Annotated in this window: 55 protein-coding genes (1 of these 55 only partly in view); 34 read left to right on the plus strand and 21 right to left on the minus strand. The window is 75.5% G+C overall.

What is annotated here, in order from left to right; genetic code table 11:
* Positions 1-92: 92 nt before the first annotated feature.
* The 3 genes from ACFY0X_RS23685 to ACFY0X_RS23695 all read right to left on the minus strand — a co-directional run bounded on the left by ACFY0X_RS23685 (position 93) and on the right by ACFY0X_RS23695 (position 1,529).
* Positions 93-293 carry a DUF397 domain-containing protein gene (locus tag ACFY0X_RS23685; protein WP_387757277.1) on the minus strand — a complete coding sequence of 67 codons (201 nt, stop codon included), beginning with the start codon at positions 291-293 and terminating at the stop codon, positions 93-95.
* 154 nt (positions 294-447) lie between these two features.
* Positions 448-669 carry a DUF397 domain-containing protein gene (locus ACFY0X_RS23690; RefSeq protein WP_387757279.1) on the minus strand — a complete coding sequence of 74 codons (222 nt, stop codon included), beginning with the start codon at positions 667-669 and terminating at the stop codon, positions 448-450.
* Positions 666-1,529 carry a helix-turn-helix domain-containing protein gene (locus ACFY0X_RS23695; RefSeq protein ID WP_387757280.1) on the minus strand — a complete coding sequence of 288 codons (864 nt, stop codon included), beginning with the start codon at positions 1,527-1,529 and terminating at the stop codon, positions 666-668. The genes ACFY0X_RS23690 and ACFY0X_RS23695 overlap by 4 nt, the downstream gene beginning before the upstream one ends.
* A gap of 294 nt (positions 1,530-1,823) precedes the next feature.
* Between ACFY0X_RS23695 and ACFY0X_RS23700 the strand changes: the two genes are divergently transcribed.
* The 5 genes from ACFY0X_RS23700 to ACFY0X_RS23720 all read left to right on the plus strand — a co-directional run bounded on the left by ACFY0X_RS23700 (position 1,824) and on the right by ACFY0X_RS23720 (position 3,937).
* On the plus strand, positions 1,824-2,192 hold the full coding sequence (locus tag ACFY0X_RS23700; RefSeq protein WP_387757281.1) for an ATP-binding protein: 369 nt from the start codon (positions 1,824-1,826) through the stop codon (positions 2,190-2,192).
* The gene (locus ACFY0X_RS23705; protein ID WP_387757282.1) at positions 2,189-2,455 is read left to right on the plus strand and encodes a hypothetical protein; all 267 of its coding nucleotides are present in this window, start codon (positions 2,189-2,191) and stop codon (positions 2,453-2,455) included. Before ACFY0X_RS23700 ends, ACFY0X_RS23705 begins: the two co-directional genes overlap by 4 nt.
* On the plus strand, positions 2,443-2,595 hold the full coding sequence (locus tag ACFY0X_RS23710; RefSeq protein WP_387757284.1) for a hypothetical protein: 153 nt from the start codon (positions 2,443-2,445) through the stop codon (positions 2,593-2,595). Before ACFY0X_RS23705 ends, ACFY0X_RS23710 begins: the two co-directional genes overlap by 13 nt.
* Before the next feature lie 74 nt (positions 2,596-2,669).
* On the plus strand, positions 2,670-2,804 hold the full coding sequence (locus ACFY0X_RS23715) for a hypothetical protein (protein ID WP_387757286.1): 135 nt from the start codon (positions 2,670-2,672) through the stop codon (positions 2,802-2,804).
* Positions 2,801-3,937, plus strand: a complete 1,137-nt coding sequence (locus ACFY0X_RS23720) for a methyltransferase domain-containing protein (RefSeq protein ID WP_387757287.1) — start codon at positions 2,801-2,803, stop codon at positions 3,935-3,937. The genes ACFY0X_RS23715 and ACFY0X_RS23720 overlap by 4 nt, the downstream gene beginning before the upstream one ends.
* A 71-nt stretch (positions 3,938-4,008) precedes the next feature.
* On the opposite strand, the gene ACFY0X_RS23725 is transcribed toward ACFY0X_RS23720, so the two are convergent.
* Positions 4,009-4,353 carry an ArsR/SmtB family transcription factor gene (locus ACFY0X_RS23725; protein WP_387757289.1) on the minus strand — a complete coding sequence of 115 codons (345 nt, stop codon included), beginning with the start codon at positions 4,351-4,353 and terminating at the stop codon, positions 4,009-4,011.
* A gap of 100 nt (positions 4,354-4,453) precedes the next feature.
* On the opposite strand from ACFY0X_RS23725, the gene ACFY0X_RS23730 reads away from it, so the two are divergent.
* On the plus strand, positions 4,454-4,864 hold the full coding sequence (locus tag ACFY0X_RS23730) for a tautomerase family protein (RefSeq protein WP_387757290.1): 411 nt from the start codon (positions 4,454-4,456) through the stop codon (positions 4,862-4,864).
* 60 nt (positions 4,865-4,924) lie between these two features.
* On the opposite strand, the gene ACFY0X_RS23735 is transcribed toward ACFY0X_RS23730, so the two are convergent.
* Positions 4,925-5,575, minus strand: coding sequence for an MOSC domain-containing protein (locus ACFY0X_RS23735; protein ID WP_387757292.1), 651 nt, complete (start codon positions 5,573-5,575; stop codon positions 4,925-4,927).
* Positions 5,576-5,737: 162 nt separating this feature from the next.
* On the minus strand, positions 5,738-6,199 hold the full coding sequence (locus ACFY0X_RS23740) for a pyridoxamine 5'-phosphate oxidase family protein (RefSeq protein WP_387757294.1): 462 nt from the start codon (positions 6,197-6,199) through the stop codon (positions 5,738-5,740).
* 262 nt (positions 6,200-6,461) lie between these two features.
* On the opposite strand from ACFY0X_RS23740, the gene ACFY0X_RS23745 reads away from it, so the two are divergent.
* The 19 genes from ACFY0X_RS23745 to ACFY0X_RS23835 all read left to right on the plus strand — a co-directional run bounded on the left by ACFY0X_RS23745 (position 6,462) and on the right by ACFY0X_RS23835 (position 29,491).
* Positions 6,462-9,761, plus strand: a complete 3,300-nt coding sequence (locus ACFY0X_RS23745; protein ID WP_387757296.1) for a hypothetical protein — start codon at positions 6,462-6,464, stop codon at positions 9,759-9,761.
* Entirely contained in the window at positions 9,758-10,468 is a 711-nt protein-coding gene (locus tag ACFY0X_RS23750; RefSeq protein ID WP_387757297.1) for a DUF4255 domain-containing protein, read from the plus strand. The genes ACFY0X_RS23745 and ACFY0X_RS23750 overlap by 4 nt, the downstream gene beginning before the upstream one ends.
* On the plus strand, positions 10,465-12,621 hold the full coding sequence (locus ACFY0X_RS23755; RefSeq protein WP_387757298.1) for an ATP-binding protein: 2,157 nt from the start codon (positions 10,465-10,467) through the stop codon (positions 12,619-12,621). Before ACFY0X_RS23750 ends, ACFY0X_RS23755 begins: the two co-directional genes overlap by 4 nt.
* Positions 12,622-12,853: 232 nt before the next feature.
* Positions 12,854-14,383 (plus strand): phage tail sheath family protein, encoded by a 1,530-nt coding sequence (locus tag ACFY0X_RS23760; protein ID WP_387757300.1) that lies wholly within the window; start codon positions 12,854-12,856, stop codon positions 14,381-14,383.
* 57 nt (positions 14,384-14,440) lie between these two features.
* Entirely contained in the window at positions 14,441-14,881 is a 441-nt protein-coding gene (locus ACFY0X_RS23765; RefSeq protein ID WP_049660364.1) for a phage tail protein, read from the plus strand.
* Entirely contained in the window at positions 14,878-15,357 is a 480-nt protein-coding gene (locus tag ACFY0X_RS23770; protein WP_387757301.1) for a hypothetical protein, read from the plus strand. Before ACFY0X_RS23765 ends, ACFY0X_RS23770 begins: the two co-directional genes overlap by 4 nt.
* Positions 15,354-15,512 carry a DUF6760 family protein gene (locus ACFY0X_RS23775; protein ID WP_181970396.1) on the plus strand — a complete coding sequence of 53 codons (159 nt, stop codon included), beginning with the start codon at positions 15,354-15,356 and terminating at the stop codon, positions 15,510-15,512. The genes ACFY0X_RS23770 and ACFY0X_RS23775 overlap by 4 nt, the downstream gene beginning before the upstream one ends.
* A 2,240-nt stretch (positions 15,513-17,752) precedes the next feature.
* Complete coding sequence (locus tag ACFY0X_RS23780; protein ID WP_387757302.1) at positions 17,753-19,063, plus strand: hypothetical protein; 1,311 nt, start codon at positions 17,753-17,755, stop codon at positions 19,061-19,063.
* Between the two features lie 102 nt (positions 19,064-19,165).
* Positions 19,166-19,591: a phage tail protein gene (locus ACFY0X_RS23785; protein WP_387757304.1), complete on the plus strand. Its 426-nt coding sequence runs from the start codon at positions 19,166-19,168 to the stop codon at positions 19,589-19,591.
* Positions 19,592-19,659: 68 nt separating this feature from the next.
* Positions 19,660-20,412, plus strand: a complete 753-nt coding sequence (locus tag ACFY0X_RS23790; RefSeq protein WP_387757305.1) for a LysM peptidoglycan-binding domain-containing protein — start codon at positions 19,660-19,662, stop codon at positions 20,410-20,412.
* The gene (locus tag ACFY0X_RS23795) at positions 20,409-22,187 is read left to right on the plus strand and encodes a VgrG-related protein (RefSeq protein WP_387757307.1); all 1,779 of its coding nucleotides are present in this window, start codon (positions 20,409-20,411) and stop codon (positions 22,185-22,187) included. Before ACFY0X_RS23790 ends, ACFY0X_RS23795 begins: the two co-directional genes overlap by 4 nt.
* Positions 22,188-22,260: 73 nt before the next feature.
* Entirely contained in the window at positions 22,261-22,578 is a 318-nt protein-coding gene (locus ACFY0X_RS23800; RefSeq protein WP_387757308.1) for a PAAR domain-containing protein, read from the plus strand.
* Entirely contained in the window at positions 22,575-23,009 is a 435-nt protein-coding gene (locus ACFY0X_RS23805) for a GPW/gp25 family protein (protein ID WP_387757310.1), read from the plus strand. The genes ACFY0X_RS23800 and ACFY0X_RS23805 overlap by 4 nt, the downstream gene beginning before the upstream one ends.
* On the plus strand, positions 23,009-24,967 hold the full coding sequence (locus ACFY0X_RS23810) for a putative baseplate assembly protein (RefSeq protein ID WP_387757312.1): 1,959 nt from the start codon (positions 23,009-23,011) through the stop codon (positions 24,965-24,967). Before ACFY0X_RS23805 ends, ACFY0X_RS23810 begins: the two co-directional genes overlap by 1 nt.
* On the plus strand, positions 24,964-25,527 hold the full coding sequence (locus tag ACFY0X_RS23815; protein ID WP_387757314.1) for a phage tail protein: 564 nt from the start codon (positions 24,964-24,966) through the stop codon (positions 25,525-25,527). Before ACFY0X_RS23810 ends, ACFY0X_RS23815 begins: the two co-directional genes overlap by 4 nt.
* A 3-nt stretch (positions 25,528-25,530) precedes the next feature.
* Positions 25,531-26,850, plus strand: coding sequence for an NADase-type glycan-binding domain-containing protein (locus tag ACFY0X_RS23820; protein WP_387757316.1), 1,320 nt, complete (start codon positions 25,531-25,533; stop codon positions 26,848-26,850).
* Positions 26,851-27,156: 306 nt separating this feature from the next.
* Complete coding sequence (locus ACFY0X_RS23825; protein ID WP_387757317.1) at positions 27,157-27,522, plus strand: hypothetical protein; 366 nt, start codon at positions 27,157-27,159, stop codon at positions 27,520-27,522.
* Between the two features lie 200 nt (positions 27,523-27,722).
* Positions 27,723-28,118, plus strand: coding sequence for a low affinity iron permease family protein (locus tag ACFY0X_RS23830; RefSeq protein WP_387757318.1), 396 nt, complete (start codon positions 27,723-27,725; stop codon positions 28,116-28,118).
* A 239-nt stretch (positions 28,119-28,357) separates the two neighbouring features.
* Positions 28,358-29,491, plus strand: coding sequence for a PP2C family protein-serine/threonine phosphatase (locus tag ACFY0X_RS23835; RefSeq protein WP_387757320.1), 1,134 nt, complete (start codon positions 28,358-28,360; stop codon positions 29,489-29,491).
* On the opposite strand, the gene ACFY0X_RS23840 is transcribed toward ACFY0X_RS23835, so the two are convergent.
* The gene (locus ACFY0X_RS23840; RefSeq protein WP_387757322.1) at positions 29,461-30,351 is read right to left on the minus strand and encodes an MBL fold metallo-hydrolase; all 891 of its coding nucleotides are present in this window, start codon (positions 30,349-30,351) and stop codon (positions 29,461-29,463) included. The two genes, ACFY0X_RS23835 and ACFY0X_RS23840, sit on opposite strands and share 31 nt — an antisense overlap.
* Positions 30,352-30,514: 163 nt before the next feature.
* Here ACFY0X_RS23840 and ACFY0X_RS23845 point away from each other — a divergent pair, with 163 nt between their 5' ends.
* The 3 genes from ACFY0X_RS23845 to ACFY0X_RS23855 all read left to right on the plus strand — a co-directional run bounded on the left by ACFY0X_RS23845 (position 30,515) and on the right by ACFY0X_RS23855 (position 32,743).
* Positions 30,515-30,724: a hypothetical protein gene (locus ACFY0X_RS23845; RefSeq protein WP_387757324.1), complete on the plus strand. Its 210-nt coding sequence runs from the start codon at positions 30,515-30,517 to the stop codon at positions 30,722-30,724.
* Entirely contained in the window at positions 30,711-32,102 is a 1,392-nt protein-coding gene (locus ACFY0X_RS23850) for an amidase (RefSeq protein WP_387757325.1), read from the plus strand. Before ACFY0X_RS23845 ends, ACFY0X_RS23850 begins: the two co-directional genes overlap by 14 nt.
* 71 nt (positions 32,103-32,173) lie before the next feature.
* Entirely contained in the window at positions 32,174-32,743 is a 570-nt protein-coding gene (locus tag ACFY0X_RS23855) for a TetR/AcrR family transcriptional regulator (protein ID WP_387757327.1), read from the plus strand.
* 237 nt (positions 32,744-32,980) lie between these two features.
* Here ACFY0X_RS23855 and ACFY0X_RS23860 read toward each other — a convergent pair whose 3' ends face one another.
* Positions 32,981-33,412, minus strand: a complete 432-nt coding sequence (locus ACFY0X_RS23860) for a GNAT family N-acetyltransferase (protein WP_387757328.1) — start codon at positions 33,410-33,412, stop codon at positions 32,981-32,983.
* Positions 33,413-33,641: 229 nt separating this feature from the next.
* On the opposite strand from ACFY0X_RS23860, the gene ACFY0X_RS23865 reads away from it, so the two are divergent.
* Together ACFY0X_RS23865 and ACFY0X_RS23870 are read left to right on the plus strand one after the other, a co-directional pair.
* Positions 33,642-34,286: a DUF6084 family protein gene (locus tag ACFY0X_RS23865; RefSeq protein WP_387757330.1), complete on the plus strand. Its 645-nt coding sequence runs from the start codon at positions 33,642-33,644 to the stop codon at positions 34,284-34,286.
* Positions 34,283-35,185, plus strand: a complete 903-nt coding sequence (locus ACFY0X_RS23870; protein WP_387757332.1) for a hypothetical protein — start codon at positions 34,283-34,285, stop codon at positions 35,183-35,185. Before ACFY0X_RS23865 ends, ACFY0X_RS23870 begins: the two co-directional genes overlap by 4 nt.
* 51 nt (positions 35,186-35,236) lie before the next feature.
* Here the strand turns inward: ACFY0X_RS23870 and ACFY0X_RS23875 are convergent, their stop codons facing one another.
* The 5 genes from ACFY0X_RS23875 to ACFY0X_RS23895 form a co-directional block, all read right to left on the minus strand.
* Positions 35,237-36,058 carry a hypothetical protein gene (locus ACFY0X_RS23875; RefSeq protein ID WP_387757333.1) on the minus strand — a complete coding sequence of 274 codons (822 nt, stop codon included), beginning with the start codon at positions 36,056-36,058 and terminating at the stop codon, positions 35,237-35,239.
* A 72-nt stretch (positions 36,059-36,130) separates the two neighbouring features.
* Positions 36,131-36,868 carry a phosphotransferase family protein gene (locus ACFY0X_RS23880; protein ID WP_387757334.1) on the minus strand — a complete coding sequence of 246 codons (738 nt, stop codon included), beginning with the start codon at positions 36,866-36,868 and terminating at the stop codon, positions 36,131-36,133.
* A gap of 112 nt (positions 36,869-36,980) precedes the next feature.
* Entirely contained in the window at positions 36,981-37,961 is a 981-nt protein-coding gene (locus ACFY0X_RS23885) for a helix-turn-helix transcriptional regulator (RefSeq protein WP_387757336.1), read from the minus strand.
* A gap of 216 nt (positions 37,962-38,177) precedes the next feature.
* Positions 38,178-38,720, minus strand: coding sequence for a pyridoxamine 5'-phosphate oxidase family protein (locus ACFY0X_RS23890; protein WP_387757337.1), 543 nt, complete (start codon positions 38,718-38,720; stop codon positions 38,178-38,180).
* 207 nt (positions 38,721-38,927) lie between these two features.
* Positions 38,928-40,019, minus strand: coding sequence for a DUF5937 family protein (locus ACFY0X_RS23895; RefSeq protein WP_387757339.1), 1,092 nt, complete (start codon positions 40,017-40,019; stop codon positions 38,928-38,930).
* A gap of 117 nt (positions 40,020-40,136) precedes the next feature.
* Between ACFY0X_RS23895 and ACFY0X_RS23900 the strand changes: the two genes are divergently transcribed.
* The 3 genes from ACFY0X_RS23900 (at position 40,137) to ACFY0X_RS23910 (ending at position 42,883) form a co-directional block, all read left to right on the plus strand.
* Complete coding sequence (locus ACFY0X_RS23900; protein WP_387757341.1) at positions 40,137-40,355, plus strand: hypothetical protein; 219 nt, start codon at positions 40,137-40,139, stop codon at positions 40,353-40,355.
* Between the two features lie 219 nt (positions 40,356-40,574).
* Complete coding sequence (locus ACFY0X_RS23905) at positions 40,575-41,843, plus strand: esterase/lipase family protein (RefSeq protein WP_387757343.1); 1,269 nt, start codon at positions 40,575-40,577, stop codon at positions 41,841-41,843.
* Positions 41,844-41,854: 11 nt separating this feature from the next.
* Positions 41,855-42,883 carry an alpha/beta fold hydrolase gene (locus tag ACFY0X_RS23910; RefSeq protein ID WP_387757345.1) on the plus strand — a complete coding sequence of 343 codons (1,029 nt, stop codon included), beginning with the start codon at positions 41,855-41,857 and terminating at the stop codon, positions 42,881-42,883.
* Positions 42,884-43,068: 185 nt separating this feature from the next.
* Here ACFY0X_RS23910 and ACFY0X_RS23915 read toward each other — a convergent pair whose 3' ends face one another.
* From ACFY0X_RS23915 to ACFY0X_RS23935, 5 genes are all read right to left on the minus strand, one after another.
* Entirely contained in the window at positions 43,069-44,931 is a 1,863-nt protein-coding gene (locus tag ACFY0X_RS23915) for a hypothetical protein (RefSeq protein ID WP_387757347.1), read from the minus strand.
* 33 nt (positions 44,932-44,964) lie between these two features.
* Positions 44,965-45,396 carry a hypothetical protein gene (locus ACFY0X_RS23920; RefSeq protein WP_387757348.1) on the minus strand — a complete coding sequence of 144 codons (432 nt, stop codon included), beginning with the start codon at positions 45,394-45,396 and terminating at the stop codon, positions 44,965-44,967.
* Positions 45,393-45,776 carry a hypothetical protein gene (locus tag ACFY0X_RS23925; protein ID WP_387757352.1) on the minus strand — a complete coding sequence of 128 codons (384 nt, stop codon included), beginning with the start codon at positions 45,774-45,776 and terminating at the stop codon, positions 45,393-45,395. The genes ACFY0X_RS23920 and ACFY0X_RS23925 overlap by 4 nt, the downstream gene beginning before the upstream one ends.
* Positions 45,777-46,613: 837 nt before the next feature.
* Positions 46,614-47,639 (minus strand): hypothetical protein, encoded by a 1,026-nt coding sequence (locus ACFY0X_RS23930; protein ID WP_387757354.1) that lies wholly within the window; start codon positions 47,637-47,639, stop codon positions 46,614-46,616.
* A 130-nt stretch (positions 47,640-47,769) separates the two neighbouring features.
* Positions 47,770-48,969 carry a DUF4185 domain-containing protein gene (locus ACFY0X_RS23935; protein WP_387757356.1) on the minus strand — a complete coding sequence of 400 codons (1,200 nt, stop codon included), beginning with the start codon at positions 48,967-48,969 and terminating at the stop codon, positions 47,770-47,772.
* A gap of 281 nt (positions 48,970-49,250) precedes the next feature.
* On the opposite strand from ACFY0X_RS23935, the gene ACFY0X_RS23940 reads away from it, so the two are divergent.
* On the plus strand, positions 49,251-50,369 hold the full coding sequence (locus ACFY0X_RS23940; RefSeq protein WP_387757358.1) for a helix-turn-helix domain-containing protein: 1,119 nt from the start codon (positions 49,251-49,253) through the stop codon (positions 50,367-50,369).
* 127 nt (positions 50,370-50,496) lie between these two features.
* Here the strand turns inward: ACFY0X_RS23940 and ACFY0X_RS23945 are convergent, their stop codons facing one another.
* From ACFY0X_RS23945 to ACFY0X_RS23955, 3 genes are all read right to left on the minus strand, one after another.
* A complete protein-coding gene (locus ACFY0X_RS23945; RefSeq protein ID WP_387757359.1) occupies positions 50,497-52,125 on the minus strand; it encodes a thiopeptide-type bacteriocin biosynthesis protein in 1,629 nt (542 codons plus the stop codon).
* Between the two features lie 61 nt (positions 52,126-52,186).
* A complete protein-coding gene (locus tag ACFY0X_RS23950; RefSeq protein WP_387757361.1) occupies positions 52,187-54,148 on the minus strand; it encodes a TOMM precursor leader peptide-binding protein in 1,962 nt (653 codons plus the stop codon).
* Positions 54,145-55,206, minus strand: the 3' portion of a protein-coding gene (locus ACFY0X_RS23955) for a hypothetical protein (protein WP_387757362.1). Its footprint extends 714 nt past the window's final position; the window shows 1,062 of its 1,776 coding nt (coding positions 715-1,776); the start codon falls outside the window, past its right edge — the gene reads right to left on this strand; the stop codon is at positions 54,145-54,147. Before ACFY0X_RS23955 ends, ACFY0X_RS23950 begins: the two co-directional genes overlap by 4 nt.

Below are 55,206 nucleotides of genomic sequence, written 5' to 3' on the forward strand. Positions count from 1 at the left end.
CGGGGGGCCGCCAAAATTTGGGGCACGTATCGGATGGGGGCGGGGGGCCCCCCCCGGGGCGGGGCCCCCCACCGCTGTGCACGGGGGAGCGCTCAGAGGAGATCGAAGTCGAACTCCCCGGCGGCGACGGCGGCGATGAAGGCGGAGTGGGCCGCCCGGTCGAAGGCCAGGGCCGGGCCGGAAGGGTCCTTCGAGTCGCGGATGTACGAGACCGGCCCGCTGGGCATGGCAACCTCGACACAGTTCTGGTTGCCACCGCTGTAGCTCGATTTCCTGAAGGCCGGCTGGGTCACTTGATCCTGTCTCCCTGTGCGGTGGTGGAGGTGAGTAAGGAGTCGACGGAGAGGCTTCAGTCGTGGGCTACTCCATGCGGCGCGGCCTGATATAGGGGAAAGGAAGCGGGAAGCGGTGCCTCGCCGGGCCGGGCGAGGCACCGCTCGGGAGCCGCTAGAGGAGTCCGAAGTCGAATTCCCCGGCGGCGACGGCGGCGATGAAGGCGGAGTGGGCCGCCCGGTCGAAGGCCAGGGCCGGGCCGGAAGGGTCCTTCGAGTCGCGGACGTGGGAGATGGGCTCACCCAGGGCGAACTCAACGCAGTTCGTGGACTCGTTGCTGTGTGATGATTTGCGCCAGACTGCGGCGATGGCGCCTGCGTTCGGAATGAACGTCATGTGAGCTTGTCTCTCTGTTCGATGATCAGGGTGAGGGAGTCGTCGAGGCCCAGAGCATCCGCTCGGATGGCGTCGAACTTCGCCGTGTACAGCGCCACATCGGCAGCGTCCTCGACCCAGAGGTCGTTCAACGCGCCCTCTACGAGGACGACGTCGAGATCCTGCCGTTGCGGAAATCCGAGGATGGAGAAGGCGCCGCCCATGCCATGGTGTGCGGGCGCACCGATGGGCATCACCTGGATCTTGACGTTGGGTTGAGTCGCTCGGTCGGCGATCCGCGCGAGCTGCTCGGCCATGAGCTTCGGCCCGCCGACTCCGGACCGGATGGCGGCTTCGTGTATCACTGCCCATAGCGTCAGCGGTTCTGACCTGGTCAGTGCGCTCTGGCGTGCCATGCGGACGTCGACCAGGGCCTCGACGTTGACTCCGGGGCGGAGGGTGAGCTTCTTGATGATCTCGCGCGCGTAGGCGGGAGTCTGGAGAAGCCCCGGAATGAAGAAACCTTCGTAGGAGCGCATCGTTGAGGCGCTCGCTTCCAAGGAGATGAGGTCGCCGAGCGGCTCTCCGATGTGAGCGCTGTAGCTCTGCCACCACATGCCGCGCTGCGATCCTCGTTTGGCCAGATCCACGAGCGCGTTGATCAACTCGTGGTCCTCGCAGCGGTAGAGGGCGAGGAGTCGCCTGACGTCATCGACCTTGGTGGCGCCCCTGCCGTTCTCGATGCGGGACAGCTTTGGCTGACTCATCCCGCTCAGCGCTTCGGTGACTTCCTCGTGCGAGAGGCCGGCTTCCTCTCTCCTGCGGCGCAGCTCGGCCCCGAGTTGCCTGCGTCGAACCGTCGGACCAGTTGCTCCGGCCATCCCCGCCCTCTCTGAGCTTCAGTGGACCAGTCTGCCTCGCCAGTGGGCGCGTTCGCCACCGGCGACGGCCACTGTAGGGATCGGCTGGGCGTCTGGTTTGAATATATCCAAAATCACATGACGAGTTGCCAAAGATGGATCGCTGGCCTCATGCTGTCTGTGACGAGCTGCTCACAGTCGGCAATCGTCAAACGCTGTGTTGTGTTCTCACGTCACGATCCTGCTCCGAGTCGACTCTCCTGACTGAGCATCAATCGCTTGGAGCTGTCTCTCGAATCTCACGGAGGTTTCTTCGTGTCTCCCCTTGGTCTCCCCCCTGACTGGTCGGCTGCGCGCGAGGAGTTGCGCGAGGCCACGGCGCGCGCCGGGTGGAAGCCCGACCTGGTCGCCGATGCCGAGGTCGCGCTCCTCGAACTCTTCGTCAATGCCTGGCGTCACGGCGGCAGTGCGGCGCCGATCGTCGTCATCGCGCTGATCGACCACGTCCTTCGGGTCTCCGTCAGCGACGGGAGCCCCATCCTCCCGATCCAGCGCGACGGTTCCGACCTCCTCGCGGTCTCCGGCCGGGGCCTGCGCCTCGTCCGCTCCCTCACCGACCGCTTCGGCACGGAGCCCCGGAAGTCCGGGAAGTCCTGCTGGTTCGAGCTGGACTCGGCCGCGTGACCGCCGACCACCGCTGCCCGACCGGGCCGGCCGATCCGGTCATGCGCACGTACACCGAGCCGGAGGTGGCCTCCCTCCTCGCCGAACTCCACGAGCGCGGCCGCAAGTTCGGCCTTCTCTGGCCCGCCCTGGCCACGGACCGGGTGGTCGACGGCCGCGTCCTGGTCCGCTTCGGCGCCGCTCCGGCGAGCACCGTGCTCAACCTCCTCGCGATCCTCCGCCACTACGGCTACGAGAAGGCCGGGGTCCCGTGCGACTCCTGATCGGCTTCGCCCTTCCCCTCCTCCTGCTCCTCGCCATCGCCGTCGTCGGCCTCGGCGCGGCCGCCGTCCTGCGGATGCCCCACCGCCCGGACCTCGCCGCCGCCCCCGATCGGAACCGCGACCGCCCACCCGCCTCCTGAGGCCCCGCACAGGAAGTCGGCCCAGCCGACTTCCTGCTCCCACCGAAGTACCGAACCAAGAGAGGTCCTTGTCCATGGGTGACGAGAACAAGGGCGGCCCGAACGACGGCAGGAGCCCCGGGCACGCCAAGCCCGGCGGATCGTCGATCGGCCCGAAGCCGTCGTCGGACAGCCAGAAGCCCGCCCCGGACCCGAAGCACAAGAAGTGAGCCCCGACGAGCGCCGGGCCGCGCTGGTGGCCGCGCTGACCGAGAAGGGGTCCCTGTCGCCGGACTGGGCCCCGTCCGTGGCGGCCGTCCCGCGCCACGCGTTCCTCCCGGAAACCATCTGGGCGGACGAGGGAGGCGGCGACGCCGAGTGCACCCGCTCCGAGGAGCCCGAACGGTGGCTGCGGCTCGCCTACAGCGATCTGCCGATCACCACGCAGTGGGACGACGGAGCCGACGACGGGACCCGCAGCACGCCCACGTCGTCGGCGTCGATGCCCACGGTGGTCGTCGAGATGCTGGCCGACCTGGGCGCGGAACCCGGTCACCGGGTGCTGGAGATCGGCACAGGTACCGGGTACAACGCGGCACTGCTGTCTCATCGCCTGGGCGCCGAGATGGTGTCCACCGTCGAGGTGGACGCCCGGGTCTCCGCCCGGGCGCGCACCGCACTTCGCGGTGCCGGCTACACGCCCGAGGTCGTGTGCGGGGACGGATCGCTCGGGTGGGGCGTGCGCGCTCCGTACGACCGGATCGTCTCCACCGTGTCGGTGCGGCACATCCCGCCCGCCTGGCTGATCCAGACCCGGCCGGGCGGGGTGATCGTCAGCCCCGTCTCGCCACTGCTGGGCGGCGGGGCGGTGGTCCGCCTCAGGGTGGACGGCGAGGGGACGGGAAGCGGCCGGTTCACCCGCTCGTCGGCGTTCATGATGCTGCGACAGCAGCGCTACGAGGGTGCCCCGGTGGACGACTACCTGCCGGGGGAGTGGCCGGGGGACTCCGGGCGGTCCTGGACGGAGCTCGACCCCGAGGCTATCGGGGACGACTGGTTGGCGCAGTTCGCCTGTGCCCTCGCCCTGCCGGACGTGTACTACCGGCGCAACGGCTTCGGCGAGGGCTGGACGTGGTGGCTGTTCGACACGGCCGTCACCTCCTGGGCGACCGTGGACTCCGTGCCCGGGCAATCCTGGTTCGAGGTCCGGCAGTCCGGGCCGCGCCGGCTCTGGGACGAGGTGGAGGGCGCCTACCGCCGGTGGGAGTCCGCCGGGCGCCCCGGGTACGAGCGGTACGGGCTCACGGTGACCCCGGCCGGCCAGACGGCCTGGCTGGACGAGCCCGGCAACCTCCTGAAGTGACGGCTGGGAGCAGGGCGTGCACGAGAAGTCGGCCCGGCCGACTTCTCGTGCGGCATCGGCGGTCCCTCGGGCTACCGCGCGGGACCGCCGCGGTCCGTCGCGGAATCGGCCAGCACCAGGTCGAGGAGACCGGGGAAGCGCCGGTCGAACTCGGGGCGGCGGAGCCGGTTGAGCCGGCGTGGTCCCTCGTCGCGCTGCTCGACGAGGCCGGCGGCGCGCAGCACGGTGAAGTGGTGACTGCGGGTCGCCTTGGACACCGGAAGGTCGAACGTGCCGCAGGCGCGGGTCCAGTCGGGGGCGCCGGCCAACTCCCTGAGGATGGTGCGTCGTACGGGGTCGCCGACCGCGTCGAGCGCCTCCTGGAGCGACACCTCGGCCGGATGGGTGTGGATGAGGCCGCGGGTGCGGGCGGACATGGGCCGGTCCTCTGCTGAGTGTTCGTCAGTCGTCGTACACTGGTGTGGTCGATGTTCATCGAACACTGTAGTCGGGTCCTCCCGGAAAGCGAGCGTTCCCATGCCTCTGGTCCGCATCGACCTGTCCACCGACCGGCCGCCCGCCGTCCGACGCGCGATCGCCGACGCCGTGCACCAGGCCCTCGTCGACGCCGTCGGCATCCCGGCCGATGACCGCTTCCAGATCGTCACCCCGCACGATCCCGAGGAGCTGGTCTTCGACCCGAACTACCTCGACGTGGCCCGCCGGGACGTCGTCTGCGTCCAGATCACCCTGGTGGCGGGTCGGCCCCGGGAGCTCAAGCTCGACCTGTACCGGCGGCTCGCGGCCAATCTGGCCGAGGCCGGCGTGCGGCCCGAGGACGTGTTCGTCACGCTCACCGAGAACGCCCTCGACGACTGGTCGGTGGGCAACGGCAGGGCGCAACTGGTCGAGCTGGGGGCCGTGGCGGGAGCGCCCGTCGAGCCGTGACCGGGCGCATCACGCCCCGTTCCCCGACTGCCGGTCCGCGCGGGCGGAAGGATCGATCCGCTACGAGTCCGTGCGCCTGCGGGCCAGTTCCCTGATTTCCTCGGGCAGCGCGTCGGCGACCAGCAGCCGCGGCAGGAGGTCCGGTTCGAGTGTCGTCGCGCGGAACACGAGGGCGACGGTCACGTCGTGGTCGGGCCGGTGCACGATCTCGACGGGGTCGGAAGCCCGGATGTCTCCCGGCTCGATCACGCGCAGATAGGCGCCCGGCACCGCGGCTCGGGTGAACCGCTTGATCCACCCCTCCCGCTCCAGCCATCCCTGGAACGTCGCACACGGGATCCGCGCGCAGGACACCTCCAGGACCACGTCCGGCCCGATGCGCCAACGCTCGCCGATCAGGGCGCCGTTGACGTCGAGGCCGAGGGTCGTGAGGTTCTCCCCGAAGACGCCGTTGGCCAGCGGCCTGCCCAGCTCGGCCTCCCACCCGTCGAGATCCTCGCGGGCGTAGGCGTAGAGGGCCTGATCCGGCCCGCCGTGGTGCATCACGTCGTGGACGCGGTCGCCTACGAGACCGACCTCGCCGGTGCCCTTGGGCCCGGGGGCGATGACGGCGACCGGACCGTCGACGGGCCGCTTGTCGATGCCCGTCGCACGGAGGCCCTTCCACGGGTTGGGCCGGGGCCTGCCGACATTGACGGAGAGCAGTTCCATGCGCGCGACGATACGGACCTCCGCGTGCCGGGGCGACCGGTTTCCCCGCCGACCCGCGGAACCGGTCCGCGGAACCGGTCCGCCGGGACGGGGAGCGGGGAGCGGGGGGCGTTCGGAGGCACCGGCCTCGCCCCTCCCGCCCCCGTCGCGACGGGCGTCCGTTCAGTCCAGCCACGCCCCGTCGCGCATGATGACCCTGCCGCGCAGCTCCGGCTCGCCGCGCCAGGCGCGTACGGTCGCCGGCACCACGCGCACGTACAGGAAGGAACCCTCCTGCGCGCGCGGGTCCCACCCGAACCTGGCGGCGAACGCCTCCGCCGCGTCTTCGGGCACGTCCTGGTCCGGGAAGCATTCCGCCTCGCCCTGGAGGAGCACCACGTCGAAGGTGTCGGGCAGCGCCAGACGCACGCGCGGCTCCACGCGGAGGTTCCGCGCAGTCGGGGAAGCGGCGCTGGTGCACATCCACACCGCTCGCCCGTCCCACCGGAACCACAGCGGCACCTGGTGCGGCCCGTGATCGGGATGCGCCGTCGACACCCAGACGTCCCGCTCGGTGACGAGCCGTTCGAGCGTGTCGCGCCTGCGTTCCGCCGCCGGGCGGAGACCGTTCCCCGTGTTCTGCACGAATGCCGACGATAGACAGCCTGTTCAAGGTGCGCATGGGGCGGTGGACCTACGCCCGGCGGCCGAGGAACCCCTCCGCCGCCAGGCCGGGAAACCGTCTCCGACGGCGTCGCGCGGGAAGTCGGCCCGGCCGACTTCCCGCGCGAGGGGCGGGCGGTCTGCCCTTTGGGGACACCGGTTGCTTCCCCCGCCGAGGGTGTCCGGGCTCTCCCGCCGGGCCGCCGGGGCGGGGACACTGCGGGGGAGACCGCCCCTGCAACCTGTGAGGTCGAGCGTGATCGGCGCCTCCGCCACCCCCCGCTCCGTCCGGCGGCCGGCCCGAGCCGCCGTCGCGGTGCTGCTCGCGTTCGCGGCGGCCCTGGTGACCCTGACCGGCGCCGCCCCCGGCGGGCCGGGCAGCGCGGCCCCGGTGGCCGCCGTCGACCCGGCGGCCGGACGGATCGTCTACGCCGGCACCAACCACCGCGGCCTCGGCAAGGTGACCGGCACGGAGTCCAGCACCCCGCTGTTCGGGCCCGGCCCGGTCCACTTCGACCGCGACCCCTCGGCCCGCGGCGACGAACTGGTCTTCACCAGCCTGCGCGACGGGCCGCTGCCCCAGGTCTACCTGCGCGACGCGGCCGGCGCCGTGCACCGGCTCACCACCGGCATGGACACCTCCCACCCCGCCCTCGCCCCGGACGGCAAGGGCGTCGTCTTCGAGGCGCTGGAGGACCGCGGCGGCGACAGCAAGCCCCAGCACGTGCTGTGGGCCGTCAACCGGGACGGCAGCGGACTGCGCCGGATCACCGAGGGCGCCGCCGACGAGACCCACCCGACGGTCTCGCCCGACGGCAAGTGGATCGCGTACTCCTGCGACGGCGAACCGGACCACCGTCAGATCTACCTGCGGCCGTTCGAAGGCGGCGCACCGGTGAAGGTCACCAACGTGACCGACGGGGACGCGGTCGACCCGACCTGGAACCCGGTGAACGACGACGCCCACCGCAACGAGATCGTCTACACCTGGGACCGGCGCGACCAGGGCCGGACCCTGATGCTCACCTCGCCCACCGGCGGCGACAAGGCGTTCTTCCCCGGCACCGGCTCCACCTGGAAGACCGGCTCCGCCGCGTGGATGGCCGACGGCAGCGGCGTGCTCTTCCTCAGCGCCGACCTGCTCGACCCCAACAACCCGAGCCCGCAGCCCGACCCGGCCCAGCCGCCGGTGGTGAACCTCTACCGCGCGCTGACCTGCAACTGCGACGCGCCCCGTCTGCTCTACCGCACCAACCGGTTGATCGCCACACCGGCCTGGCTGGGCACCCAGAACGAGGGCGGCCCCGTCGTCGAGCAGACCAGCGCCTCCGGCGCCAACGTCGCCGACGTGCAGGACATGCGCCCCGACGGGTCCGACCCGCGCGACCTCGGCATCAGCGTGCTCCGCGAGGACCCGGCCGCCGACAGCAACGCCAGCACCGACCCGGCCGCCGACCCGCTGTTCCACCCACGCCCCGGCTTCGACCCGTGGTACGAGCGCCAGACCTACACCCCCGACGGCCGGCAGATCGTGGTGACCCGCTACGAGGACGGGCCCGCCGGGCGGATCCAGCGGATCTGGCTCGCCGACGCCGACGGGGCGAACCCGCACCCCATGGACCTCGCCGGGCGCGGCCGGAACGACCGGGACACCGACCCGTCCCTCTCCCCGGACGGCCGGCTGATCGTGTTCAGCCGCAGCACCCCGGCCACCGGCGGGCAGCCGGCCCGGCCCGGGCGCGTCCTGATCGCCGAGGTGGCCACCGGGAGGATCGTCGGCACCGTCCGGCCGCCGGCCGGTCAGTCGGACGCCTCCGACGGCCAGCCGTTCTGGTCCCCCGACGGAAAGCTGATCGCCTTCTCCCGGACGGCCGTGGTCGACGGCAACGCCGGCAACCTGCACGTCTGGACCGTCGCCGCCGACGACCTCACCCGGCAGAGCGACCTCAGCCGGACGGCCTGCCCGGGCAGCTGCGACGTCATCGACGACAGCCCCGCCTTCGCCCCCGACGGCCGTCGCATCGCCTTCAACCGCAAGGCCGGTGACGGCGGGAACAACCACCAGGACGGCGTGGTGGTCACCACCCCGACCGGCGCCGACTGCACGGTGATCGTGCCCGCCGGGCTCGGCCAGGGCGCCTGCACCCGGCCGCTGCCCGAACGCCCCACCAGCGGGCCCTTCCAGCCCCGCGACGTCGCCTGGACGGCGAACAGCGCCCAGCTGCTGATGACCTCCCGCCGGGCCGCCCCGCCGAGCTCACCGGAGGGCATCAAGGTCTACGACTTCGCGACCGCCAAGCTCACCGAGCTCGACTGGCGGCTGCCGGGCCGCCAGAAGGAGCCGGCCGTCCAGCAGTCCGTCGACCTGGCGGTCAGCGTGCCCGAACGGACCCCGGCCGTCCCCGTCGACGGCAGCACCGACGTGACGGTCACCGTCACCAACAAGGGCCCCGCACCCTCGCCCGGCACCGCCCTCACCGTCTCGGTGCCGAACGGCGCCCGGCTCGGCAGGCTGACCACCCCGACCGGATCGTGCGACGCCGCGGCGCTGCGCTGCGAACTCGGCACCATGGCACCGCGCGCGGTGATCCGGATCACGGCCACCCTGATCGGCACCCGGCCCGGCTACCCGGACTTCGGCTGGAGCGTCACCGGGACGGTCGTCGACCCGAACCCCGACGACGACTCCGCCCGGACCTTCCTGCCGGTGCTGGAGCCGTCGACCCCCTCGCCGACGCCCACCCCGTCACCGACCGCCACGCCGTCACCGACCCCGACCCCGACACCGACGCCCACCCCCACACCCACACCCACACCCACACCCACCGTGACGCCCACCACCGCGACGCCCACCCCCGCACCGCCGCCGCCACCGCCCCCGGCGCCCGCACCCCCGCCGCAGGCCGGCCCCGGCGTCACGGTCGACGCCCAGCCGAACCCCGGCTACGTCGGCGGCCACGTGACCGTCAGCTACACGGTGCGCAACACCGGCCAGGCCCTCGCCACCGGCCTGCGCCTCACCCTCGGCCTGCCCGCCGGAGTGCCCACCGGGGCCCTGCCCCCCGGCTGCCGCAACGGCACCTGCACCGTGAGCGACCTGGCCCCCGGCCGCAGCGCGGTGATCCGGGTGGTGCTCTCGCCCGTGGCGGCGCTGGACACCGTCGTCACCGCCGAGCTGACCACCACCGGCACCGACGCCGCCCCGGGACCGCACCGGGCGAGCACCCCGCTGCGCATCCTCCAGCCCCGCATCGTCGCGGTGCCGCCGATCGGCAAGCCCGGCTTCGTGACCTCCGTACGCGGGGTGGACTTCCCGCCCGGCGCGCCGGTCCGCTTCACCTGGCAGCCCGGCATCACCGCCGCCGCCGCGCCCACCCGCCCGAAGGCCGACGGGACCTTCGCCGGGCAGCTGCTCATCCTCCCCAAGGACGAGACGGGCCCGCGCACCATCACCGCCGAGGGCCCCGGATTCTCCCCGGTGACCTGCCCCTTCCTCGTCGTCGAGGGCAGCATCGGCCCGCCTGGGGAGGTGGAGCGGCGGTGATCCACGAAGTCGACGAGGCACTGCGGCGACTGCTCACCGGGACCGGCCTGACCGAGCGCGGGATCGAGGTGGTCTTCGACGCCCCCACCCGGGACTTCGCCGCCCGCCGCAACGCGCCCACGGTCAGCGTCTTCCTCTACGGGCTCCGCGAGGACACCGGCCGCCGGCAGAGCGGCACCGTCGCGGAGTACGACGCGGACGGCATGGTGACCGGCCGGCGCCCGGCGCCCCGCTGGTTCGAACTGGCCTACCTGGTCACCGCCTGGACCAACCGGCCGCAGGACGAACACCGGCTGCTGGCCGAGGTGCTGCAGTGCCTCACCGCCACCGACACGCTGCCCGCCGGGCTGCTCACCGGCTCGCTCGCCGAGCTCGGACTGACCGTCGCGCTGGACATCGCGGGGCAGGACACCGGCCTGCCGTCGGTCTCCGACGTCTGGTCCTCGCTCGGCGGGGAGCTGCGGCCGTCGGTCGACCTCCGGGTGCTCGCCCCGCTGCCCGGCGAGCGTGCCCCCGCCGGACCGCCGGTCACCGAGGGGCTGGTGCTGCACGCCGGCGACACCACCCGGGACAACTTGCCGTCCGCCGACGGCCCGGGCCGCCGACTGCGCTACCAGGGCACCGCCGACCCCGGGCCGGACGGCTTCGCCGCGCCCCGGGAACGCGGGCTGCCGCCCGGCCGCCGGCCCCGGGGCAGGGCGCGATGACCCTGGACCTCGACCAGGCGGTGAACGGTGCCCCGCCGAGCCCCGACCAGGCGGTGAACGGTGCCCCGCCGAGTTCCGACCACCTCTGGGAGCGGCTGCGGCGGGTCGAACAGCGGGTCCGCGAGGCGGTGCGCGAACGCCGGGCCGACGACCCCGACCCGGACGACCCGTACCGCGGCCAGTACCTCGGGCCGGAGGCCGTGGACCGCATCCTGGCGGCCGCCGCTACGGCGCACCGCGGGACCGCGGACCCCGGCGACGGCCCCGCGCCGCCGCCCGGCTCCCGGCTCGGGCGGCTCAGCGCCGCCTTCGGGCTGCTCCCGCTGGACCTCGACCTGCTGCTGGTGGCGCTCGCCCCCGACCTCGACCCCCGCTTCGAACAGCTCTACGGCTACCTCAACGACGACCTGACCCGCCGCCGGGCGACCGTCGGCCTCGCCCTGGAACTGTGCGGACAGCCGGGGGCCGGCGCCGGGCGCTTCCGCTTCTCCACCCGGGCCCCGCTGATCGCCGGCGGCCTGCTGGAGGTCACCGAGCCGGACCGCCCGCTGCTCTCCCGGACCCTGCGGGTCCCGGACCGGGTGACGGCCCATCTGCTCGGCGACGACGAGCCGGACGGCGCGCTCGCCGGGCTGGCCCACCGCGCCGAACCCGGCCCCCGGCGGCCGGACCAGCGGCGGCCCGATCCGGGGCGGACCGATCCGACGCGGCCCGACGAGCGGGAGGCCGACGAGCGGCTGCGCGCGCTGGTCGCCGTCGGCGGCCTGGTGCACCTGCTGGACCGCGGCGGGCACGCCGGCGCGCTCGCGGTGGCAGCCCTCGGGGCCGACGGCCCGCCGCCCCTGGTGGTCGACCCCGCCGCGCTCGCCGCCCGCCCGCCGGAGGGCACCGTACGGGTGCTCGCCCGCGAGGCGCGGCTGGGCGGGGGCGGCGTGGTGCTCGGCCCGCTGGACCGGCTCCAGCCCGAACGGCCGGAGCGGGCCGCGCTGTTGCGCGAGCTGTGCGCGGAACTCGCCGACGTCCCGCTGGTCGTGCACGGCCCGCAGGTGTGGGACCCGGCCTGGGCGGCGCAGAGCCCGGTGGTGGTCACCGTCCCGCCGCCGGACGCCGGCGAGCGCGCCGAGCAGTGGGCCCGCGCGCTGAACGAGGAGCTGAGCGAGGAACTCGCCGAGGGGGTGGCCGCCTACCGGCTGGACCAGGACCAGCTGGCGCGGGCCGCCTCGGTGGCGGCCCGGACGGCGGCCGCCGAGCGGCGCCCGGTGCGGGCGGAGGACCTGCGGACGGCGGTGCGCGCGCAGAACGCCGCCGGCCTGGCCCGGCTCGCCCGCCGGATCGAGCCCGCGGTCGGCTGGTCCGACCTGGTGCTGCCCGCCCCCACCGCCGGCCGGCTGCGCGAACTCGTGCTGCGGGCCCGCCACCGCGACCAGGTCCTCGGGCGCTGGCGGATGCGCCCGGGCGGCGGCCGGGGGAACGCGGTGATCGCCCTGTTCGCCGGGGAGTCCGGCACCGGCAAGACCATGTCGGCCGAGGTGGTCGCCGCCGAACTCGGCATGGAGCTGTACGTGGTGGACCTCTCCACCGTGGTGGACAAGTACATCGGCGAGACCGAGAAGAACCTGGAACGGATCTTCACCGAGGCCGCCCAGGTGAACGGCGTCCTGCTGTTCGACGAGGCGGACGCGCTGTTCGGCAAGCGCTCCGAGGTCAAGGACGCCCACGACCGGCACGCCAACGTGGAGACGGCCTACCTGCTCCAGCGGATGGAGTCCTTCGACGGGATCGCCGTGCTGACGTCCAATCTGCGGGCCAACCTCGACGAGGCGTTCACCCGGCGGCTGGACGTCATCGCGGAGTTCCCGCTGCCGGACGAGGAGCAGCGGCGCCTGCTGTGGGACCGCTGCCTGGGGCCGCTGGTGCCCCGTGGCGACGACCTCGACCTGGACTTCTGCGCCCGGAACTTCGAGCTCGCCGGCGGCTCCATCCGGGCCTGCGCGGTCTCCGCGGCCTACCTGGCCGCCGGGGAGGGCACCCCGCTGGGCATGGCGCAGCTGGTCGCCGCGGTGGTCGGCGAGTACCGCAAGCTCGGGCGGCTGGTGCTGGCCAACGAGTTCGGGCCCTGGCTGGGCGTCCTCGGGGACGCCGGGCACGGCTGAGCGCTCCCGGGGCCGCCGGGGCCTCCAGGACGCCGGAGGCTCCCGGGACGGTGGGGGCTCCCGCGGTTCCAGTGGCGTCCGGGGCACCGGTGGGTGCGTACCGGGGTGTCCGCCGGGGGCAGCGGTCGCTGCCCCCGGTCCGGGACCTGCGGACATGTTCCCCGGTGGGCCCCGGGCAGCAGACTCGGGGGCGAATGACCGGCGAAATGCATGGCCAGCCGAAGGAGCGCGTATGCCGTCGTACCTCACCCCGGGCGTGTACGTGGAGGAGGTCCAGTCCGGTGCCCGGCCGATCGAGGGCGTCGGCACGGCCGTCGCCGCCTTCGTCGGCTGCGCCGCGACCGGGCCCTTCCACGAGCCCACGCTGGTGACCAACTGGGACCAGTACGTCCAGCGGTTCGGAAGCTTCACCGAGGGCTCCTACCTGGCGCACTCGGTGTACGGCTTCTTCGCGAACGGCGGCGGCTCCGCCTACGTGGTGCGGGTCGGCGACCCGGCCCGGCGCCCGCCCGGCGCCGCGCCCGCCGTCACCGCGGCCCCGCCCGTCGAGATCGCCGGCTTCCTCTTCACCGCCCTGCCCGGCGCGGGCGGCGAGGTCTCCGTCGAGGTCGCCGACCCGGAGGGGGAGAACGTCCCCGAGGACCGCTTCCGGCTGCTGGTGCGCCGGGGCGCCGAGGTCGTCGAGACGTACGACGTGTCGACCCGCAAGAGCACCAAGGGCTACGTCCTCACCCAGCTGCGCGAGTCCAAGCTGGTCGCCGTCGCCGAGCAGCCCGGCACCGTGCCGAGCCGCCCCGAGCGCCGCACCCACGCGCTGGCCGCCGCGCCCGCGGCGCCGGCCCCGGCCGGCCGGCTGGACCCCGCCGAGTACATCGGCGACGCCGCCGCCCGGACGGGCTTCGGCGGCCTGGAGGCGATCGACGAGATCACCATGGTCGCGGTGCCCGACCTGATGAGCGCCTACCAGCGCGGCGACCTCGACAAGGAGGGCCTGCGCACCGTCCAGCTCGCGCTGATGTCGCACTGCGAGCAGATGGGCGACCGGATCGCCGTCCTGGACCCGCCGCCCGGCCTGAACGCCCAGCAGATGCGCACGTGGCGCACCGCCGAGGCGGGCTTCGACTCCCGTTACGCCGCGCTCTACTACCCGTGGATCAAGGTGTTCGACCCGGCGAGCGGCCGCAACGTGCTGGTCCCGCCGAGCGGGCACGCCGCCGGGGTGTGGGCGCGCAGCGACGCCGAGCGCGGCGTGCACAAGGCGCCCGCCAACGAGGTCATCCGCGGCGCGGTGGACCTGGAGCTCCGCCTCAGCAAGGGCGAGCAGGACCTGCTGAACCCGATCGGCGTCAACTGCGTACGGGCGTTCCCCGGGCGCGGCATCCGGATCTGGGGCGCGCGCACCCTGTCCTCCGACCCCGCGTGGCGCTACCTGAACGTGCGCCGGCTGTTCAACTACCTGGAGGAGTCCATCCTCCTGGGGACCCAGTGGGTCGTCTTCGAACCCAACGACGACCGGCTGTGGTCCAGCATCCGCCGGAACATCACCGCGTTCCTCACCGAGGAGTGGCGGCGCGGGGCCCTGTTCGGCCAGACCGCGGCCGAGGCCTTCTACGTCAGGTGCGACCGCGACAACAACCCGCCGGAGTCCATCGACCTCGGCCAGGTGATCTGCGAGATCGGCGTCGCCCCGGTGAAGCCCGCGGAGTTCGTGGTGTTCCGGCTGTCCCAGTTCTCCGACAGCACGAGCCTCGTCAACGAGTGACCGGCCCGGTCGGCACCACCCCTCGGCACCCCTCGCATCGGAAGGTGACACAAACCCATGGCTGAAGGCGATCCGCTCTCCACACACATATTCGGCGTCCAACTCGGCGGCTACAACGTCGAGTCCGTCAAGGAGATCAGCAACCTGACGGTGGAACAGGACGTCGTCGAGTACAAGCAGGTGACCCAAGAGGGCAAACTGATCGTCCGCAAGCAGCCCGGCGCCCGGCTCCCCGGCGAGGTGACCATCACCCGCGGCCTGGACAAGAGCGGCGCGTTCACGGACTGGATCAAGGAGACCCTCAACAACGGGGCGATCAACACCGCGCGGCAGAACCTCACCATCGAGGTCAAGGACACCACCGGTGCCACCCTGCGGCGCATCCAGCTGCTCAACGCCTGGGCGAGCCGCTGGGAGGGCCCGACCCTCAGTGCCGGCGAGTCCAGCGCCGCCACCGAGACCGTGACCATCGTGTTCGAGGAGATCTCGGTCGAGTGAGGAGGAAGATCGGCCTGGAGGAGCTGCTGGAAGGGGCTCCGGCCCCGCAGCACACCGCGCCCCAGCAGCAGGCCCCGGCGGCCGCGGCCCAGCCCCGGGGCCGGGCGCCGCACACCGAGTTCGAGTTCGAGCTGCCGCTCGGGTACGTCGACGACGAGGGCACCGTGCACCGGCACGGTGCCATGCGCCTGGCCACCGCCCGCGACGAACTGATGCCGCAGATCGACCTGCGGGTCAAGGAGAACCCGGCCTACCTCAGCGTCGTGCTGCTCAGCCACGTCATCACCAGGCTGGGCGACATCACCGACGTGCACGCCGGGGTCGTCGAGCGGATGTACGCCACCGACGTGGCCTTCCTCCAGGACCTCTACCAGCGGATCAACAGCGAGGGCCACACGCGCGCCGCGGTGACCTGCCCGCACTGCGACGGCGCCTTCGAGGTCGACCTCGCCGGTGGGCGCCTGGGGGAATCGTGACGTACGCGCCTGCTCGGCTGTACGAGGAGATCGCGTACATCGCCTACCACTTCCACTGGCAGCGGGAGGACATCCTCGACCTGACCCACCGCGAACGCGGGCAGTGGGTCAGGGAGATCGCCCGGCTCAACACCCGCATCAGCGAAGGCGGGTGAGCCGGGTGGGGCTTCGGGACTGGATCGGCCGCCGGAGGGGCGGCGAGGCCGGGGGTGCGGGTGCTTCCGGTTCGGGTGCTTCCGGCGCGGTGTCCGGCAGCGCTTCCGGTGCATCCGCCGGTGGCGCTTCGGGAGGTGCTTCCGCTGGTGCTTCCGGTGGTGCTTCCGGTGGTGCTTCCGGTGGTGCGGAGGCCGCTCGGCGGCGTCCGGCGGGCGCGGACGGGGGATGGCGCGCGGTCGCGCCGCTGGTCCCGACCCTGGCCGGGCCGGCCCACGGCGTCAGCGACGGCCTGAAGTTCCGGTCCCGACTCACCGCTTGGCAGGACCCGTCGCTGTGCGGCCCGCTCGGCCACGCGGTCCTGCCGACCGCCCCGGCGGGCATCCTGCGGGCGGTCGCGCGGCCGGGTTCGCCCTCCCCGGTGCTCACGGGCGGGAACGAGCTCGTCGTGCCTGCCCTCCCGGCGGAGCCCGGGGCGGAGGAGCCCTCGGCGGACGACCGGGCGGGCTCGTCGCGGCAGGCCCGGCCGGTCCAGCGGTCCGTCCGGATGCGGCGGCTTCCGGTGCGGTCGGGCCCGCGCCCGGCGCGTGCGGGCGGGGCGGACCGTGTGGAGTCGAATCCCGGTGCGTCCGGTGCTGGCGGGGTGAAGTCAGAGGAGAAGAAGGGGAGTTCGCCGCAGCCTGCGGCGACGAGGCCCGCTGCGCCGGTGCCCGCTGCCCCGGCGCCCGCTGCCGGGGCCTCCGGTGCGGCGGCGCGAGGCGTGTCGGCGCCCGCCGAGGCGGCGCCCGGTGCGGGCACCGCCTCCCCACGCCGGAACGACGCGGTGGTGCGGGCCGACCGTCCGGTGCGTCCGCGGTCCGTCGGCGCCCCGCTGGTCGTGGCGCGGCGGCCCCGGTCGCTGCCCGTGCGGCCGGTGGCTGCGGTCCCGGGGCCGAGCCGGGCCACGGAGATGCCGCAGCCCGGTTCGGCGACGGTGGCGGTGGTGGTGACGGCGACGGAAGAACCGGCCCGCACCACGCTCCGCCCGCCCACGAGCCCCGAGACCGCCGTACGGACGGCGCCGGGCGTGGCCGGCACCTCCGCGCCCACGTCGAACGGTCCGGGCGACGGAGTGGTCCAGCGCGCCGCCGGGCCCGGCACGGCCGGGCCCGGTACCGCCGGGCCCGCCCGCCCGGTCCTCGGCGCGCCGTTGACCGCGCTGCCCGCGAGCGCCACTCCGGTGGCTGCCGACGGCCCCCAGCGTTCCGGCACCGCCTCGGGCGCGCCCGCGACGCCCGCCGCGCCCGCGATGCCCGTCGTCCCCGCTGACACGGGGGCCACCGGCCGGGAGCCGGGCGGACCTGCCGACGTCCGACCGTCCGGGTCTCCGTCCCAGTCCTCGTCCTCGCCCTCGGCTTCGCCCTCGTCTCAGACCCGCCGCGTCCGTACGGGCGGCGGACCGGGCAGCCCGGTCCCGCACCGGCCCGATCGAGGATCCGCCGCCGGCGCGTCCGTCCAGCGCGCGCCGTCCGGGTCCGCTACGCCCGCAGCCTCCTCCGCGCCGACCCCCGAGCGCCCTGCGCCGGTCCGGCCGGACCGGCCGACCCCGGCCCCGGCCCCGACCTCGGCCCCGACCTCGACCCCGGCCCACCGGGGTGGGCCCACCGCTGCCGCGTCCGTCCAGCGCGCGCCGTCCGGGTCCGCCACGCCCGCAGCCTCCTCCGCGCCGACTCCGGAACGCGCCGCGCCGGTACACCCCGACCCGGCCACCGCCCGTACGCGCGGCGGCCTGGGCGCGCCGCTCGACGCGCTGCCGCCGACGGCGGCCGTGGCGGGAGGCGCCGCTCCGCTGCTCGGTGGGAACCGACCGGTCCGGCGGCGGATCTCGGGCCCGGCCTCGGGTGCCGCCGCTCCCGCCGTGCCGTCCGCCGCACTTCCCGTCGGCGTCTCGCCGGTGGCCGGTGAAGGGCTGCCCGTGCAGCGTGCCGCCCGGCGTCCCGGCGACGGCCCGGCGGATAGCGCTTCCCCGTCCCGGACCGGTGATGACGGGCGATCGGCGGATCCGGTCACCGCGGCCGCCGCTGGCCGGAGCACGCACCCGGGCGCGGACCGAGCCCACCGAGGACCGGCGGCCGGACGCCCGCCGGTCTCCGACGTCCCGCAGGGGACGACGGGTACCGCCGCCGGGGGCCCGATCGCTCCCGGCGTCCGCACCCGGCCCGCCGGCGCCGCGCCCGGAGGCGGCAGCGGCCCGCTGGTTCCCGTGACGGTCCCCGCGCGTCCGGCCCCCGGCGGCCTCGGCGTGCAGCGGGCCGTCCAACTCACCGGCCGGCGGCGCGGGTTGCTCGGCGAGCGACGGATGACGGTCTCCCTGGCCGCCCCGCCGGCGTCGCCCGCGGCCCCCACCTCCGCACCCGTCGGCGCCCGCCAGGCGCCCGCCAGGCCCGTGGTCCCCGCCGTCTGGCCCAACGCGCTGGCGTCCCGTCCGGACGGCGAGTCGGCGGCCGCGCCGGCCGCGGCCGCGACCACCCCGCAGCGCTCACGCACCCGGCACTCGCCGGCCGCCGGTTCCGGTCGCGCGGCCGCCGGGGAGCCGGGGTCCCCGGCGGCTCCGGCACGGCCCAGCGCCCCGGGGACGGCCGCCCTGCCGAGCCGCCCGTCCGCAGCCGAGGCGCCGCGCGGGGTGGTGGCCGCCGTGCAACGCGCCTTCTCCCGACGCCCGTCGGAACGAGCGACCGGTCGGACGGCGGCCGGGTCGGCGCACGCGGGCCCGGCGGCCTCCGCCGCCGCCCCGGGCGCATCCGCACCCGGCCGACTCCGCGTGGGGGCACCGACGGTGAGTGTCCCGGCGCCGCCGCAGGCCGCAGCCACGCCCGCGGGCCGCCCCGCTCCGTACCGGCACGCCGGCACGCCGACGTCCCCAGGGCGCCCGAGCCCCGGTATCTCCGGCATCCCGGGCATCCCCGGTGCTTCCGGTTCGCCGTCCGCCACGGCGGCCGCCCCCGCCCCGCCGGTGGTCCGCCTCAAGCCCGTACCGGCCCCGTCCGTCCAGCGCCTCCCGGCCACCTCCCGGCCCCCGCAGCCGGCCCCGGCACTGCCGCCCGCCATCCCGGGCACGGCGGCCACGGCGGCTCCGGTGGCCCCGGCGGCTCTGCAACGCGCCACCGCACCCGCGCCCGTGGTGTCCCGGGCCCTGTCGGCCGGCCACGCCGCCACCGGCCCGTCCTCGCCCGCCACCGCACGGCTGTTGCAGCAGGTGGCCGAGCAGGCGGGCCTGACCGGGGTGCCGCTGACCGCCGTGCCCGCGCGCACGCCCACCACCGTGCAGCTCGCCGGATCACCGAGGGCCGCCGCGCCCGCGGCGAACGCGGCCGCCGGGCACGCGCCCGCCGCGCACGCCCCCGCCTCGTCATCGACGAAGGCCCCAGGCGGACCACCCGCCGGGCCGCACGCCGACCCCTCCGACCTCGACGAACTGGCCCGGCGCCTGGTCGAACCGGTGGGCCGGCTGCTGCGCACCGAACTGCGCAGGGGCCGGGAGCGCAGCGGCAAGCCGTACGACATGCGCCGCTGAGCCGGACCGCGACGCGGACCAGCGCGCGGACCAGAGGGTGGACCAAGGCGGACGGCCGACAACAGGCCGCAGCGACGTGACCGGAAGCAGGGAGCGGAACCGATGACCGACAACATCTTCGCGTCCAGTGTGTTCTTCAGTCTGACCATCGGAGGCAACGACCTGGGCGAGTTCACCACCTGCTCGGGACTCGGCGCCCAGGTGGAGATCGAGCAGTACGCGGAGGGCGGCAACAACGGCTTCGCCTGGCAGCTCCCGGGCCGCATCACCTGGTCGAACATCACGCTGAGCCGCGCGGTCACCGCGGACACCACCAAGATCGCCCGCTGGCTGGCCGAGATCGTCCGGAAGGTCGAGCCGAAGGACGGCGAGATCGTGGCGCTGCGGCCGGACCTGAGCCGGATCGTCGGCTGGCAGGTGCAGGGGATCGTCCCGGTGCGCTGGGAGGGCCCGTCCTTCGACCCCGCCAGCTCCCAGGCCGCGATGGAGACCCTGGAGATCGCCCACGCGGGCCTCCGCCCCTCCTGACCCGCCCCGCCCGACCAGCCATCCGCCCACCAGCCCCCCGCCACCCGACCACCGGAAGGAGCACCAGGATGTCCCCAGCGGTCCCCGCGAGCGTCACCCGGGCCCAACTGACCATCATGGAGCCACCGTCCACGGTCGGCGCCCAGCCCGGCGGCACGCTCGCCCAGCTGCGGCTCCAGTTCAACCCGGCGACCCTGGTGCTGAGCAAGACCACCGAGTGGCGGCGCACCCCGTCCCGGATGGCGGGGGAGTCCGCGCTGCCCGAGTTCGTCGGCAGCGGTCCGCGCTCGCTCTCCCTCGACGTGTTCCTGGACTCCACCGCGACCCACGACAACTCGGTGGAGCGGGCGGTGGAGCAGCTGATGACGGCCTGCGTCCCCACCCCGGCCAGCCTGGCGCGCAAGACGCCGGCCAGCCCGTGGATCCGGCTGGACTGGGGCACCCTGAAGACCACGTCGTTCAACGGGGTGCTGACCGGCCTCTCGGTCACCTACTCGCTCTTCGACGTCGACGGGAAGCCGCTGCGGGCGGTCTGCTCGCTCACCATCGACGAGGCCAGCGTCGACCCGGCCGGCCAGAACCCGACCTCGGGCTCGCCGGAGGCCCGCAGCACCCACCGGGTGGTCGCGGGCGACAGCCTGCCGCTGCTCGCCTGGCGCGCGTACGGGGACGCCACCGCCTGGCGCACCATCGCCGAGGCCAACGACATCGACGATCCGCTGGTGCTGGTCCCCGGCGCGGAACTGATCGTGCCGGGCGCCGAGGAGCTCACCAGGAGCGGACCGGCCCGCGGCGAACTCACCCCGGGCGGACGGTCATGACCACTCCCGAGGCCCGCGGCGGCCGGTCCTTCGCCGCGGATCCCGTCGTCGAGGCGCCGGGCCCGCTGCCGCCGGTCTGGGTGACCCAACTGGTCTCCTGCGACATCGAGGAGAGCGTCGGCCTGCCCGACACCGCGGTGCTGTCCTTCCGGGACGCCAACCACACCTTCCTGTCCGCCACCGGGATCACCATCGGGACCCCGCTGAAGGTGTCCGTGGTCACCGTCCAGGGGAACACCCGGGCGCGGCTGTTCACCGGCGAGGTGACCGCGCTGGAGCTGGAGGTGGACACCACGGGCTCGTACACCGTGGTGCGGGCGTCGGCGGTCACCCACCGGCTGATGCGCGGGCGCCGGGTGAAGGCCTTCCGGAACATGACGACCGCCGACATCGTCCGCGAGGTCGCCGCGGGCGCGGGCCTGACCTGCGGGAAGGTCGACTCCTTCCCGGTCGTCCACCAGCAGCTGTCCCAGGCGAACGTCCCGGACTGGGAGTTCCTCCAGTTCCTGGCGCAGGAGAGCGGCGCCCAGGTGCGGGTGGACGACGACGGGAGGCTGGAGTTCGTCCGGCCCGAGCCCGCCTCCGGCGCACCGGCCCCCTCCACGCCCGCGCCGCAGAACCCGCTGGTGCTGGAGTACGGGCGCAACCTGCTGGAGCTGCGCGGCGTGCTGACCGGCGCCGGCGGCGCGGACACGGTCGAGGCGCGCGGCTGGAACGTCACCACCAAGCGCGCGCTGGTCGCCACCGAGCCCGCGGTGACCTCCCGGACGGTGCAGCCGGGGATGAGCCCCTCGGCGGTGGCCTCCGCCTTCCCCGGCAAGGCCAAGCTGACCGTCGCCGACACCCCGTACCGCACCCAGGCCGAGACCGCCTCGGTGGCCCGGTCGCTGGCCGCCTCGGTGGCGTCCGGCTTCGGCGAGCTGGAGGTGGTCGCCGAGGGCAACCCGCGGCTGCGGGCGGGCACCGCGGTCGCCCTGGGCAACGTCGGCGCCGCCTTCTCCGGCCGCTACACCGCCACCGGGGTGCGCCACCTGCTCGAACCGTTCCGCGGTTACCGGACCACCGTGGTGGTCAGCGCCGCCCCCGACCGCTCGCTGGCCGGCCTGACCAGCGGCGGCAACGCGCCGCCGCGCGGACCGCGGATGCCGGGCCTGGCCGTCGGCGTGGTCACCGACGTCCGCGAGCCGGGCGGCGGGCAGCGCGGCTGGGTGAAGCTGAAGTTCCCCTGGCTGGACGACACCTACGTCTCCGACTGGGTGCGCACCGTGCAGTGGGGCGGAGCCGGGGGCGGCGGCGTGGTCAGCCCCGAGGTCAACGACGAGGTGCTGGTCGGCTTCGACCAGGGCGACCTGGACAGCCCGTACGTGCTGGGCGGGCTCTACAACGGCGTGGACCGGCCCTCCCCGCACGACGTGCCGCTGGTCGACGCGGCCTCCGGCAAGGTCAACCGCCGTTCCGTGGTGTCCCGTTCGGGCCACCGGATGGAACTGCTGGACGTGCCGGGCGGCAGGTCCGGCGTCCGGCTGGCCAGCGGGGACGGCAAGCTGGAGGTCAGCCTGGACCAGCAGCGCGGCGAGATCGTGCTCACCGTCCACGGCCTCGGCGGCGCGGCCGGCAGCACGGTGCGGCTCTCCTCCGCCGGCATCACCCTGGACGCGGGCACCGGCGCGGTGAACGTGCGCGGCGGATCGGTCACCGTCCGGGGCACGACCTCCGTCACCGTGGACGGCGGCGCCCAGGCGGTGCTCAAGGGGGCGTTCGTGCACATCAACTGACGTGACGTCAAGAAGCAGTGGCAGTATGTCGAGTGGCCCGAACGAGCCCCACGAAGAAAGGTATGGACCGCCCATGCCCCCCGCAGCCCGGACCGGCGACCTCACCGACCACGGAGGCGCCCTCACCACCCCGCCGCCGGGCGCCCTCAGGGTGGCGACCGTGCTGATCGGCGGCCGCCCCGCCGCGGTGGTCGGCACCCTGCACGCCTGCGCCGTCCCCCCGCACCTGGCCCTGGGCCCCGGCAACGTGGTGGTGCCCTCCCCGGGCGCGGTCACCAGGGGCGTGGTGCTGATCGGCGGCCTGCCCGCGGCCCGCCTGGGCGACAAGACGGCCTGCGGCGCCACCGTCACCAGCGGTGCGCTCAACGTGCTGATCGGGGGCGGAGCATGAGCGGTAGCTTCATAGGCCGCGGCTGGGCCTTCCCGCTGCGGGTGAACGCCACCGGCGGCATCGGCATGGTGGACCGGGACCGGGAACTCGCGGAGGCGATCCGGCTGATCCTCGGTACCGCCCCCGGCGAGCGGCCGATGCGCCCCGAGTTCGGCTGCGGCATCCACGAGTACGTCTTCGCCCCGGGCGACGGCACCACCGCCGGGCGGATCGCCCGCGAGGTGCGCATCGCGCTGGAACGCTGGGAGCCGAGGATCGAGGTCGACGACGTGGTGATCGCCTTCGACAGCGTCGAGGAGGGCACGCTCTACATCGACGTCCACTACACCGTGCGGGCCACCAACGACCGCCGCAACCTGGTCTTCCCCTTCTACACCATCCCGGAGCACCCCGCCGTGGAGTCCGGCGCGACGGACGGGGGTGCGCGCTGATGGCCCTGCCCTCCCCGAACCTGGACGACCGCCGCTTCCAGCAGCTCGTCGACGAGGCCAAGCGGTACGTCCAGCAGCGCGCCCCGGAGTGGACCGACCACAACGTCTCCGACCCGGGCGTCACCCTGATCGAGACCTTCGCCTACCTGGTGGACCAGCTGCTCTACCGGCTGAACCGGGTGCCGGAGAAGAACTACTCCGCCTTCCTCGACCTGCTCGGCATCCGGCTCTTCCCGCCCGCCGCCGCCCGGGCCGAGGTCGACTTCTGGCTCTCCGCCCCGCAGACCGAGACGGTCCTGCTGCGGGCCGGCACCGAGGTCTCCACGCTGCGCACCGAGGCCGACGACGCGGTGGTCTTCTCCACCGCGGAGGACCTGCCGATCGTCCCCAGCTCGCTGGAGCGGATGGTCACCGTCTCCGCCTCCGGCGAGCAGTCCGACTGCACGGCCCGGCTGGCCGACGGCGCGGACGTGCAGTGCTTCCAGCCGAGCCCGGTGCCCGGGGACGCCATGCTGTTCGCCCTGCCGGCCGTGGTGCCGCGCTGCATCCTGGTCGTCCGGCTGGACAGCCGGGTGGAGGGCGTCGGCGTCGACCCGCGCCAGCCGCCACTGGCCTGGGAGGTCTGGGACGGCGCGGGCTGGGTCGCCTGCGAGACCGGCGAGGACTCCACCGGCGGCCTCAACCGGCCCGGCGAGGTGGTGGTCTTCGTGCCCGCCGGGCACACCGCCTCGGTGGCCGCCGGACAGCGGGCGGGCTGGCTGCGCTGCCGGGTCACCGAGCCGGAGCCGGGCCAGCCGTTCTACTCCGAGTCCCCGACCGTCCGCCGGGCCGAGGTGTTCACGATCGGCGGCACCGTGACCGCCGTCCACGCGCAGACCGTCACCGACGCGCCGCTCGGCGCCTCCGAGGGCGTCGCCGGCCAGCGCTTCCGGCTCGCCCGGCCGCCGGTGCTGCTCGACGGCGAACCCCCGGTGGTCGAGGTGTCGGCCGGCGACGGCTGGGACTGCTGGACGGTCGTCGAGCACTTCGGCGAGTCCTCGCCGGCCGACCGGCACGTGGTGCTGGACGCGACCACCGGCGAGTTCCTCTTCCCGCCCGCCGTCCGGGAGCCCGACGGTTCCCTGCGCGCCTTCGGTGCCGTGCCGCCCAAGGGCGCCCGGCTGCGCGTCCCGCGCTACCGCACCGGCGGCGGGACCGCGGGCAACGTGGCCCGCGGCACCATCACGGTGCTGCGCAGTTCCGTCCCGTACGTCGCCCGGGTGGACAACCGGGAGGCGGCCCGCGGCGGGGTGGACGGCGAGACCGTCGAGAACGCCAAGGCCCGCGCCCCGCACCAGTTGCGCCTGCAGGAACGTGCCGTCACGGCCGGGGACTTCGAGCTGATCGCCCGGCAGGCCGCGCCGTCCGCCGCCCGGGTCCACGTGCCGGCCGGCGGCGGCGAGGCGGGAGCGGTGCGGGTGCTGGTGGTCCCCGACGCGGTCGCGGACGAGGGCGACCGGCTGCGCTTCGAGCAGCTGATCCCCGACGAGCAGGTGCTGGCCGCGATCGCGGCCGCCCTCGACGAGCGGCGGCTGATCGGCACCCGGCTGGTCGTCCAGCCCCCCTCCTACCAGGGCGTGACGGTGGTGGCCCGGCTCACCACCCGCGCCGCCGACCCGGACCGGGTCCGCGAGGAGGTGCTCGCCGAGCTGTACCGGTACCTCAACCCGCTGTGCGGCGGCGCCGACGGCGCGGGCTGGCAGTTCGGCCGGGCGGTGCAGTACGGGGAGGTGTTCGGGGTGCTCCAGCGGGTGGCCGCGGTCGCGGACGTCGAGGAGCTGCTGCTGTTCCCGGCCGACCCGATCACCGGGCGCCGGGGCGAGCCCGCCGAGCGGGTCGACGTGCCGGCGGACGCCCTGGTCTTCTCCCACCAGCACCAGGTCGTGGTCAACGCCGTCGCCGAGGACGGTGGGTCGTGACGCGCGCCGCCGTCCCCGGACTGCCCAGCCCGCACCCGATCGGCGACCTGCTGCCCGCGCTCTACGCGGACGACGACCTCGCCCAGCGGTTCACGGCAGGCCTGGACACCGTCCTCGCCCCGGTTTTCGCGACCCTGGACAACCTGCCCGCGTACTTCCGGCCCGCCCTCGCGCCGCCCGACTTCCTGGACTGGCTGGCGTCCTGGGTCGCGGTCGAGGTCGACCCGGCCTGGCCGGTGGAGGTGCGCCGCGCGGTGGTCGAGCGCGCGGTGGAACTGCACCGCTGGCGCGGCACCCGGCGCGGCCTCACCGAACGGCTGCGGCTGGTGCTCGGCGCCGGAGCCGAGATCGTGGACGGCGAAGGCGCCTGCTGGTCCACCGACCCGGACGCCACACTGCCGGGCGTGCCGACCGACGAGGTGCTGGTCCGGGTCTGGCCGCTGGGCGACCGGGCACCGGACGAGGACCAGGTGCGGTCCGTCGTCAGGGCAGGCTGTCCCGTCCATCTGACCTGCCGGGTGGAGATCCTGCCCGGCCCACCCGGGCGAGCGGAGGACTGACGGATGCCGGTGTGCCCCGAATGCGGAACGGCCAACGGCGAGGGGGACGACTTCTGCGGCAACTGCGGCGCCTACCTCGGCTGGTCGCGCGGCACCGCCGCCGCCCCGACGGCTCCGGTCGCCCCGACGGCCGGGCCCGTGGCCGTACCCGCGCCGGCGCCTGTACCCGCGCGGGCCGAGCCCGAGCCGGCGCCCGCGCCTGCCCGGGAGCCGGCCGCCGAGCCCGCTCCGGATCCCGCGCCCGCGCCCGCTCCCGCACCCGTCGAGACCACTCGCCGGAGCGCCACGCGCCGGACGGCCCGCACGCGGGCGGAGGCCGGGGGAGCGGCCAAGGACGACGTCAGGGCAGAGGCCAAGGACGAGGCCAAGGCGGACGCCAAGGCGGAGCAGCCGCCCGCCCCGCGCGCCGAGCCCCCGGCCGTCCCCGAGCCGTCGCCCCCGCCCACCGCCGAGCCCGTCCGCCCGAGCACCGCCCCGGTGCGCCCGGGCACCGCCCCCGTACGGCCGGCCCCCGCGCGCACGCCGGCGCCCGCCCCGCAGGCCGACCCGGTGGCCGTCCAGCCCGCCAAGCCCGTCGCGCCCCGCCCGGTCAGCCGGGCGGTCGAGGCCGTCGAGACCCAGGACGGCCCGCCCTGCCCCCGGTGCGGCACGCCCAACCTGCCCGAGCGGAAGTTCTGCCGCCGCTGCGCCGCACCGCTCACCCCCACCGAGGCCGCGCCCGAACTGCCCTGGTGGCGCACCCGTTGGCCGTTCCGGCGCCGGGTCCGGATCGGCGGCTCGGGCAACGCGCTGCGCCGCACCATCGCCCTGCTCGCCCTGGCCGCGGTGGTCGTCGCCGGGATCCTGCTGTACCCGGCCGGCCAGCGGGCCTTCCAGGACGTGCTGGACAAGCTCCGCGGCACCGCGCCGATCACGCCCGCCGCCACCTCGGCGAGCGCCGCCGTCGAGGGCCATCCCGCGGCGGCCGCCGACGACGGCCTCAGCAACACCTACTGGGGCGCACCCGCGATCGGGGACTCCGTCACCTTCTCCTTCCGCACCCCGTTCCGGCTGGTGGACCTGATCGTCCACACCGGCGACTCGGTGGACCCGCAGCACTTCCGGCAGCAGGGGCGGCCGGTCGTCCTCACCCTGGAGGTCACGTCCGAGGACGGCGAGGTCCACACCCAGCAGGTGCAGCTCAACGACCAGCCGGGCCCGCAGACCGTGCCGACCGGCGTCAGCGACGTGACCCAGGTGAAGCTCACCGTCAGGGAGGCCGCCGGAACCGGCCCGGGCCGCGCCATCGCGCTCTCGGAGGTGGAGTTCTTCAAGCGCACCTGATCCCGCCGCCCGCCATCGGAGAGGTGGTCCTCCGGATCCGCTTCACGCCCAGGACCGGGCTCAGGACCCGGCCGGCGGATCCGATGCCGGTCGCCGAACTCAACGCCGCGGTACGGGCGTTGCGGGGGCGGAGCCACGCGGCACGGCTGGACGCGTGGCGGCGCGGCGTCCTCGGCGGGCTGCCCGGGGTCGTGAATTCGGCGCAGGCCGAATCAGCTCGAGGAGCGGCCCGGCGGCCCCGGAGACTGAGGACCGGGCGCCAAACGCGCCCGCTCCACCACGTCACCGTTCCCCAGGAGGTCTCCCATGCGGTTCGCCCGCAAGGCCGGCATCGCCCTCGCGGCCGGCTTCGCCGCCGTGACCACGCTCCTCGCCCCCGCGGCGAACGCCCAGTCGATCATCGAACCGGCACCGGCCGACTGCCCCGCGTACTACTTCTGCGGTTACGCGGACAGCAACTTCCACAACCTCAAGTTCAGGTTCAAGGACTGCTACCTGCAGGAGATCCCCGACGGCCTGAACAGCGGCGGGTCCTGGTACAACAACCAGTCCGCCGGCACCCGGGCGAAGATGTACGGCAAGTCCAAGAACCTGATCTACACCACGCCGGGCGCTCCCTCCAGCGACCGCTACGGCGACTGGGGCCCGGTCTGGTTCATCGACGCCTGCTGATCCCGCTCGCCACGCCGGGCCGGCCGCCGGGTGCGTACGCCGCACCCAGCGGCCGGTCCGTTCCTCCGAGCCCGGGCGGACGCCGGGACGAAACCGCGGCGCCGGACGCATGGCCCGCCCGGATCGGGCAAGGCGCCCTGGGTGGCGGCCGCGCCCCGGTGCCGGGCCGCCGTGTCGTGAGGACCGAGGAGGGCATCACCATGGTCATCCGCCATCCGTCGGAGCGCAGCCGGTCGGGCAAGGGCCGGTTCGAGCGGCTCGCGGAGGCCGCGTCGAACCTCACCAGCGCCCCGGCCTTCTACGCCCTCTGCGTCCTCCTGGTGGTCGCCTTCTACGCGGTCCACGCGGCCGGGCTGTCCGTGTCCTGGCAGATCCTGGTCGGGGACACCATGACCGCACTGAACCTGCTGCTCCTGGCCCTGCTGAAGAACACCGAGCGCCGGGCCGAGCACGCCGTCCAGCGCAAGCTCGACGCCATCGCGGTCGCGCTGCTGCGGCAGATCGACGGGCAAGTCCCCAAGGGCGCCCGCACGGAGGAGACGGAGCGCGTGCGCGCGGAACTCGACCAGGCCATCGGCATGGAGGAGGAGGTCTGAGCCGCCGGGCCGGCGCGCTGGGCCAGACGCGCCCGGAGCGGCGGCGGGACTGGGCCGAACGTGCGAGCGCCGGGGCCACGACGCCGCCGCGCCGCCTCCGCCGGGGGCGACCCCCGTACCGTGGGCGCAGCCTCCGACCGGGGCCCCGCGTCGCGCGGAGCACCGGGAACGCGGGGGAGGGTCGCGAGAAGGGGAGGGACGGTTTGCGGGCGCGTTCCGTGGCGGAGCCGGGGCAGCGGATGCCGATCCTGATCCGGTACGGCCACCGGTCCTGGCTGGTGCCCCTCGCGGTGTTCGCACTGGTGGTGGGCGTGGACGCGGGCACACCGGTCTCGTTCGCGTCCGTCAGCTGGCTGGTGATGGTCCCCGTGGTGGCCGCCGGGCTCTGCGAGCCCGCCGCCACCACGCTGTTCGCCCTCCTCGCCGTCGCCGCCTACCCGGCCCTGGACAGCATCTGGGGCAAGTCGCAGGGGACCGAGGACTTCCTGCTGGTGATCGCCGGGGCCGTGCTCTCGGTGCCGATCAGCGGCTTCCGCGCTCAGGCCGCCGCCTACGTCCGCCATCTGCAGGGCGTGGCCGAGACGACCCGGCAGGTGGTGCTGCGCCCGGTGCCGCCGGGGTGGGGCGGGGTGGACTCGGCGGCGCGCTACCTGGCCGCGGACGTCGAGGCCCGGGTGGGCGGCGACTTCTACGACGTGCTGGCGACCCCGTTCGGGGCGCGGGTGATCCTCGGCGACGTCCAGGGCAAGGGCCTGCCGGCCGTCTCCGCGGCGGCGGCCCTGGTGGGCTGCTTCCGGGAGGCCGCCTTCCACGAGGCGGACCTCGCCACCGTCGCGGCCTGGCTGGAGGAGCGGCTGCACCGGCAGAACGTGCTGGTGGAGCGCTTGGGGGAGCGGGAGGAGCGGTTCGCCACGGCGGTGGTCATCTGGTTCCCCGTCGACGCGCCGGGGGAGGTGGAGGTGGTCAACTTCGGCCACGACAGCCCCCACGTGCTCGGCCCCGCGGGGGTGCGGCAGCTGCCGCCGGGCGACGGCGCGCCGATCGGGCTGGCCCAGCTGGCCGGCGGGCTGCCGGAGGTGCGGCGGCTGCGCCTGGGCCCGGACGAGACGGTCCTGATCGTCTCGGACGGGGTGACCGAGGCCCGCGACCGGGCGGGTGTCTTCTTCTCCCTGCGGGACCACCTGGAGCGGCTGGCCGGCACTCCGGGGGCGGCCGACCCCGGGCGCCTGGTCGACGAGGTGGCCGCCGCGGTCGTCCGGCACACCGGCGGCCGGCTGGCGGACGACACCGCGCTGCTCGCCGTCCGGACGGCGCCGGTGGAGGCGCCCGGCGCGGGCGGCGGTCAGACCGGGGGGACGGGCCGCAGCCGGTAGCCGTCCCCGTGGGCGAGGACGTGCCCGGCGGTGGGCGGGGCGAAGTGGGTGCCCAGCAGCAGGGTGTCCGTGCCGGCGAGGGAGGCCAGCAGGTCCCGTCGGGTGGCCTCCGACCGCCGGGGGTCGATGTCGACGCAGGCGCCGATGGCGGGGTGGGCGAGCTGGACGGGGTGGTGGACGCAGTCGCCGGTGATCAGCGCCGTCCGGCCCCGGCTGGTCAGCTCGACGGCGACCTGGCCGGGGGTGTGGCCGGGGGTGGGGAGCAGGCGCAGGCCGGGGAGGAGCCGCAGGCCCTCGGCCGGGACGTCGACCAGGTCCAGCAGGCCGGCCCGTTCGACCGGGAGCACGGAGTCGCGGAACATCTGCCGGCGCGCCTCCTCCATGGCGTAGCCGGCCCAGAACTCCCGTTCGGCCCGGGCGGTGACGTACCGCGCGCGGGGGAAGGTGGGCACCCAGGCGCCGTCCGCCTCCCGGGTGTTCCAGCCGACGTGGTCGGCGTGGAGGTGGGTGAGGACCACGAGGTCGACGGAGTCCGGCGGGAAGCCGGCGGCGGCGAGGCGCCGCGGGTAGTCGGTGCGCAGGTCGTGCCAGGCCGGGTCGGCCCGCTGCTTGCCGTTGCCGATGCCGGTGTCGACGAGCACCCTCAGCCCGTCCAGCACGAAGGCGAAGCTGTGGCTGTGCAGGCGCGGCACGCCGTCGGCGTCGGCGAAGTGGGGGCGCAGCCAGTCCTGGCCGGCCACCACCTCGGGGGTGGCGCCGGGCAGCAGCCACCGTCCGGTGGCGGGCGGCAGCGGGACCTCGTCGATGCGGTGGACGGTGAGGTCGCCGACCGTCCAGGACGGGGTAGGGGCAGTGGGCATGGGGGGAGGCTCCTCCGCTGTAAAAGCCATTCGTTTGCGTTAGTGCGACGGTAGAACCTACAGTCGCGTTAACGCAAACTCTTAGCTTTTGCTGCGGCGGGCGCCTCGCTCGGCGACCCCGCCCCCCGCCTTCCGTCCCGCCCGAACGATCAGGAGCTCGTCCATGTCCTCCCCCGAACTCACCCCGCCCGAGGCGGCCCGCTGGGCCGCCCGGGCCGGACTCGACCTCCCCGCCGAGCGCCACGCAGAGGTCGCGGCCACCGCCGAGCACATCCGTTCCGTCGTCGCCGTCCTGCGCGAGCTGGACTTCGGGGACACCCCGCCCGCCGCCGCCTACCGGGCGGGAGAGGAGCACCCCGATGCGGCCGTATGAGCTGACCCTCGCCGCCGCCGCGACCGAGATCCGGGAGCGGCGGCTGTCCCCCGTGGAGCTGGTCGACTCCGTCCTCGGCCGCATCGACCGGGTGGAGCCGCACCTCGGCGCGTACGTCGCCGTCGCCGCCGAGCAGGCCCGCGACGCGGCGCGCGAGGCCGAGCGGGAGATCGCCCGGGGCCGCTACCGGGGGCCGCTGCACGGCGTCCCGGTCGGGCTCAAGGACCTGATCGACGTCGCCGGAACGCCCACCACCGCCAGCTCCCGGGTCCGCGACGGCCACCGCGCGGCCGCCGACAGCACCGTCGCCGCCCGGCTGCGGGCGGCCGGCGCCGTCCTGGCCGGCAAGACCCACACCCACGAGTTCGCCTACGGCCTGACCACCCCGCAGACCGGCAACGCCTGGGACGGCGGCCGGGTCGCCGGAGGCTCCAGCGGCGGATCCGCCGTCGCGGTGGCCGCCGGGACGGCGACCTTCGCCCTCGGCACCGACACCGGCGGCTCGATCCGGGTGCCCGCCGCGCTGAACGGGGTGGTCGGCCTCAAGCCCACCTACGGGCTGGTGCCCCGGCACGGCGTGACCTCGCTGTCCTGGTCGCTCGACCACGTCGGGCCGATCACCCGCACCGTCGAGGACGCCGCGCTGGTCCTGGCCGCCCTGGCCGGGCACGACCCGCGCGACCCGGCCTCGGTGGCCTCCCCCGCCGTCGACTACCGGCCGGAGCGGGAGCCGGACCTGACGGGCGTGCGGGTCGGCGTGCCGCGCGACCACTACGTCGACCACGTCGACGCCGAGGTGGCGGACGCCGTCCACCGCGCCGTCGCGCAGCTGGAGGCGCTCGGCGCCCGGCCCGTCGAGGTCGGCATCCCGATGGCCCGCTACCTCGTGCCCACCCTCTGGGGCCTGACCGCGCCGGAGGCCGCCGCCTACCACGCGCGCACGCTGCGCACCGTGCCCGAGCTGTACCAGGCGGACGTCCGGGTCCTGCTGGAGGCCGGCGAACTGATCGGCGCGGGCGACTACCTGCGGGCCCAGCGCGCCCGGACGCTGATCCGGGCGGCGTGGGCGCAGGCCCTGGCGGAGGTCGACGTGATCGCCGCCCCGACGGTGCCGACGACGGCGGTCCGGGCCGGCCAGCAGGCGGTCGGCTGGCCGGACGGCACTACCGAGAGCATCTCGGACGCCTACGTCCGGCTCTCCGCCCCGGCCAACGTCACCGGCGTCCCCGCGCTGTCCGTCCCGGCCGGCCGCGACGCGGCCGGCCTGCCGATCGGCCTGCAGCTGCTCGGGCGGCCGTTCGACGAGCGGACGCTGCTGCGGGTGGGCCACGCCTACGAGCGGACGCAGCCCGCGTGGACGCCCGCCCCGGTGGTCTGAACCCTCCCGGCCCAGGAGGGCTCGCTCCGCGCCCCGTCTTAACGCAATGCGCGGCGCTTTAAGATGACGGTATGAGTCCTCGGCAGATGGTCCGCCCGGGCGGGCGCAGCGCCCGGGTCCAGGAAGCGGTGCACACCGCGGTGCGCGAGCTGCTCGCGGAGGTCGGCCGCGAGCAGCTCACCGTGCCGATGGTCGCCCAGCGGGCCGGAGTCACCCCGTCCACCGTCTACCGCCGGTGGGGCGACCTCGCCGAACTGCTGTCGGACGTCGCGGTGGAGCGGCTGCGCCCCGACACCGAGCCGCAGGACCGCGGCGACCTGCGCACCGACCTCACGGCCTGGACCGAACAGTTCCTGGACGAGATGGGCTCCGCCTCCGGCCGCGCCTACGTCCGCGACGCCCTGCTCGGCGACCCGGACGGCGGCAACGCCGGCCAGTGCTCGGCGTACGCCGCCGAGCAGCTCGACCTCGTCCTCGCCCGGGCCCGCGCCCGCGGCGAGGACGCCCCCGGGGTCGAGACCGCCATGGACCGCCTCGTCGCCCCCCTGATGTACCGCATCCTCTTCCGCCCCTCCGGCCTCGACGCCGCCTACGCCCGCCGCCTGGTGGCCGGTCTCCTCGACGCGCCGGACGCCCCGTGAACCGACCTGAGTGACCGTCAAACCCCTTGGCCGGAACCCGGATGTGCGCGGTGCCGCCCGGACCCGTGCGTCCCGGCCGTGCTCGGCGGACACGGGGGCGTGGGCGAGCCGGCCGCGGCCGGCCTCGGGGGCCGGAACGGACGTGCAGACGGGCCATGGCGGCGCCTCCGGGATCGCGTGCGGATCGGGCGCCGGCCAGTACACACCGGGCCACCGACACCGCCGCCGGTGGGGCCGTCAGCTCGCGCCCATCAGGCGGTACATGCCGATCGAGTCGTGGGCGGCGGTGTCCGCGAAGCCGAACTTCTCGTAGAGGAAGCGCGCGGGGCCGTCCGCGATCAGCGAGACGTACGCGGTGGCGGGTGCCCGGCGCTCCAACTCCTCGGTGAGCGCGGCCATGATGCGCTGGCCGAGGCCGCGGCCCTGGTGGGCGGGGTGGACGCAGATGTCGGTGACCTGGAACGCGGTGCCGCCGTCGCCGATGATCCGCCCCATGCCGACGGGCTCGCCCTCGTGGTGGAGGACCACGCCGTACCAGGTGTTGGGGAGGGCGAGGGCGACCGCCTCGGGGGCCTTGTCGGAGAGGCCGGCGTCGGTGCGCAGGCGGCGGAAGACCTCGACGGTGGGGACGCCGGGACGGATCTCGTAAGGGTCACTAATCGGCTGCATGGCTTACATGCTACCCGCTCGGCCCTGCCGGCCGGCCCCGGCCGCTCGGGTGAACGCGCGGCACGACATGCCGCACCGGGCGGGGGGCCGCGGGGGCGGGGGCGATGATCGCCGGGTTCCCGGAGCCCACCCCGTCGGAGGCGGACATGCGGATTCCTCTCCTCGCCGGCGCGTTCCACGGCCTCGGCCGACGGCCGCGCGCCGAACGGCCGCCCGTGGAGGTGGGGGCGTGACGGCACTCGGCTTCGCCTGCACCGGCGTGCGCTCCGACCCGTACGCGGCCGGGCCGACCCTGGTGTTCCGGCTGCGGATCACCGCCCCGGCCGACACCCGGGTGCACGCCCTCGCGCTCCACTGCCAGCTGCGGATCGAACCCGGCCACCGGCCGTACGGCGACACCGAGAGCGGGCGGCTGACCGACCAGTTCGGCGGGCGGGAGCGCTGGGCGGCCACGCTCCACCCGATCCGGCTCGCCACCGTGCCGCTGCTGGTGCCCGGCTTCACCGGCGCCACCGAGATCGACCTCGTGGTGCCCTGCACCTACGACCAGGAGGTCGCCTCGGCCCGCTACTTCCGGGCGCTGGACGGCGGCGAGGTGCCGATGCTGCTGCTCTTCTCCGGCACCGCCTTCGCCGGCCCCGACGGCTTCCAGGTCAGCCCGGTGCCCTGGGACCGCGAGGCCCGGGTGCGGATGCCGGTGCGGGTCTGGCGGGAGGCGATCGACCGGCACTTCCCCGACAGCGGCTGGCTGCGGCTGCCGGACGACGTCATCGACGAGCTGCTGGCCTACCGCTCCCGGCGGGCCCTGCCCTCCTGGGAGGCGACGGTGCGCGAGCTGCTCGCGGCGGCGGCGATCGGCGGGACGGCCCCGTGAGCGGCTACCCGGAACGGATCGCGCACGGCTTCGCGGCCGCCCGGCGGATCGCCGACGCGGTGCTGCTGGAGGGCCACGCGCTCTCCCCGCACCGCGCCCCGGCGGCCGAGGGCCGGCTGGGCCGGCAGTCCGGGGTCCTGGTGCCGCCGGAGTACACCGCGCAGGGCGGCGAGCACTCCCACCAGCGCACCGACTGCCTGATGGAGGCGCGCGGCGGGGACGTGCTGGCGGTCGAGCTGCGCTTCCTGCGGGTCCAGCGGCGCACCGTCGAACGGGCCACCGTCGCCGGCTTCGAGTCCGTGGAGCGGTTGGAGCTGGCGGACCGGGAGCTCGTCGAGGGGTCCGAGGGGGCCGAGGAGCGGTTCGAACTCGTCTTTCCCGTCGAGGAGTTGGAAGAGGGGGTGGTGCAGCGGGCGTTCCGGCTGCCCGGCGTCGGCGAGACCGGGCTGGTGCACGAGCGCGGCGCCGTCGTCGGCCGGGTGGTGCGGCGGCGCGAACAGGTCGACGGCCTGGTCCGGTTGCGGGCCGAGGCGGTGCCCGGCCCGTACCGGGCGCAGCGGTTGGTCGTGGACGTGGAGAACGCCTCCGCCTGGATGCCGCCCCGCCGGGCCACCCGCGACCAGGCGCTGCCGCGCTCACTGGTCTCCACCCACCTGCTGCTCGGGCTGGAGCACGGCACCTTCCTGTCGGTCGCCGACCCGCCCGAGTGGGCCCGCCCGGCCGTCGAGCGGTGCCGCAACGAGCGCACCTGGCCGGTGCTGGCCGGGCCGGACGGCGGACGCCGGGTGGTGCTGTCCTCGCCGATCGTCCTGGAGGACCACCCGCGGATCGCCCCAGATGGCCTCGGCAGCAGGAAACCGGAGGCCCGGGGCGTCGACGAGCGGGCCGAACGGCCCTGACGGCCCCCCGGGGGCGCGGGTGCGGTGGCGGGCGCGGCGCCGGAGAGGGGGTCAGCCCAGGAAGCGGCGCAGCGAATCCGCCAGGGCGCGCACGAAGCCCTCCCGGACCTCCTCGGCGACCAGGTCGAGGGACAGGTACGGGTTGAGGTCCTCCAGCTCGACCAGGAGCAGCCGCCCGTCCGGCGCGCGGCAGGCGTCCACCCGCTGGATGCCGTGGGCGAGGGTGTTCCACCCGACGAAGCCCCGGGCGAACTCCAGGTCGGCGGCGCTCGGCCGGTAGGGCTCCAGCACCCAGCGGCGGGTCGGGTCGGGTGTGTGGAGGGCGTACTGGAAGGCGTCGTCCACGAAGTAGAAGGACACCTCGTAGCGGAAGTCGATCCGCGGCTGGACCAGCACCTCGCCCCAGGCGAGGGCGTCCAGCTCGCCGCGGGTGAGGAAGCGCAGGCCGATGCTGTCGGCGCCCTCCCGGGGCTTGACCGCGTAGCGGTCGGCGGCGGGCAGCCGGCCGAGGTCCTGCGGGCGGTCGACGGTGGGGATGACCGGGTACCCCTCCTCGGTGAGGTCCAGCAGGTACCGCTTCCCGGCCATGTCGCCCCGCCCGGTCAGCGGGTTGTAGACCCGCACGCCGTCGGCCAGCGCCCGGGCGCGGAACCGGGCGTACTCCTCCCGGTAGTGCAGCACCGGCCCGCTGTTGCGCACCACGACCGCGTCGAAGCGCCCCATCAGCGCCCGGGCGTCCAGCGGGTGGCACAGGGCCAGGTCGAACCACTCCCGCAGCCGGGAGGTGAGGAGGACGTCCTCATCGCCGTACCGGCGCCCGCGGGCCGGGTAGGCCAGGTCGGTCACGTACAGCAGGCTGGGCCGGTCGGGCACGGGCACTCCCTCGGTCGGTGGGCGGAGGGGTGAATCTACCGTCCTCCGTCCGGACCCCCGGGGACGAGGGCCTCACATCCGGGACCTCAGCACGTCGACCTCGCAGCCCGGCGCGGACGGGTCGAAACCGTGCTCGACCAGCCAGCGGACCACCAGCAGGCTCCGAAACGACCACCACGCCCGGATCACGTCGACGTCGACGTCGGTGCCGTACCCGGCGAGGACGTCGGCGAGGCGCTCCTCGTGTCCGAGGGTCAGGACGGCGAGGTCGAACAGGGCGTCACCGCGGGCCGCCTCGGACCAGTCGATGAAGCCGGTGACCTCGTCGCCGTCGACGAACACATGGGTGATCTGCAGGTCCCCGTGGGTGAACACCGGCGTCCACGGCCGGAGCGCGCGCTCGGCGATCCGGCGGTTGCGGATGACCAGGTCGGCGGGCAGGACGCCGTTCGCCAGGAGCCACTCGCACTCGCCGTCGAGCTCCGCCGCCAACGCGTCGACGCCCCGGCCGGGCCAGGGCGGCAACGGCGCCTCGTGCAGGGCCCGGACGGCGGCGCCCGCGGCGACCCAGGCCGCCCGCGACGCGGTCGACGGCTCGCCGAGGCGGCCGAGCGCCGTCCCGGGGAGGGCGGCGATCGCGAGCACCGGTGGCCTGCGCCACAGGACTTCGGGGGTCGGCACCGGCGCGAGGGCCATCGCCTCGACCTCGACGTCGGTGCGCGCGGGGTCGCCGTCCACCTTCAGGAACACGTCGCCGACGCGCAGGGTCGCGCGCTCGGCGTGGGCGACGACGACCTCGACCTCATCCATGGCGCCCAGTATCGCGGGGCGGCCGTCGGCGGCGCCGGGAATATCGCGTACGACAGCGGCGGCGGGGGCGGGCGGGGGCGCGTGTGTTCGGGATCCCGCGCCTGTCGGGCGGTCAGTTCCCGTCCCGGCCCGAGGGTCTGGTGTAGAGGGCGGCGGCGCGGCGGGCGGCGTCGGTCAGGCGGGCGCGGAGGTCGGGAGGGTCGAGGACCTCGGCCTCCGGGCCGAGGCGGAGGAGTTCGAGATAGCCGATGTCCCAGGTCTCGACCGGCAGGGTCACGGTGACCCAGCCGTCGGCGTCCGGGGCGCCCGCGGTGGCGAGGGCGTCGGCGGCGACGGTGGGTTCCAGCAGGACGGCGAGGTTCTCGACGGCGACGGGGCTCAGGCGGACCACGGCCCGCTCGCGCAGCATGGCGCGGGTGAACTCCCGTGCCGCGGTGGCCCAGTGGTCGGCGAGGTTGAACTCCGGGTCGCGCTCGAAGCGTTCGTCGCCGGCCTCGGCGGTCTCGAAGCGGTCGACGCGGTACGAGCCGATCCGGCCGGACGGGCCGCGCGCCGCCAGGTACCACCGGCCGGCCTTCAGGACCAGGCCGTACGGCTCCAGCCGCCGCTCCCGGGTGCCGCCGCGCGCCGCGTAGCGGCCGTGGAGCATGCGGTCCTCCCACACGGCGCGCGACACCTCGGCGAGCAGCGGCGGCGCCTCGGCGTCGCGGAACCAGGCCGGTGCGTCGAGGTGGAAGCGCCGGGTGGCGGCGGCGGGGGCGTCGCCCAGGGCGGCGGCGACCTTCAGCCGTGCGGCGAGGGCGTGCCCGGCCAGGCCCATGTCGCGCAACGGGCCCGGGAGTCCGGCCAGGTGCAGGACTTCGGCCTCGGCGCGTTCGAGGCCGGTGAGGCGGGTGCGGTAGCCGTCGACGAGCCGGTAGCCCCCGCCGCGGCCGCGGTCGGCGTACACCGGCACGCCGGCCTCGACCAGGGCGGCGACGTCCCGCTGCACGGTGCGTTCGGAGACCTCCAGCTCGGCGGCGAGCTCCGCGGCGGTCATCGCCCGCCGGCTCTGGAGGAGCAGCAGCAGCGCGATCGTCCGGCTCGCCCGCACGTCGTTCCCTCCGTCGCCCGTCGTCGGTGCGCGCCCGGTGGTACGCCGGCCGCGCGGGACCATTCTCGCCGGGCGCGGCGGCCCGGCCCGCCCCGGCCGCGGGGGCGGGCCGACCGTCGGCGCCGGGCGTCCGGCGGGGCGGGCCTGCACGGCCGGCGGTGCGCGGTGCTCAGGCGCAGGAGGCCCCGGCCGGGTCCGGGGCCGGCACGGGCGGGGTCACACCTGGCCGGCCTCGCCCGGCTTCCCGCCGAGCTCGGCGGGGTCGGCGGCGAACACGGCCATCCACTGCGGGTGCAGCCGGTAGTAGACCACGTCGTTGTCCCAGTCGAAGGCGTCGTCGCCGTAGAAGTCCTGGAAGTACGCGAGCAGTTCCGGCCAGTCGGCGGCCGGCTCGCCGCCGTGGGGGTTGAGGACCTCCACGGTGCCGTGGGTGAACACGCCCAGCTCCTCCCCGCGCAGGTGCGCGGCGCTGACGGCGGGCCGGGCGGCGAGGTGCCGGGCCTTGGCGGCGCCGACCGCGGTGCCGAAGTGCCACTTCCCGTGCAGGAAGTGCCCGTCCACACCGCTGATCCGCGGCTCGCCCTTGGCCGTCACGGTGGACAGCGCGAGCGTGCACATGCCGGTGAGCACGCCGGTGAGCTGCTCGGCGGTGAGCGTGCGCTCGCTGCTGATGATCGACCGCAGGTGGGCCGTGGAGCGGGCGAGCGAGGCGTCGAGGAGGGCCTGGAGCCGGTGCAGCTCGTCGGGTGTTTCGCGCATGGGGTTCCCTTGTCCGTTCGTCGTCCCGGCCGGTGCCACCACGGCGCCGACCGGCACCCCCACTGTCCCGGTGAAACCCGACATCCTCTGTCGGGTTTCCCGCGCGGCCTCGGCGACGGGCCGCACCGACCGGGCCGCACCGACCGGGCCGCACGGACCGGGGCCGCCGACCGGGGCCGCCGACCCGGGCGTCCCCACCGTCCGTCCCTATCGCAGCACGGATTCCAGGAAGTCGCTGCCGAGCCGGGCCACGACCGCGTTGTCGAGCTGGTGGAGGACGTAGCGGCCCCGCCGCCGGGTGGTGACCAGCCCGGCCTTCTTCAGCACGGCGAGGTGGCGGGACACCTCGGGGGCGGTGACGCCGTACGCGTCGGCCAGCTCGTTCGTCGAGTAGCTGCCGCGCGCGAGGTTGCGGCACAGGCGCATCCGCAGCGGATGGGTCAGCGCGTCCAGGCGCAGCCTGACCGCCTCCACGGACTCGGCGCCGCCGATCTCGTGGGCGGCGGCCGGGTACTGGATCACCGGCTGCCAGCCCGGCCCGTACAGGGTGAACAGGTGCGGCCAGCCGAAGGCGGTCGGCAGCAGGGTGACGGCGCTGTCCCCGGCCCGGGTGCGGCCGTGGAGCAGCTTGTCGACCACGATGCGGCTGCCGTGCTCGTCCTCTTCCAGGCTCAGCGCCGGGGACGCAGCCGCGAGCGCCTCCGCCAGGCCCTTGCGGCGCAGCAGCTCGGTCTTGTGCTGGGCGTCGGCGGCGAGCTGGGCGCGGACCCGGCGCCAGGTGTCGGCGAAGAACGCCTGGTCGCAGTCCTCCAGGAGGCGCCGGATCCACGCCCGGGTGGCGGTGGGGTCGGCGAGCATCCGCTCGACGAACGCCGCCTGGCGCGGGCCGCGCGCCGCCGCCAGGTCGAGCGCGCGGCGCCGCGCCCACGCGTCGACCAGCGGCGACGGCAGGCCCTTCGGGTAGTGGCTGGTGCTGCAGGAGATCTCCAGGGCCGTGCCGACGAACCTCTCGTCGTCCATGCGGTCGAGGTCGTCCAGCTCCTCGGCGAGGGTCTGCCGGGGTCGGGCCGGCATCAGGAAGTCGGAGCGCGTCGACCGCCACATGAACTCGGCCTCCAGCAGTCGGTCGGCCAGCTCCGGTGCGAGCGCGGCGGAGGTCGCCGTCGTCCACGCGTGCAGCCGCGCGTGGTGGGCGGGTTCGGCCAGCGCGTGCAGCGCGTTGCCGAGCTCGGCCAGCGGCGAGGGGCAGAAGGTGATCCGCTCGTGCGGCAGTCCGGTGATGTCGATGGTCACGCTCACCCCCCTATGGTGCAGGGCCTCTGACGTGCGGGTTCGGGCGGGGGGAGCGGTCGCGCCATTTGACGGGGGCCGTCAATCGACGGGACTTGCCGGGCGGTCGGGGTGCACGGTGGGCGCATGAACGCACTGCAGCAGCACCTCCTCGACAGTCACCGGGCCGCCCAGCACGCCGAACCGGCCCCGCCCGTCCCCGGCACCCACGACGTCGAGGTGCTGCGCGCGGCCCGCGACCGGCGCCGCTTCGAGGCGGTCCTCGCCGGCCGCCCGGCCACCGGCCGCCTCCGGCTGGCGCTGCGCCTGGCCCTCCGCCGCCGGCTGCGCCCCCGGGCATGCTAGGGCCGGCGGACCTGGTGGAGGCCCCGCCGCCGGGGGAAGTGCCGAGCTCGGCGGGCCGGGCGGCAGGGCCGGCGCGGGCGGTCCGCAGCGGGGTCCTGGCCAGGTGGCCGAGGGCCACATCGGGAGGCCGGGGGTGTGGGCGACCGACATAGGGAGGGGCACTTCGACAGCCCTAGGGTGTCCCGGACCGGACACCTCGGCGTGGAGGAGTGAACGCGTATGCGAAGAGGACTGGGCTGGGTGCTCGCGGGCGTGCTGGCGCTGGTCGGTGCGGCCGTCCCGGCGGTGCCGGCGGTGGCCGCCACGGCCGCGGTGCCGTCCCACCTGACCCTGGAGGCGACGTACGGCAGCGTCGCCAACGGCTGGGAACGCGTCGAGCGCTACCTCGACACCACCACCGGCTTCCGGCAGGAGCAGTACCCGCCGGACGGCCGCGGCGACCAGGACGGCCAGCGGCTGACCTTCTTCGGCGGCGTCAAGCAGCCCTACTCCGGCCGCTTCCTGCTCTACTCGGCCCCGGGCTGGAACACCGGCTCGCACCAGGTCCCGGTGCTGCTGGTGCACGGCGCCAACGACAACCCGGACCGCGCCTGGGCCAACCCCGGCGAGTCCGGTGGCTACGGCTGCGGCTCCGCCTCCTGCCCGAACACCGGGCTGATGCAGAACCTGGCCGGGCGGGGCTACCGGGTCTTCGCGATCGGCTTCGCGCACAAGCAGGGCGACAACCTGATGCAGGCCCAGGAGGTCGGCGACGCCGTCGCGCTGATCCGGGCCAAGCTCGGTGTCCCGCAGGTGGACGTGGTGGGCTGGAGCAAGGGCGAGATGTCCTCGCGGGCCTACGTGTCCTCGGTGAAGCCCTCCTGGGGCCGCCCCTACGCGGGCGACGTGCGCAAGCTGATCACCCTCGGCGGCCCGAACGGCGGCTACGACTACCCGTTCGCGCACGGCTGGGCGCACGACTTCTCGATCTGGCCGCAGTGCGGCGGTGCCGTCAACGCCCCGTCCCCGCACCTGCGGATGACCTGCTACGGCACCTACACCTCGCACCCGGAGTTCTCCTTCACCCCCACCAGCGGCTATGACGTCTACCCCGGGCAGCGGCAGATGCTGGCCCGCTGGGACTCGGTGTTCGGCATCGACCAGACCCAGCAGGACTGGTACACGACCTACCACGGCGGCCAGGGCTTCTTCACCGACGGCGGCGGCATCCAGGCCGCGATCAACGCCGGCTCGCTGATCGTCCCGCTGCAGCAGGCCGGGGTCCCGTCCTCGGTGACGTCGTACCTGCTGGCCGGCGGCACGCCCAGCATCGTCGGGATCTTCAACGAGAACCGCGGGCCCAGCGACGGCGTGGTCTTCGTCGCCAGCGCGCTGGACACCACCGGCTTCGGCACCGTCGGCGGGACCGCGCTGATCACCCTCGCCAACCACCTGCAACTCGGCTGGGACAGCGCGGCGAGCGCGCAGGTCGCCGGCTGGCTGAACTGAGGACCACCCGGATGATCACCGAACGACCGGTCGCCACCGACCGGCTCACCGTGAACCACGCCGAGATCGAGGGCCGCACCGGGGAACCGGTGGTCCTGGTGCACGGCAACGTCTCCTCCGGCGTCTTCTGGCACCCGACCATGACCGCCCTCCCCGAGCGCTACCGTCCGCTGGCGCCGGACCTGCGCGGCTTCGGCGGCACCGAGCCGCTGCCGGTGGACGCCACCCGGGGGCTGCGCGACCACAGCGAGGACCTGCTCTCCTACCTCCGGACGCTGGAACTCGGCCCGGTCCACCTGGTCGGCTGGAGCATGGGCGGCGGTGTGGTGCTGCAACTGCTGCGCGACCACCCGGACCTGGTCCGCTCGCTCACCCTGGTCAACCCGGTCTCCCCGTACGGCTTCGGCGGCACCCACGGGGTGGACGGGCGGCTCAACTCGCCCGACGGGGCGGGCTCGGGCGCCGGCGGTGCGGCCGCCGAGTTCGTCCGGCTGCTGCGCGAGGGCGAACTCGGCGCCGAGTCGCCGTTCGCGCCGCGCTCGGTGCTGAACAGCGCCTACGTCAGCGAGCCGCTGGCGGAGCCGGACCCCTTCGTGGCCGCGATGCTGACCACCCGGACCGGGGAGGACCACTACCCGGGCGACAGCCGCACCAGCGACGCCTGGCCCGGCTTCGCCCCCGGCGGACGCGGGGTGCTCAACTCGATGGCGCCGACCCACTTCCGGATCGACGACCTGGAAGTGGTCGAGCCGAAGCCGCCGATCCTGTGGATCCGCGGTACGGCCGACGTGATCGTCTCGGACACCTCGCTCTTCGACCTGGCCCACCTGGGGGCGGTCGGCGCGGTCCCGGGCTGGCCCGGCGCCGACACCTGCCCGGCACAGCCCATGGTGGCGCAGACCCGCGCCGTCCTGGACCGCTACGCCGCCGCCGGCGGGCGGGTGCGCGAGGTCGCGGTCGAAGGCGCCGGGCACAGCGTGCAGCTGGAACGGCCGACGGAGTTCCTGACGGCGCTGGTGGAGGCGCTGGACGGGGCGTGACCGGGACGGCCGGCGCGGAACGGCCGGTACGGGTGCGGCGTGAGCGGCTCGGCGTTGAGCGGCTCACGGCGAACGGCCGGTCGACCTTCGGGTCGACCGGCCGTTCCGTGTCGGCGTCCCGGCGTTCCGGCGTCCCGGCGTTCCGGTGGCCGCACGGCAGCGTCGGCGCCGCGCCGGAGGGATCGTCACCCTCGCCCCGGAGCGCCGAAGTCGGTCCGGGGCGGTCCGGGCCGGGGGCGGGGGTCGAGGAGCCAGGTCACCGGGCGGGCGGGGTCCTGGTCGTAGCGGCAGGAAGCGCCGGTGCGGACGGTGTCGCGCAGAAGCCTTGCCAGTGGGGCGTCGTGGCGGGCGACGCGGTCCAGAGCGGCGACGACGGCCTTGCGCACGGCGACCCGGGCGCGTTCGTCGGTGGAGCCGAAGCGTCGCCGGCGCCCGCCGAGACCGGTGGCGGCGCGGATCTCGTCCAGCAGCGCCTCGCGTTCCAGCCGCAGCCGGTCGAGGCGGCCCTGGTCGGCCCACTCGGCGGCGTCGTCCAGTTCGGCGTCGATGTCGTCCAACCGGCGGTGGTAGGCGGCCAGGGCCTGCCGGTCGGCGATCTCCCCGGTGTCGGACTCGGTGACGGCGAGCCCCGGGTGGCCGCTCGCCGTGGCCGCGAGCTCGCCCGCGCTCACGTCGGTGCCCGGACGGCCGAGCAGCGTCCGCAGATGGTGCAGCCCCCTGAGGTCGGGCAGCGCGAACGTCGCGCCCTCCTCGCCGACGAGCCAGCCGGGCTCGTCGGCGCGGTCCTGGCCCGGGCCAGGACCCGCACCCGGGGCCGGCCCCGGGTGCAGGTGCACGGTGCGGGGACGGGCGGTCGGCGGGGGAGCGGGTTCGGCGAGCCGGCGCGACCACCAGCCGGCGCCGATCCGCCGGTAGGCGGCGACCGCGGCCCCGCGCGCCGAGGCCGCTCCGGGGAGTCCGAGGGCCGCCAGCGCGCGGTGGACGTAGTCGTCGACCACGCCGTGGAAGGTGACGGCCCCGGCGTTGAGCACGGCCCGGCCGGTGAACGGCGCGAGGAGCCGGGCGCCCTCGGCGGCGAGGTCGTGGCGGTGCAGCGTGGCGGCGACCTCGCTGAGGCAGGCGACGGTGAGCAGGAAGTCGACGTCGCGCGGCACCTTCGCGAACCCCGCGCCGGCGAGCAGGTCGAGCAGCCGCCGGGCCCGTCCGTCCTCACCGGCTGCCAGCCGGAGGACGGCCGCCTCGGCGGAGACCGACGGCACGCCCTCGGCCGCGCCGAACTCCTCGAAGGCGGCGGCCTCCCGCCGCAGCGCCGCCACGTCGCCCGACTGCCGTGCGCGGGCGGCCGCGAGGCTGTGAAGGACGGCGTCGAGGTCGGGCTCGGCCGCCTCGGCACCCAGCTCCCGGGCGGTGGCCATCAGACGGTCGGCCGTGTCGATCTCGTCGTGGACGAGGGCGAGCGCGGCGCGGCGGGAGGCGGCGAAGAAGGCCGGGCGCGCCCGGCCGGACTCTTCGGCGAGGGTGTCGAGCGCGCGCAGCTGACGCTGCACGGCGACGAGGTCCAGGCACTCCCACGCGGTGGTCAGCCGCCACAGGTGGCCGGTCAGCCGGCGCTCGGGGTCGGTCAGGTGCGCCGTCGTGTCGGCCAGGCGCTCGGCGAGGGCCAGCCGTTCCGCGAAGTCGTCCGGCCCCCAGTGCGCGACCAGCGCGGCGTCCAGGACCTCGGCGAGGACCGCGGGATCGCCCAGGCCGTCCGCGACGGCCACCGCCTCCCGTGCGAAGGCGACCGCCCGGCCCGCGTCGCCCCCGTACACCCAGGCCCGGGCCAGGGCGGCGGCCAGCCGGCACCGGCTCGCCGGGGAGACGGCCGCCGCGTACGCCTCGTGGATCAGCGCCGGGACCTGCCCCGGATGGACCCCGAAGCGCAGGCCCGACGGCAGTTCGAGCGCCGTCGCGGCCATGAGTTCGGCGTCCCCGGTCGCACGTGCCCGCTCGTAAGCCGCCAGCAGTCCGGCCCGGGTGTCGGCTGCTCGGACCGACCCGGCCTCCATAGCCAGATCGTACGGCGGGCCGGGAGGCGGCGCTCAGGGCCGCAGCAGGCGTACGGCCCGTGCGTGCTCGGCCACGCGGGCGCGGTCCCAGTCGCCGGTGCAGTACACCGACAGATCGGAGATCGAGCCCTCGGACACGTCGGCGCGGAACAGTTCCCGGCAGTACCAGGAGTCCCCGTCCTGCTCCCACCGCTCCTCGACCTCCAGCACGAAGCCGGTCGGGGTCGGGTCGAACCGGGACCTCGGGACCCGGCCCGGCCCCGGGTGCCCGGCGCGGCGCAGGGCGACCACGTCGTCGACCCCGCGTGCCTGCAGCCGCCACCGCGGCGAGGTGAAGTCGCAGAGGACGTCGGCCGTGAAGAGGCCGGTGGGCGGGGTGCCGGTCTCCAGGAAGGTGACGAGGTCGGCGGCGGTCCGGCGGAACGGGGTGGCGGTGGCGGCAGCGGCGGCGGGTGCGGTGCTCATCGCGGGCCTCCCTCGGCCATGGCGGTGTTCGCGGCCACGACCTCGGTCGTCCGCCGCAGCGCGTCGGCAGGGCTGAACTCGACGGTCTCCGTCCCGGCCGAGACGACCGGTACGTGGCCGGGCGGGGCGTAGTACGCGTCGCCGGCGCGGTAGGTCTCGATGTGGTCCCGGTAGCGCAGGACCAGTCGGCCGGCCAGTACCAGGCCCCAGTGCGGGCACTGGCACCGGTCGTCGGGCAGCCCGCGGAACGCCTCGGTGGCGTCGGCGTCGGCGGGGAAGGTCTCGAAGGAGACGGTGTAGCCGTCCAGGTCGACGTAGCGGCCCTGGATGACCGGTGCGTCGACGAGCAGCGGCGCCTCGTCCTTGCGGGTGCGCGGCATGATGACCTCCGGTGTCGTTCGAAGCGGGACACCCTGAAGGCGTGAGTCGGGGGACTCACAGTGTGACGTCACAGCCGGGTGCGGGTGCGGGTCCGGGCGCGGGTGGGACGTCGGCCCCGGACGCGCGGGAAGGACGCCCCCTCCGCCCGCGGCACACAGGGGGCCTCGCGGTAGGGCCCAGCGCGCGGTCGGCGGCCCAGGGTTGAGCGGCGGCAAAGGGGCGGCGGTTGACTGGGGGTCGGGCCGCCGTGCGAGGGGCGTCGGCGAAACCAGGGAAGCGGCCCGACGGGGTGGCGACGGCGCCCTTCTGGACGGACGCGCCCGGAAGCGCTCGCGCCCTGGACGGTTGTCACGTCTGGCGGGCCGGCCGGGCGGGCATATCACCGGCACCCGGCGACGGGCCCGGCCGCGACTCCCCCACGAAGCGCAACCGGGCCCCGGCCGGCCACCGGGCCTGGGCGCGACTCCCCCCACGGAGCAGCACCTGGGCCCGCATCCTGCTCAACCAGCGACACGCAGCGTACATGCCATCTACACCCAGCGCTACCTGGTTGTCGCGGGGCGGCTTCGCCAGTCCCCGTGACCGGCTCGGTGGGCGGGATGACAGACAGCGGGCGAGCGTGGTCGGGGTGAGGCCACCGGAAGTCCTTGCCGGCGGAGACGCTCTCCCCGGAGCGGTCTCGGTCTTCGGTGGGCGTTTTCAAACGGCCACCGCCGTAAGGGAGTTGCGGGCACGGGCGGTCATCCGTTCTCGCCCGGCATCCGGGGGTCGGAGACGAGGTAGTCGGCGTGGCCGCCGTGTTCGCCCGGGGGCCGCGCGGCGCGCTGCTGCCTCGGCTACCTGGTGATCCAGGTGCCTTGGGTGGGGTTCCAGTGGATGACGGCGTTCTGGAAGCGCTGGGCCTTGCCGCCGTTCTCGTCGAGTTCGTCGGTGGTGGGGTAGCCGAGGGCGGCTTCGCGGCCGTTGGCGGCGAAGGCGTCGTGGATGGCTCCGTGGACGGTGTGGGTGCCGGTCTTGGGGGACCAGAGGAAGAGGCCGTGTTCGAAGTACTGGTAGCGGCCGCGGGTGCCGTCGGGGGCGGTGGCGGCGTCGGCTTCGTCGGTGGTGGGGAATCCCCAGTGGCGTTCGGCGTCGGTGTTCCAGAAGGTGGTGAGGACGTCGCCGTAGACGGGGTGGGCGTCGTCGGGGTGCCAGAGGATGATGCCGTTCTGGAACTGCTGGAACCGGCCGCCCAGCGAGGAGTCGCGCTCCCCGGTGACCGGGGCCCCGAGCACGCTGCCCGCCCCGCCCATCGCGGCGTACTTGGCGCCGATCGACCCGTACGGGACCAGGTCGTCCAGCCGGTCGTACCGGCGGGGCGAGAAGCCGCGCAGCCCGTTGGTCCAGGTGTCCTCCTGGGCCACGTAGCCGTAGTCGATCTCCTCGCGGACCACCGGCTGGGTGTGCGCGCCGTCGGCCCACCGCACGAACAGGGCCACGTGGTCGGTGCCGCCGGAGTCGCGCAGCAGGGCGTCACCGGGCTGGAGGTCCCCGGCGGCGAGGTCGGAGGTGACGTTCCACAGGGACCAGGTGGTCAGGGAGGAGCTCAGGTTCCAGGCCATGGACACGAAGCCCGAGCAGTCCGGGCGGTAGCAGCCGAACCGGTTGTCGTGGCAGCCGTTGTTGTCGTACGGCACCCTCTCGTCGATCCAGGACTGCGCGCGGTCCAGGACCTCGCCCCGGCCGATCGGCCCGTCGGGGGAGGAGGCGGCGGCCGGCGGCGCGGCGCCGAGGCCGGCCGTCACGGCGGCCAGCAGCAGGGCCGCGAAGCGCGCGGCGCGACGCCCGACCGGGGACGGCGAGGGTCCGTTGAACGGTGGCATGGGTCCGCCTTGTGGGGTCAGTGGGTGGTCCAGGTGCCTCGGGTGGGGCGCCGGTGGATGACGGCGTTCCGGAAGCCGGTGCCGGCCGGCAGGCCGGTGCCGACCGGCCGGGGACGTCGCCCGGCGGGCGTCACGGGTTGATGCCGTCGTACTGGAGCACCCGGTAGGGCGACTGGCCCTGCTGTCCGTTCCACTGGGAGACGATCAGCGTCAGGGAGTCGGCGCCGGCGCTGCCCGGGTGGATGTAACCGCCGTAGAGGGACGGCAGCTGCGGCCGGCCCCAGTGGCTCGGCGGCCAGGCGGTGTTGCCGGCGATCTGGACCTTGGGCGCCGTCCACACCGCGTCCGGGCGCGACGCGGTGCGGGTGCAGATCGAGTAGTCGGTGACGTCGAAGTAGCTCATGCAGTACCTGCCGCCGATCCGCTTGACGGAGAACTCCCCGATGTTGTTGCCGGAGAGGATCACCGACGGGCCGACGGCCGTCGTCCACTGCCAGGAGCCGTTGAGGTAGGCCCAGTTCTCCTGCGCGCCGAAGTTCCCGGCCCGGAAGTCGTCCGGCCGGATCCGGAAGAGCTGGATGGCGCCGCCGTCGGCGGTGTTGCGGTGGGTGCCGTTCCAGCGCTTGGAGAAGACGTAGAGCCAGCCGTCCGGGTCGATCCCGGCGAAGGACCACATCCCGTACATGGACTGGTTGGTGCCCTGGGTGTCGCCGGGCCAGTGGTAGGGGTAGTCCCGCCAGGTCACGCCGTGGTCGTCGGAGTAGGCCACCCCGGACATCAGCGAGCCGTCGTAGCCGGCCGGCGGGGTCCAGGTCGCCACCGAGGTGTACTGGATGTAGGTGCGGCCGCCGAACTCGATGCAGTCGTTGGGGATGCGGCTGAACTCCCAGCCGTGGCCGTTGTCCGCCTGGTGCGCGTAGTCGAACAGCTGGTTGGCCTGTCCGCCGGTGGGCATCGCCCAGGTGAAGGAGATCGATGAGCCGCCGCTGCGGTCGAAGTCCGCCTGGGCGAGCATCACCGGGGAGCCGAGGTACGGGTCGCGCTGGGCCGGGTTGGCCCAGGCGTCGCCGAAGACGTAGCCCCAGGTGCCGTCGTGCTCCCGGAAGTACGGGATGCCGAGGTCCCCGGAGCCCAGGCCCTGGGCGCTGGCCGAATCGCCGGGGGTGTCGCAGAGCGGGGTGCCGTTCTGGCCCAGGGTGGTGGCGGTGCCCGCGCGGGCGGGGCTCGCGGCCGTGCCGAGCAGGCCGGCGCCCAGCGTCAGGCCGGCGCCGGCCCGGAGCACGGTTCGGCGGCTGGGCTCACCGTGGGCGGGCCGGGGAGCGTTGGACATCGACGGGTCCTCCTTGGGGGTGGTGACGTGGTGAACACGCCGGCGCGCGCTGGCGGCGCGTGCTGACGGCGTGTGAAGTACCGCACACGGCCCATCCGGTGGAAAGCCGGGGCGCGGCACCCCGGGAGCCGGTTTGATTCCTGGCATGACTGGCGCAGGAGCCGGGGCGCCGCGTCCATCGAACACGCCGCGGGTCGCGCTGTCACGTGCCGGTGACCTGCTCGGACAAACGCCGGACAACGTCAGGACAAGCACCGGACGGGAAGTGAGGGGACGAACGGGTGGGACGGCAGGAACAGCCACTGGACGCCGGGGACGGACCCCTGGTGCTCTTCGCGCTCGAACTCAGGGAGCTGCGACGCCAGGCCGGCAGCCCGCCGTACCGGCGGCTCGCCGCGCGCACCAACTACTCGGCCTCCACGCTCGCCGAGGCGGCCGCCGGCCGCCGGCTGCCCAGCGACGCCGTACTGGCCGCATTCGTGGCCGCGTGCGGCGGCGACCCCCAGGAGTGGGAGCGCCGGCGGGTCCGTACGCACCGGCTGATCACCCGGCCGCTGGTGGCGGCGGGGCCGCCTGGCCGGACGGTCGCCGGGGCGGAGGTGGCTGCGGAGGTGGCGGTCGCGGAGGCGACCACGGACAAGCCCACGGACAAGCCCGCGGAGGAGCCCGCGGCGGTGACCACGGCGGCGACGGGGGCAGGGATGAACGGGGCAGCGTCCGGCGGGCCTCCGGCGGCTGGGGTGCGGACGGCACCGCGGTACGGGCACCGGCGCCGGCCGGTCGTGCTGCGCCGGGCCTTCGGCTCCGCCGGCGCCGTCCTCTTCGCGCTGACCTTCGGCATCTGCGTCCAGGGGGACTCGCCCGCGTCGGGCGCCATGGCCCCGGTCAGCGCCGGGGCGCCGGCCCAGGACCCGGCCCGCTGGCTCCGCCCCGGCACCGACGTCCCGGCCCGGTACCGGGGCCCGATCATCGAGGCGGGCACCGGCTGCTTCGAACCCGAGGTCACCCCCGCCCTGATCGCGGCGATGCTCAAGGCGGAGAGCGGCTTCGACCCGGACCTGAGCGACCCGGCCGCCGACGAGTACGGCATCGCGCGCTGGACTCCGCGGGTGCTGCGCCACTACCTGCCGGCGGGCCGTCAGGAGACCGTTCCCGAACCGCCCTTCAGCGCGGAGGACTCCATCCTGGCGGTGGGCCGGATGCTCTGCGCCATCGCGCCCGAGCTGCGGGGCGTCGAGGGCGACCCGGCGCTCAACCTGGCCGCCGCCTACCGCACCTCCACGTGGGTGGTGCGCGGGTACGACGAGGCGAGGCTGGCCTCGATCCGGCCGTATCTGGACCAGGTCCGCGGCAACATCGAGCGCTACCGCCCGGTGCGGCCCGAACCGCGGCGCCGCTGAACCGGTCGGTACCGCTGAACCGGCCGGTACCACACCGGGCCATGTCACGCCGGGCCGGCGCCGCACCGGACGTCGGCCGGCCGGACACCCGCGCGGCCCCAGGGCCGGACACCCGCCGGGCCCCGGGTCAGGGCGACGCCGCGCGACCCAGGGGCAGCAGGTACTGGATCGGCTCGTCGAGGTCGTCGAGGGCGAGGAGTTCGTGGGCGAGGTCGTCGAAGAGGCCGCCGAGCGGTGTGGTGCCGAGGCCGAAGGCGGCGGCGGTGAGGAGGAGGTTCTGGGCGAGGTGCCCGGTCTCGACAAGCCCGAGGCGCAGCGCGCGCAGGCCGTAGCGGCGGCGCAGTGCGGCGAGGTCGAGGTGGACGGCGAGCACCGCGGGCGCCTCGTCCACCACGAGGGCCTGCGGGTCCGAGTCGGGGCGGGTGAGGTAGTAGGACAGGGCCTTGAGCTGGTCGATGTCGGGCGCCGGGCCGATCAGGCGCAGGGCGCGCAGCTCCGGCACGCAGTGGTAGGTGCCGGCGGGCAGGCCGTCGACGGCGAGGGCGACCAGCCGCACCCGGACGGCCCGCATGGCGCCCGCGCTCGGGTACGGGCGGTCGCCGGTGGGGCGGTTGGGCGCGTACGCGGACCAGAGCACGCCGCCCAGCTCACCGGCGGTGAGCGGACCGGTCAGCCGGCCCCGGGCGGAGCGGCGGTTGTGCAGGGCGTCGGCGAGGGAGACGGCGGGCAGCGGGTCGGCGGGCAGCGGGAGGTCGCCGGGCGCCGGTCGCGGGGCCTCGGCGGGCGGCACCGGTGCCAGCGCGGTGTCCTCGGGGCGCCCGATCTGGAACTTGCTGTGCTCCAGGTACTGGTGGTCGGGGGCGTGCCGGTCCTCGGGGAAGAAGGTGAACGGCCGGTCCGTCTCCAGGAGCGTCCGCCCGGCGAGCCGGCAGACCGCCCGCTCCTCGTCCGGACCGACTCCCAGCCGGTTGAACAGCATGTGCAGGTGCGAGGCCCACACCCGGCGCAGCCGCTCCTCGGACTCCCGCGGTGCGCCGGCCCGCATCCGGGCGGCGGCGTCCGCCACCCGGACCGCCCAGTCGGCGAGCCAGGGCGTGGCCGTACCGGCGTCGAGCGCCTCGCGCAGGGCCGCGGCCCGGCGGGCCAGGGCCTGCCGCTGGCGGGCGAACACCGCGTTCACCCGGCTGTGCACGGCGGCCCCGGGCAGCGGCTGGAACTCCGTCACCCAGCGCCAGCCGGCGGCGTGGCGCCGCAGCCAGCGGGCGGACGCCAGCTCGTCCAGTCCCAGGGCGTGGGCGGTGGTGTGCGCCAGGTCCAGGGCGACGGGCAGCCGGGCGCCGGGGGAGGCGTCGAGGGCGCGCAGGGCATGGACGGCCGTGCGGGTGGAGTGGGTGAAGAGTTCCTCGGCGACCGGCAGCAGCGCGGGCCCGCCGTAGCGCTCGGTCTCCGGCTCGTACGGGACGGCGGTGACCTCACCGTGCCGGGCCGTCCACGGGCCGTCCGGCGGGGTGTACGGGGAGGCGAGCCGGGCGAGTTCCTTCGCCACGGTGTCCGGGTCCTCGGCCGGCTCCCGGAAGCGGATCCGCAGGTGCGGGCCGCCCTCGCCGTAGCGGATGAAGAACCAGTCGGCGCCCGCGAGGCGGTCCATCAGCGGCGCGAGGTCCTCGGTGACGAAGGCGTCGGTCTCGGGGGCGGGCAGCGGCAGGGCCAGGTGCAGGCTGTGCCAGGGGGCGGTCGGCGGCTGTCGGGTCGTCATCGCGTCCTTCCCGGACGGCAGGGCGGGGATCGAGCGGGACATCAGGGGAACGGGTGGGACATCAGGGGAACGGGTGCGGGTGGAGCGGCAGTTCGTCGTGGCGCAGCGGGCGCGGGGTGCGGCCGAGCCGGTACGGGACCTCCAGCAGCCGCGGCAGGCCGTGGGTGCGCCGGTTGGCCTCGCCGAAGGTCATCGGCAGCGTGCCGGGGACGATCACCTTGGCGCAGTACAGTCCGAGCCGGTCGCGCACGCCCGGCTCGTCCTGGCGGACCACCACGACCTCCAGGGCCTGACCGGCGAGCCGCTCGACCGTCCGCTCCAGCAGCGGCGTCAGGTCGTCCACGGGCTCGGGCGCGTCGGGCCAGCGCTCCCGCCAGGGCACCGGGGGCGGGCCCGCGAACAGGAAGTCCAGGCGGGGCTGCGCCTCGGACAGGGTGTTGAGGCCGACGTGGTCGTCGAGCGAGACCACCAGCTCGGGCCGCTCCAGCATGGTGCGCAGGCGCCGCGGGTCGCGCGGCCCGCCCGGTGCGGCGGAGCGGTGCGGCGCGTCCTGGACGTTGGTGACCACCTCGGCGACGGCGGAGCGGATCGCCGCCCGCGGGTCGTGGTGGGCTCCGGCGGCCAGGAAGGTGCGCGGGGCGTCGGGGTGGGTGCCCCGGTAGCGGCACAGCGCGAGCACCGACGGGATGCCCACGTCGTCGGTGGCGTCGAGCAGGGTGAGCCGGTAGCCGAGCAGCTCGGCGCGGTCGGCGAGTTCGGCCACCTCGGGGTCGTCGACGGGCACGGCGACGGCCGGCAGCGGGGTCCGCGCGTACCAGGCCAGCAGAAAGGCGTCGCGCTCGGCGATCTCGAACAGGCCGTACAGCGCGGCCTCCTCGGGGCTGTTGCCCAGGCCACAGCCGTTGGACGACTCGTACGCCACCCGGGGGCGGCCCGGGCCCGGTGGGTCCCAGTAGGCGAGGTGCTCGGGGACGGCGATCGGGCGGTCGTGGGTGAGCGACCAGCCGTGCACCCAGTCGAGCACCAGCTCCGGGGTGAAGGGGACGGTGGTGCGGGCGGGGTGGTCGCCGGGGTCGGGCAGGCCGAGCCGGACGGGGTCGAGGACGGCCTCGGGGCCGCGCTCGGCGACCAGCTCGGCGTAGGAGGCGCGCAGGGTGGTGCGGTGGCCGAGCGGACGCATGCCCGCGAGCCGCTCCACGGCCTCGAACAGGGCCACCCGCTCGCTGGAGCGGAAGTCCACCGACCGCCCGTAGCCGCCGTCGTCCCCCGCCCGGCCGTCGGTGACCAGGGCGGTGGTGAGGGCGAAGGCCGAGTCCTCGGTGCGGTAGAGGCGGCGGACCGGGCCGAAGCGCTCGTCGTGGAGTTCGGCGCGCAGCCGCTCGACGGTGGTCCGGTCGTTGGCGCCGCGCAGTACGGCGGGGTCGGGCAGCGGGCGGGGCGTGCGGGGCAGCCGGGCGGAGCCGGGGGCGTCCTCGGGGAGGGGGTGGCAGACGGGGCAGCCGCCGACCGGGCGGACCCGGTGGGTGGACCAGGTGGCGCGGTCGCCGTGGACCACGTGGACGGTGGCGTGGGTCGGGCCGGCCGGGGGGCCGTCGGAGGGCTCACCGCGGGTCTCGCCCGGGGTCTCGCCGGGGGGCGCGGGGGCGGTCGGCTCGGCGGCTTCGCCGGGTTCCTCGGCTTCGGCGAGGTCGGCGGCGAGGGCGGCCACCGCCTCGGAGAAGGCCGGGGTGCCGGTGCCGGCGAGGAGCAGGGCCGGGCTCTGCCAGGGCACCCGGCCGCCGGCGGTGGCGAGCCGCTGGAACTCGGCGCAGTGCAGGCAGGCGGGCGAACCGGGGTGCAGGACGGGGCCGACCACGGTCAGCGCACCGTCCTCGCGCACCGGCACCAGGCGGACGGGGTGCGCCAGGGCGTGCCGGCTGAGCTGCTCGGCCAGGCCGAGGGTCCAGGCGGTGAGGTGGACGACGGCGGTGCCGCTCGTGGTCGCCAGGGCCTGCTCGGGGGTGAGCACGGGGAGGTCGGTCACCGGTGGCCTCCGGCGGGCGCGGGCGCGGGCGCCGGGGCGGGCAGGAGGGCGGGGGCGGGGACGAGGGCGGTGAAGCCGCAGCCCGCCAGGGCGGCGGCCAGCGGGCGGGCGGCAGCCGTGCCGGGCCGCCAGGGGGCGGTGCGCAGCCCGGTCAGGCCGAGCAGCGCGGTCTGCAGATCCGCCTCGCGGTCGGCGAGCCCGGCGAGCCAGCGGCTCGTCCAGCCCTCGTCCACCCAGTCGACGAGCTGTTGCCCGGCGGCGGCCAGCGGGGCGGCGGCGCCGCTGAACGAGGTGTGGTGGATGGCGGACAGCCCGAGGTCGCGGGCCGTCCGCCGGGTGAGGGCGTCCAGGGCGGCGACGGCGACCGCGTCGGCGGCGGTGGCCTCGACGGCCCGGCTCCCCTCCACGGTGGCCAGGTAGGCGGAGCCGGCGAGCCGACGGACCGTGAGGGCGGCGTCCCGGCCGAGGCGTCGGGCCAGCGCCGCCGTCCAGTGCCCGGCCTGCGGGTGCTCCCGCCACGGGGCCCCGGACGGCGTCCCGCCGTCGCCGCCGTCGCCGGGGGCGGCGGGGGCGGCGGGGACGGCGAGGGCGGCGCGCCGCAGCGCCCGGCCGAGGGCGTGCCCGGGGCCGGCGCCGACCGCGATGCCGACCGTGAAACCGACCGTCACGCCGTCCACGGCACCGACCGTGGCGCCCACGCGTCGCCCGGCGGCTCCCGGGTCGGCGGCCGCCGCCTGGAGCTCGGCGGCCCGGACGGCAGCCGCCAGCCGCGCGAGGTCGGTCCGGGCCGCCCCGGCCGCCAGGATCCCGTCCGGCGTACGGCAGGTGACCAGCGCGGCGGGCAGCTGCGGCAGGTCGCCGGGGGAGGGCGCGTCGAGCACCCCGAGCCGGGCGTCGCCGAGCGCGGCGATGCGGCGCAGGGCCGTGTCGAGGTCCTCGGGCGGGTCGGCCGCGCGCCCGGGCCCCGCCGCCCAGGGGCGGTGCTCGGCGCGGAGCGGACGGGCCTCGGCGACGAGGACGGCGGGGCGGCCGGCGAGCAGCCGGGGGTCGTCCCGCGG

This window comes from Kitasatospora sp. NPDC001547 (assembly GCF_042894165.1).
Lineage (GTDB): Bacteria > Actinomycetota > Actinomycetes > Streptomycetales > Streptomycetaceae > Kitasatospora.

Bases quoted from the DNA above. Each gene is read 5' to 3' on its own strand.
- ACFY0X_RS23755 (WP_387757298.1), top strand. From the start codon at position 10,465: ATGACCCTGGACCTCGACCAGGCGGTGAACGGTGCCCCGCCGAGCCCC.
- ACFY0X_RS23715 (WP_387757286.1), top strand. From the start codon at position 2,670: ATGGGTGACGAGAACAAGGGCGGCCCGAACGACGGCAGGAGCCCCGGG.
- ACFY0X_RS23695 (WP_387757280.1), bottom strand. From the start codon at position 1,529: ATGGCCGGAGCAACTGGTCCGACGGTTCGACGCAGGCAACTCGGGGCC.
- ACFY0X_RS23785 (WP_387757304.1), top strand. From the start codon at position 19,166: ATGACCGACAACATCTTCGCGTCCAGTGTGTTCTTCAGTCTGACCATC.
- ACFY0X_RS23920 (WP_387757348.1), bottom strand. From the start codon at position 45,396: ATGAGCACCGCACCCGCCGCCGCTGCCGCCACCGCCACCCCGTTCCGC.
- ACFY0X_RS23850 (WP_387757325.1), top strand. From the start codon at position 30,711: ATGCGGCCGTATGAGCTGACCCTCGCCGCCGCCGCGACCGAGATCCGG.
- ACFY0X_RS23930 (WP_387757354.1), bottom strand. From the start codon at position 47,639: ATGCCACCGTTCAACGGACCCTCGCCGTCCCCGGTCGGGCGTCGCGCC.
- ACFY0X_RS23795 (WP_387757307.1), top strand. From the start codon at position 20,409: ATGACCACTCCCGAGGCCCGCGGCGGCCGGTCCTTCGCCGCGGATCCC.
- ACFY0X_RS23765 (WP_049660364.1), top strand. From the start codon at position 14,441: ATGGCTGAAGGCGATCCGCTCTCCACACACATATTCGGCGTCCAACTC.
- ACFY0X_RS23935 (WP_387757356.1), bottom strand. From the start codon at position 48,969: ATGTCCAACGCTCCCCGGCCCGCCCACGGTGAGCCCAGCCGCCGAACC.
- ACFY0X_RS23880 (WP_387757334.1), bottom strand. From the start codon at position 36,868: ATGGATGAGGTCGAGGTCGTCGTCGCCCACGCCGAGCGCGCGACCCTG.
- ACFY0X_RS23760 (WP_387757300.1), top strand. From the start codon at position 12,854: ATGCCGTCGTACCTCACCCCGGGCGTGTACGTGGAGGAGGTCCAGTCC.
- ACFY0X_RS23820 (WP_387757316.1), top strand. From the start codon at position 25,531: ATGCCGGTGTGCCCCGAATGCGGAACGGCCAACGGCGAGGGGGACGAC.
- ACFY0X_RS23945 (WP_387757359.1), bottom strand. From the start codon at position 52,125: ATGACGACCCGACAGCCGCCGACCGCCCCCTGGCACAGCCTGCACCTG.
- ACFY0X_RS23910 (WP_387757345.1), top strand. From the start codon at position 41,855: ATGATCACCGAACGACCGGTCGCCACCGACCGGCTCACCGTGAACCAC.
- ACFY0X_RS23800 (WP_387757308.1), top strand. From the start codon at position 22,261: ATGCCCCCCGCAGCCCGGACCGGCGACCTCACCGACCACGGAGGCGCC.
- ACFY0X_RS23725 (WP_387757289.1), bottom strand. From the start codon at position 4,353: ATGTCCGCCCGCACCCGCGGCCTCATCCACACCCATCCGGCCGAGGTG.
- ACFY0X_RS23915 (WP_387757347.1), bottom strand. From the start codon at position 44,931: ATGGAGGCCGGGTCGGTCCGAGCAGCCGACACCCGGGCCGGACTGCTG.
- ACFY0X_RS23735 (WP_387757292.1), bottom strand. From the start codon at position 5,575: ATGGAACTGCTCTCCGTCAATGTCGGCAGGCCCCGGCCCAACCCGTGG.
- ACFY0X_RS23810 (WP_387757312.1), top strand. From the start codon at position 23,009: ATGGCCCTGCCCTCCCCGAACCTGGACGACCGCCGCTTCCAGCAGCTC.
- ACFY0X_RS23925 (WP_387757352.1), bottom strand. From the start codon at position 45,776: ATGCCGCGCACCCGCAAGGACGAGGCGCCGCTGCTCGTCGACGCACCG.
- ACFY0X_RS23840 (WP_387757322.1), bottom strand. From the start codon at position 30,351: ATGCCCACTGCCCCTACCCCGTCCTGGACGGTCGGCGACCTCACCGTC.
- ACFY0X_RS23730 (WP_387757290.1), top strand. From the start codon at position 4,454: ATGCCTCTGGTCCGCATCGACCTGTCCACCGACCGGCCGCCCGCCGTC.
- ACFY0X_RS23835 (WP_387757320.1), top strand. From the start codon at position 28,358: ATGCCGATCCTGATCCGGTACGGCCACCGGTCCTGGCTGGTGCCCCTC.
- ACFY0X_RS23860 (WP_387757328.1), bottom strand. From the start codon at position 33,412: ATGCAGCCGATTAGTGACCCTTACGAGATCCGTCCCGGCGTCCCCACC.
- ACFY0X_RS23855 (WP_387757327.1), top strand. From the start codon at position 32,174: ATGAGTCCTCGGCAGATGGTCCGCCCGGGCGGGCGCAGCGCCCGGGTC.
- ACFY0X_RS23845 (WP_387757324.1), top strand. From the start codon at position 30,515: ATGTCCTCCCCCGAACTCACCCCGCCCGAGGCGGCCCGCTGGGCCGCC.
- ACFY0X_RS23790 (WP_387757305.1), top strand. From the start codon at position 19,660: ATGTCCCCAGCGGTCCCCGCGAGCGTCACCCGGGCCCAACTGACCATC.
- ACFY0X_RS23890 (WP_387757337.1), bottom strand. From the start codon at position 38,720: ATGCGCGAAACACCCGACGAGCTGCACCGGCTCCAGGCCCTCCTCGAC.
- ACFY0X_RS23830 (WP_387757318.1), top strand. From the start codon at position 27,723: ATGGTCATCCGCCATCCGTCGGAGCGCAGCCGGTCGGGCAAGGGCCGG.
- ACFY0X_RS23905 (WP_387757343.1), top strand. From the start codon at position 40,575: ATGCGAAGAGGACTGGGCTGGGTGCTCGCGGGCGTGCTGGCGCTGGTC.
- ACFY0X_RS23825 (WP_387757317.1), top strand. From the start codon at position 27,157: ATGCGGTTCGCCCGCAAGGCCGGCATCGCCCTCGCGGCCGGCTTCGCC.
- ACFY0X_RS23900 (WP_387757341.1), top strand. From the start codon at position 40,137: ATGAACGCACTGCAGCAGCACCTCCTCGACAGTCACCGGGCCGCCCAG.
- ACFY0X_RS23805 (WP_387757310.1), top strand. From the start codon at position 22,575: ATGAGCGGTAGCTTCATAGGCCGCGGCTGGGCCTTCCCGCTGCGGGTG.
- ACFY0X_RS23690 (WP_387757279.1), bottom strand. From the start codon at position 669: ATGACGTTCATTCCGAACGCAGGCGCCATCGCCGCAGTCTGGCGCAAA.